At 71.9% G+C, this 47,271-nt stretch carries 35 protein-coding genes; 19 read left to right on the plus strand and 16 right to left on the minus strand.

Features of this window, described 5'->3' with window-relative positions:
• Window positions 1–85: 85 nt before the first annotated feature.
• Window positions 86–925: a polysaccharide deacetylase family protein gene (locus tag ACFVIU_RS28970; protein WP_385846088.1), complete on the minus strand. Its 840-nt coding sequence runs from the start codon at window positions 923–925 to the stop codon at window positions 86–88.
• Between the two features lie 189 nt (window positions 926–1,114).
• On the opposite strand from ACFVIU_RS28970, the gene ACFVIU_RS28975 reads away from it, so the two are divergent.
• Window positions 1,115–2,599: an MFS transporter gene (locus ACFVIU_RS28975; RefSeq protein ID WP_385846089.1), complete on the plus strand. Its 1,485-nt coding sequence runs from the start codon at window positions 1,115–1,117 to the stop codon at window positions 2,597–2,599.
• Here the strand turns inward: ACFVIU_RS28975 and lysX are convergent.
• The gene (lysX, locus tag ACFVIU_RS28980) at window positions 2,535–5,819 is read right to left on the minus strand and encodes a bifunctional lysylphosphatidylglycerol synthetase/lysine--tRNA ligase LysX (RefSeq protein WP_385846091.1); all 3,285 of its coding nucleotides are present in this window, start codon (window positions 5,817–5,819) and stop codon (window positions 2,535–2,537) included. The genes ACFVIU_RS28975 and lysX overlap by 65 nt on opposite strands.
• Before the next feature lie 89 nt (window positions 5,820–5,908).
• Between lysX and ACFVIU_RS28985 the strand changes: the two genes are divergently transcribed.
• Both ACFVIU_RS28985 and ACFVIU_RS28990 read left to right on the plus strand, forming a co-directional pair.
• On the plus strand, window positions 5,909–6,364 hold the full coding sequence (locus ACFVIU_RS28985; RefSeq protein WP_385846092.1) for a universal stress protein: 456 nt from the start codon (window positions 5,909–5,911) through the stop codon (window positions 6,362–6,364).
• Between the two features lie 687 nt (window positions 6,365–7,051).
• Window positions 7,052–8,476: an amino acid permease gene (locus ACFVIU_RS28990; RefSeq protein WP_385846094.1), complete on the plus strand. Its 1,425-nt coding sequence runs from the start codon at window positions 7,052–7,054 to the stop codon at window positions 8,474–8,476.
• A 28-nt stretch (window positions 8,477–8,504) separates the two neighbouring features.
• Here the strand turns inward: ACFVIU_RS28990 and ACFVIU_RS28995 are convergent, their stop codons facing one another.
• Window positions 8,505–9,656 carry a CapA family protein gene (locus tag ACFVIU_RS28995; protein ID WP_385846095.1) on the minus strand — a complete coding sequence of 384 codons (1,152 nt, stop codon included), beginning with the start codon at window positions 9,654–9,656 and terminating at the stop codon, window positions 8,505–8,507.
• Window positions 9,657–9,949: 293 nt separating this feature from the next.
• Between ACFVIU_RS28995 and ACFVIU_RS29000 the strand changes: the two genes are divergently transcribed.
• The 3 genes from ACFVIU_RS29000 (at window position 9,950) to ACFVIU_RS29010 (ending at window position 12,090) form a co-directional block, all read left to right on the plus strand.
• Window positions 9,950–10,498, plus strand: coding sequence for a sigma-70 family RNA polymerase sigma factor (locus ACFVIU_RS29000; protein ID WP_385846096.1), 549 nt, complete (start codon window positions 9,950–9,952; stop codon window positions 10,496–10,498).
• Window positions 10,499–10,642: 144 nt separating this feature from the next.
• Window positions 10,643–11,158 (plus strand): hypothetical protein, encoded by a 516-nt coding sequence (locus ACFVIU_RS29005; protein ID WP_385846097.1) that lies wholly within the window; start codon window positions 10,643–10,645, stop codon window positions 11,156–11,158.
• Between the two features lie 278 nt (window positions 11,159–11,436).
• Window positions 11,437–12,090, plus strand: coding sequence for a zf-HC2 domain-containing protein (locus ACFVIU_RS29010; protein WP_385846099.1), 654 nt, complete (start codon window positions 11,437–11,439; stop codon window positions 12,088–12,090).
• Window positions 12,091–12,111: 21 nt separating this feature from the next.
• On the opposite strand, the gene ACFVIU_RS29015 is transcribed toward ACFVIU_RS29010, so the two are convergent.
• Together ACFVIU_RS29015 and ACFVIU_RS29020 are read right to left on the minus strand one after the other, a co-directional pair.
• A complete protein-coding gene (locus ACFVIU_RS29015; protein WP_385846100.1) occupies window positions 12,112–12,975 on the minus strand; it encodes an Fpg/Nei family DNA glycosylase in 864 nt (287 codons plus the stop codon).
• A gap of 42 nt (window positions 12,976–13,017) precedes the next feature.
• Entirely contained in the window at window positions 13,018–15,102 is a 2,085-nt protein-coding gene (locus ACFVIU_RS29020) for a SpoIIE family protein phosphatase (protein ID WP_385846101.1), read from the minus strand.
• A gap of 187 nt (window positions 15,103–15,289) precedes the next feature.
• On the opposite strand from ACFVIU_RS29020, the gene ACFVIU_RS29025 reads away from it, so the two are divergent.
• Complete coding sequence (locus ACFVIU_RS29025; RefSeq protein WP_385846102.1) at window positions 15,290–16,711, plus strand: lipase maturation factor family protein; 1,422 nt, start codon at window positions 15,290–15,292, stop codon at window positions 16,709–16,711.
• Between the two features lie 29 nt (window positions 16,712–16,740).
• Here the strand turns inward: ACFVIU_RS29025 and ACFVIU_RS29030 are convergent, their stop codons facing one another.
• A complete protein-coding gene (locus ACFVIU_RS29030; RefSeq protein ID WP_385846104.1) occupies window positions 16,741–18,579 on the minus strand; it encodes a glycoside hydrolase family 15 protein in 1,839 nt (612 codons plus the stop codon).
• Window positions 18,580–19,110: 531 nt separating this feature from the next.
• Here ACFVIU_RS29030 and ACFVIU_RS29035 point away from each other — a divergent pair.
• The 9 genes from ACFVIU_RS29035 to ACFVIU_RS29075 all read left to right on the plus strand — a co-directional run bounded on the left by ACFVIU_RS29035 (window position 19,111) and on the right by ACFVIU_RS29075 (window position 30,046).
• Complete coding sequence (locus ACFVIU_RS29035) at window positions 19,111–21,012, plus strand: GMC family oxidoreductase (RefSeq protein WP_385846105.1); 1,902 nt, start codon at window positions 19,111–19,113, stop codon at window positions 21,010–21,012.
• Window positions 21,009–22,121 (plus strand): ferritin-like protein, encoded by a 1,113-nt coding sequence (locus ACFVIU_RS29040; protein WP_385846106.1) that lies wholly within the window; start codon window positions 21,009–21,011, stop codon window positions 22,119–22,121. Before ACFVIU_RS29035 ends, ACFVIU_RS29040 begins: the two co-directional genes overlap by 4 nt.
• A complete protein-coding gene (locus tag ACFVIU_RS29045; protein ID WP_385846107.1) occupies window positions 22,118–22,642 on the plus strand; it encodes a hypothetical protein in 525 nt (174 codons plus the stop codon). The genes ACFVIU_RS29040 and ACFVIU_RS29045 overlap by 4 nt, the downstream gene beginning before the upstream one ends.
• Window positions 22,639–23,553 carry a myo-inosose-2 dehydratase gene (gene iolE, locus ACFVIU_RS29050; protein WP_385846109.1) on the plus strand — a complete coding sequence of 305 codons (915 nt, stop codon included), beginning with the start codon at window positions 22,639–22,641 and terminating at the stop codon, window positions 23,551–23,553. The genes ACFVIU_RS29045 and iolE overlap by 4 nt, the downstream gene beginning before the upstream one ends.
• Before the next feature lie 2 nt (window positions 23,554–23,555).
• Window positions 23,556–24,548: a sugar phosphate isomerase/epimerase family protein gene (locus ACFVIU_RS29055; protein WP_385846110.1), complete on the plus strand. Its 993-nt coding sequence runs from the start codon at window positions 23,556–23,558 to the stop codon at window positions 24,546–24,548.
• Between the two features lie 53 nt (window positions 24,549–24,601).
• Window positions 24,602–25,393, plus strand: coding sequence for an MBL fold metallo-hydrolase (locus ACFVIU_RS29060; RefSeq protein ID WP_385846111.1), 792 nt, complete (start codon window positions 24,602–24,604; stop codon window positions 25,391–25,393).
• Window positions 25,394–25,411: 18 nt separating this feature from the next.
• A complete protein-coding gene (locus tag ACFVIU_RS29065; RefSeq protein ID WP_385846112.1) occupies window positions 25,412–27,067 on the plus strand; it encodes an alpha-keto acid decarboxylase family protein in 1,656 nt (551 codons plus the stop codon).
• Between the two features lie 35 nt (window positions 27,068–27,102).
• Window positions 27,103–28,539, plus strand: coding sequence for an SMI1/KNR4 family protein (locus ACFVIU_RS29070; RefSeq protein ID WP_385846113.1), 1,437 nt, complete (start codon window positions 27,103–27,105; stop codon window positions 28,537–28,539).
• A gap of 160 nt (window positions 28,540–28,699) precedes the next feature.
• Window positions 28,700–30,046 carry an amidase gene (locus tag ACFVIU_RS29075; RefSeq protein ID WP_385846115.1) on the plus strand — a complete coding sequence of 449 codons (1,347 nt, stop codon included), beginning with the start codon at window positions 28,700–28,702 and terminating at the stop codon, window positions 30,044–30,046.
• A gap of 24 nt (window positions 30,047–30,070) precedes the next feature.
• On the opposite strand, the gene ACFVIU_RS29080 is transcribed toward ACFVIU_RS29075, so the two are convergent.
• On the minus strand, window positions 30,071–31,165 hold the full coding sequence (locus tag ACFVIU_RS29080) for a serine hydrolase domain-containing protein (protein WP_385846117.1): 1,095 nt from the start codon (window positions 31,163–31,165) through the stop codon (window positions 30,071–30,073).
• 96 nt (window positions 31,166–31,261) lie between these two features.
• On the opposite strand from ACFVIU_RS29080, the gene ACFVIU_RS29085 reads away from it, so the two are divergent.
• The gene (locus ACFVIU_RS29085) at window positions 31,262–32,038 is read left to right on the plus strand and encodes a MerR family DNA-binding transcriptional regulator (protein ID WP_385846118.1); all 777 of its coding nucleotides are present in this window, start codon (window positions 31,262–31,264) and stop codon (window positions 32,036–32,038) included.
• Between the two features lie 51 nt (window positions 32,039–32,089).
• Here ACFVIU_RS29085 and ACFVIU_RS29090 read toward each other — a convergent pair whose 3' ends face one another.
• The 8 genes from ACFVIU_RS29090 to ACFVIU_RS29125 all read right to left on the minus strand — a co-directional run bounded on the left by ACFVIU_RS29090 (window position 32,090) and on the right by ACFVIU_RS29125 (window position 42,205).
• A complete protein-coding gene (locus ACFVIU_RS29090) occupies window positions 32,090–32,575 on the minus strand; it encodes a GNAT family N-acetyltransferase (RefSeq protein WP_385846119.1) in 486 nt (161 codons plus the stop codon).
• A 60-nt stretch (window positions 32,576–32,635) separates the two neighbouring features.
• Complete coding sequence (locus ACFVIU_RS29095) at window positions 32,636–32,809, minus strand: hypothetical protein (RefSeq protein ID WP_385846121.1); 174 nt, start codon at window positions 32,807–32,809, stop codon at window positions 32,636–32,638.
• Window positions 32,810–33,184: 375 nt separating this feature from the next.
• Complete coding sequence (locus ACFVIU_RS29100; RefSeq protein WP_385846122.1) at window positions 33,185–34,678, minus strand: SDR family NAD(P)-dependent oxidoreductase; 1,494 nt, start codon at window positions 34,676–34,678, stop codon at window positions 33,185–33,187.
• Window positions 34,679–34,873: 195 nt separating this feature from the next.
• A complete protein-coding gene (locus ACFVIU_RS29105; RefSeq protein WP_385846124.1) occupies window positions 34,874–36,205 on the minus strand; it encodes a wax ester/triacylglycerol synthase family O-acyltransferase in 1,332 nt (443 codons plus the stop codon).
• Between the two features lie 142 nt (window positions 36,206–36,347).
• Window positions 36,348–38,669 carry a GH92 family glycosyl hydrolase gene (locus tag ACFVIU_RS29110; protein WP_385846125.1) on the minus strand — a complete coding sequence of 774 codons (2,322 nt, stop codon included), beginning with the start codon at window positions 38,667–38,669 and terminating at the stop codon, window positions 36,348–36,350.
• Between the two features lie 320 nt (window positions 38,670–38,989).
• Entirely contained in the window at window positions 38,990–40,210 is a 1,221-nt protein-coding gene (gene glgC, locus ACFVIU_RS29115) for a glucose-1-phosphate adenylyltransferase (RefSeq protein WP_385846126.1), read from the minus strand.
• Between the two features lie 50 nt (window positions 40,211–40,260).
• On the minus strand, window positions 40,261–41,412 hold the full coding sequence (gene glgA / locus ACFVIU_RS29120) for a glycogen synthase (protein ID WP_385846127.1): 1,152 nt from the start codon (window positions 41,410–41,412) through the stop codon (window positions 40,261–40,263).
• 40 nt (window positions 41,413–41,452) lie between these two features.
• On the minus strand, window positions 41,453–42,205 hold the full coding sequence (locus ACFVIU_RS29125; RefSeq protein ID WP_385846128.1) for a (2Fe-2S)-binding protein: 753 nt from the start codon (window positions 42,203–42,205) through the stop codon (window positions 41,453–41,455).
• A 269-nt stretch (window positions 42,206–42,474) separates the two neighbouring features.
• Here ACFVIU_RS29125 and ACFVIU_RS29130 point away from each other — a divergent pair, with 269 nt between their 5' ends.
• The gene (locus ACFVIU_RS29130; RefSeq protein WP_385846130.1) at window positions 42,475–43,629 is read left to right on the plus strand and encodes a DMT family transporter; all 1,155 of its coding nucleotides are present in this window, start codon (window positions 42,475–42,477) and stop codon (window positions 43,627–43,629) included.
• Here the strand turns inward: ACFVIU_RS29130 and ACFVIU_RS29135 are convergent.
• Complete coding sequence (locus ACFVIU_RS29135) at window positions 43,619–44,746, minus strand: transglycosylase family protein (protein WP_385846131.1); 1,128 nt, start codon at window positions 44,744–44,746, stop codon at window positions 43,619–43,621. The genes ACFVIU_RS29130 and ACFVIU_RS29135 overlap by 11 nt on opposite strands.
• A 272-nt stretch (window positions 44,747–45,018) precedes the next feature.
• Between ACFVIU_RS29135 and gndA the strand changes: the two genes are divergently transcribed.
• Entirely contained in the window at window positions 45,019–46,458 is a 1,440-nt protein-coding gene (gene gndA / locus ACFVIU_RS29140; RefSeq protein ID WP_385846133.1) for an NADP-dependent phosphogluconate dehydrogenase, read from the plus strand.
• Window positions 46,459–47,271: the final 813 nt, after the last annotated feature.

Consider the following 47,271-nt stretch of genomic DNA (forward strand, 5'->3'; position numbering starts at 1 on the left):
CGCCGCGGGGTGTTGGGGGGGGGGGGCCCGGGGGGTGGGGGGGGGGGGGGGGGGGCCCCCCCCCCCCCCGGGGAGGGTCAGCAGGTCATACGCGTCTGCGCGGCACGGTGAGGTGATAGCCGTTGTCGAGCAGATAGGGCAGGTACTCGCGGATCGCGCGGACACTCTGCGAGCGGTCGCCCCCGGCGTCGTGGGAGAGCACCACGACACCGGGGGCGGCGCCGCTCTCCACCCGGTCGACGATCGTGCTCGTGCCCGGGGTCATCCAGTCCGTGGTGTCGACGGTCCAGGCCATCGGCTCCATGCCCATCTCGGCGCCCAGCTGGAAGGCGGCGCGGTTCCAGGCGCCGTAGGGGGCGCGGAACCACTGCGGGCGTTCGCCGTAGGCGTCCTCGATGATGTCGCTGGTGCTCTCCATCTCGGAGCGGATCTCGCGGCGGTTGAGGGTGGTCAGCAGCGGGTGGGTCCAGGTGTGGTTGCCCACGACATGGCCCTCGTCGGCCATCCGGGCCACCAGCTCCTTGTTGTCGACGACGCACTCGCCGCACAGGAAGAACATGGCGCGGACGTCGTACCGGGCGAGGGTGTCCAGGATGTGCGGGGTGTAGTCCGGGTGGGGACCGTCGTCGAAGGTCAGCATCATGTGCCGGCCGCGCCCGGAGATGCGCAGGATGGGCTCGTTGCGCACCTTGAGCCTGCGGGGTGCGGTGGGCGGCGGGCCGTAGCCGGTGAGCGGCTGGAGCCGGAAGGCGGAGGACTTGAGGGCCTGGCGGGCCTGTGGTCCGGCGACGGGGGCGGGAGCGGAGGCGGGGGCGGTCTCCTCGCCGCCGGCCGCGAGGACGGCTCCGGCGGTTCCCGCGGCTCCCAGGGCGGCCGCACCGGCGAGGAGCATCCGGCGTCGTGTGAACAACTGATCCTTCTGCATGACTCATCAGTCGCCCGGCGAACCTCCGGGCCACCACAACGGCACCGGTGCGGCGGGGGGAAAGCACCCGGTCGGAGCAGTCCCGCGGCGGTGTGGAACCCGGTGGGGGGTTCTGATAGTCATTCAGTCCGCGGAATTTCCGGAGACTGCCGGGACGGCCGGCAACGGGCAGGGGGGCGAGGGAAGTTGGTGCAGGGGGGAGCGGACGGGCCGCGGCGCAGCGGTCCGGCGGTGGTGCTGCTGGGCGCGGCCCAGGTGCTGGTCGTCTTCGACACCACGGTGTTCACGATGGGGCTGCCCCGGATCATGTACCGGTCGGGGCTGGACTTCACCGGACTGGTCTGGCTGCTGACCGTGTACAGCGTGTGCTTCGCCGCGCTGCCGGTGCTCGCGACGGCGCTCGGCCGGGCGTTCGGGCAGCGGCGGGTGCTGATGGCCGGGCTGGCGCTGTCCAGCGCGGCCGCGGTGGTGCCGGCGGTGACGGCGGACGCCACGCTGCTGCTGGCCTCGCGGGCGGTGCAGGGGATCGCGGCGGCGGTCATCACGGCCGGTGCGCTGGCCCTGATCGACGCCACGCATGCCGAGGGGCCGGGCCGGGACCGGGCGCTGAACGTGCACTTCGCGGTGGTCGCCGGTGCCGGGCCGGCCGTGCTGCTGCCGACGCTGATGCTGCTGGACCTCACCCGGCCCCCGGAGACGGTGTTCTGGGTGCAGGCCGCGGCCGGACTGCTGCTCCTGCTGCTGACCCCGTTCACGCTCGGCGAGTCCGAGCCCGTGCCGGATGCCGCCGGACGGGTGGGCCGGGCGGCGCTGGCCGTCGTACCGCTGGGTTTCCTGGCGTGGTTCACGGACTGGCTGGGGAACCACAGCACGTCCGCGACCACGGTCATCGCCGTCGCGGTGGCCGGTGCGCTGGTGCCGTCCGCGCTGGGCTGGTTCGGCCGGCGCGAGCAGATGCCCGAGCTGCTCGCCCGGCTGGGCCGGGAGCGGGCCGCGTTCGGCGCGTACACGGTGGTGGTGCTGCTGGCGTCCGGGCTGGCCGGTTTCATGTTCGCGCTCACGCTCGCCCTCCAGGAGATCGGCGGGCTGTCGCCGATGCAGGTCGGCTGGACGATGCTGTCGACCGTCGCCGGTCTGGTGCTGGGCTGTCTGGTGCTGCCCCGGCTGGCCGGGGCGGCCGGGATCGGGCCGACGGTGGCCGGGGCGTGCGGTGTGGCGGCCGCCGGGTTTCTGCTGCTGACGCTGGAGGACTCGTTCGGGGCCGGCGATGTGCTGCTGCCGCTGCTGCTGGTCGGCTTCGGCTGCGGGGTGCTGGCCCTGCCGGCGGCGTTCGCGCGGTCCGGCAGCGGTGCGCTGCCGCAGGGGCTCAACGCGTCCCGGCAGCTGGGCGCCGGTCTGGGCGTGTCGCTGTTCGACGGGATCTTCACCGCGGCGCAGCAGAAGATGCCCTCGGGCGGGACGGTCGCGTTCAAGGACTACAAGAGGTACTTCCTCGGCGCGGTCCGGGACGGCTTCGTCCTCGGGGTGGCCCTGGCGCTGACCGCCGCCGTGATCGCGCTGCTGACGCTGTCCCGGCGGTCCCTCCCGGAGCCCGCCGGGGACCCGGGGGTCAGCGGCGGCGCACCAACGGGAACGGCAGGGTCTCCCGGATCGTCAGCCCCGTCAGGAACATGACGAGCCGGTCGACGCCGATGCCGAGGCCGCCCGTCGGCGGCATCGCGTACTCCAGGGCCTGGAGGAAGTCCTCGTCCAGCTCCATCGCCTCGGGGTCGCCGCCCGCGGCCAGCAGGGACTGCTCGGTGAGACGGCGGCGCTGTTCGACGGGGTCGGTCAGCTCCGAGTAGGCGGTGCCGAGTTCGGTGCCGAAGGCGACCAGGTCCCAGCGTTCGGCGAGCCGCGGGTCGGTGCGGTGCTGCCGGGTGAGCGGGGAGACGTCGGTCGGGAAGTCCTTGTAGAAGGTGGGCAGCCGGGTGTGCTGTTCGATGAGCCGCTCGTACATCTCCAGCACGACGTCGCCGGGGGTGTCGTCCGCGGTGTACGGCACTCCGGTGCGGTCGCACAGTCGGTGCAGCCTCAGCAGTTCGGTGCCGGGGCCGATCTCCTCGCCCAGCGTCTCGGACAGGGCGCCGTACACGGTCTTGACCTGCCAGGCGCCGGAGATGTCGTACTCCTGGCCGTCCTTGTGGGCCACCGGGGAGCCGAAAGCGGCGGTGGCGGCGGCCTGGACCAGCTCCCGGGTGAGGTCGAGCATGACGTCGTAGTCGGCGTACGCCTGGTAGGCCTCGAGCATCGTGAACTCGGGGTTGTGCTTGTAGGAGACGCCCTCGTTGCGGAAGGTGCGGCCCAGTTCGAAGACCTTCTCCAGGCCGCCGACGCACAGCCGTTTCAGATACAGCTCGGGGGCGATGCGCAGATAGAGGCCGAGGTCGTAGGCGTTGCTGTGGGTGGTGAAGGGCCGGGCGTTGGCGCCGCCGTGCACCTGCTGGAGCATCGGTGTCTCGACCTCCAGGTAGCCGCGGTCGAGGAGGGTCTGACGCAGCGCCTGTACGGCGGCGGAACGGGCGCGGAGCACGGCGCGGGCGTCCGGGCTGGTGATCAGGTCGAGATGACGGCGGCGGACCTTGGTCTCGGGGTCGGTCAGGCCCCGGCGCTTGTCCGGCAGCGGGTGCAGGCACTTGCCGGTGAGCTGCCAGGAGGTGACGAAGAGGGTGGGTTCGCCCCGGTCGCTCGGGCGGGTGCGGCCGCTCGCGGTGATGTGGTCGCCGATGTCGGTGTCGGCGGTGAACCGGTCGAGGGCGGCGGCGCCGGTCGTGTCGCGGGTGAGGGCGATCTGGTGGTCGCCGGACCAGTCGCGCAGCACGGCGAAGACGATGCCGCCGAAGTCACGCACCAGCATGACGCGTCCGGCCACGGTGACGTCCGTGTCCGGGGGCAGGCCGGCCAGGGCGTGGGTGGGGGCGGGGACGCCGACGGGGTAGGGGTCGGTGCCGGTGGCGCGCAGCCGGTCCAGGGTGCGGTGCCGGACGCGGACCTGGTCGGGCAGGCCCGCGTCCGGGGCTGCGGGCCCGGCCTGGTCCCCTCCGTCGAGGCCGAGCGCCGTCAGGGACGGCAGCCCGTGGGTGGTGGCGGGCCGCTGTCCGGTCTTCTTCGGGTGCCCCTTTCCCCAGAGCTTGCGCAGGGACGGTACGGAGACGAAGCCCTCGGCGATCCCGGAGGCGAGGCCGATGCGGGCGAGGGCGCCGGTGTCGCCGTAGCAGAGGAACCGGGGGTACCACTCGGGGTGGTACTTGGCGTTGGAGCGGTACAGGGCCTCCAGTTGCCACCAGCGGGAGAAGAACAGCAGCAGGCGTCGCCAGAGCCTGAGGACCGGTCCGGCGCCGATGCGGGCGCCCTCCTCGAAGACGGACCGGAAGACGGCGAAGTTCAGCGAGATCCGGCGTACGCCCAGTTTGGGGGCGGCGGCGCACAGTTCGGCGACCATGAACTCCATCACCCCGTTGGGTGCGGACCGGTCACGGCGCATCAGGTCCAGGGAGATGCCGTCGCAGCCCCAGGGCACGAAGGAGAGCAGGGCGAGGAGCCGGCCGTCCTCGCCGAGGGCCTCGACGAGCAGGCAGTCGCCGTCGGCGGGGTCGCCGAGCCGGTCCAGGGCCATGGAGAAGCCGCGTTCGGTCTCGGTGTCGCGCCAGGCGTCCGCCTTGTCGACGATCTCCTCCATCTCGCGTTCGGTGAGGGTGGCGTGGCGGCGGATCCGGGTGGTGGCGCCGGTACGGCGGACCCGGTGCACGGCCTGCCGGGTGACCCGCATCTCGCGGCCGTCCAGGTCGAAGTCGGCGACGTGCACGATGGCCTCGTCGCCCAGTTGCAGGGCGCCGAGCCCGGCGCGGGCGTAGGCGCGGGCGCCGTCCTCGGAGGCGCCCATCACGGCGGGCGCCCAGGCGTAGCGGCGGGCCACGTCCAGCCAGGCGGCGATGGCGTGCGGCCAGGCCTCCGTGTCGCCGACGGGGTCGCCGCTGGCGAGGCAGACACCGGCCTCGACACGGTAGGTGACGGCGGCCTTGCCGCTGGGCGAGAAGACGACGGCCTTGTCCCGGCGGGTGGCGAAGTAGCCGAGGGAGTCGCGTGCGCCGTAGGCCCCGAGCAGGGCGCGGATGCGGGCCTCCTCGTCGTCGTGCAGGGCGGCTTCCAGGCGCTGGGAGCGGAACAGGGTGGCGGCGGCGTTGAGCAGGGCGAGCGCGCCGAGCAGGCCGAGGACGAAGGTGACCTGGCGCGGCGGCCGCCCGTCGAAGGAGCTTGCCGAGACGAGTCCGCCGCACACCCGGTCGGCCGCCCAGGCCAGGTGCTGGTCGGCCGGGAGCGTGCCGGGGAACAGCAGGACCAGGCCCCAGCCCAGCAGGATCGCCACGACGAGTCCGCCCAGCAGCACGGTGAGCGCCCGCCACACCGCGCCGCGGCGGGAGGCGGCGTAGAACTCACCGCGGGCCACCACCAGCAGGAGCAGCAGCAGGGCGCACAGCACGAGGGACGGCAGTGACTGCGCGTACAGCCCGAGGGCCATGCCCAGGGCATCGCTGAGGACGAGCAGGCCGAGGTAGACGACGACCAGCCACCAGGCGACCTTCTTGCGGGCCGCGGTGGCCGCGGCCAGCAGGAACAGGAAGACGGCGTAGGCGAGGTTCGCGCTGATCGGGACCAGCAGCAGGTCGAGGGCGTGGACGACGGGGCGGAGCAGCCGGCGCAGCGGCTCGACGATCGCGAGTACGGCGCACAGCAGGCCCAGCGCGGCGAAGAGGGTCCCGAAGGCCTCCGGCACCCAGCCGAGGCGGCCGCCGGCGGCCGGGCGTATCGGGGCCGCGCCGTCCCGCCGTGCGGGGTGCTCCGCGGTGGCAGTCATGGTTCCGACTGTAGGAAGGGGCCGGGCCGCTCGCCCGTCGAGCGGGCCCGGCGGGCGGGGGGAACAGGGGGTTCCGATAGCCTCGGGCCGTGACGGAACAGCATCGGTTCGAGCGGGGCACGGACGGTCCGAAGGTGATTCTGGTCGGGGTGGACGGCTCCGACTCCTCGATGCGGGCGGCCGCCTACGCGAGCGGGCTCGCCCGGCGCCAGCATGCGCTGCTGGCGGTGGTGTACGTGCAGCCGGTACTGGCCGCCGGGACGGCGCTCGGGGTGCCGGTGGTGGACCCGGCCGAGGAGATCGCCGAGGACCTGGTCGCCCAGATCCGGGCGGCGGCCGAGCGGGCCAAGGGGATGTTCGAGGTGCGCTGGGAGTTCCACACCTTCCGCGGCGACCCCTACACCGGCCTGGTGAAGGCGGCCGAGGACCTGAAGGCGGACGCGGTGGTGGTGGGCACCTCGGAACAGGCGGGACACCGGATCATCGGCTCGGTGGCGGTGCGGCTGGTCAAGGCCGGCCGCTGGCCGGTGACGGTGGTGCCGTAGGCACGGGCAGGGCGTCGCGCGGAGGCGGGGTGTGGGGGCGGTGAGCGGCGGGGTGCGGGGCCGGGGGCGGTGATGCCGATTCCGGTGAGCCGGTGGAACCGGTGCCAGGGCAGCGCTCGGGCGTGCCGAGTGCCCGTTGGGCCGTAGGGCCACGCGGCAGCGCGACCGCAGCAGCGGGCGCGGAGGCTGGGAGCCGGGGAGGCACTAAGCGGCGAGGCGCGGGGCCAGGGGGCGCTGAGGCCGATTCCGGTGAGCCGGTGGAACCGATGCCGGGGCAGCGCTCGGGCATGCCGAGTCCCCGTTGGGCCGTAGGGCCACGCGGCAGCGCGACCGCAGCAACGGGCGCGGAGGCTGGGAGCCGGGGGGGCGCTAAGCGGCGAGGCGCGGGGCCAGGGGGCGCTGAGGCCGATTCCGGCGAGCCGGTGGAACCGATGCCGGGGCAGCGCTCGGGCATGCCGAGTCCCCGTTGGGCCGTAGGGCCACGCGGCAGCGCGACCGCAGCAACGGGCACAGGCGCGGGGGCTGGGAGCGGGGGGCGGTGACGTGCGGGGCGGGCTTTCCCGGGCCGCCCGGCAATAGGGCCGGAGGTGGTCCGGGTGTGATGTGCGTGGCGTCTTCCGTAGGGGTGCCGGGTGGGCCATCATGATCCGCCGTCAGCCGTTTGCCGTCGGGGAAGAGGTGAGGCGCATGGACCGGCTCCGCGCGGGTGAGGGGATTCTCCGCCGCAAACCCATCGAGCACATCGAGGAGACCGAGGTCGCCGAGGGCCCCCGGCTGGAGCGGTCGCTCGGGCTGTTGCAGCTGACCGCGATCGGCGTCGGCGGCATCATCGGAGCGGGCATCTTCACGCTGGCCGGCACGGTCGCCAACGGCATCGCCGGGCCCGCGGTGGTGGTGTCCTTCCTCATCGCCGGCCTGGCGAGCGCCTGCGCCGCGCTGTCGTACGCCGAGTTCGCGGGGCTGATCCCGAAGGCGGGGTCGGCGTACACCTACGGCTACGCGGTGCTCGGCGAGTTCGCGGGCTGGTTCATCGGCTGGGACCTGCTGCTGGAGTACACCGCGATCGTGGCGGTGGTGGCGATCGGCATCTCCGGCTACTTCGGCTTCCTGGTCCAGGAGATGGGCGCGAACCTGCCGCAGTGGATGCTGGGCGCGCCGGGGACCGGGAGCGGGCACCGGGTCGATCTGTTCGCGGCCGCGCTGTGCCTGCTGATCGCCTGGCTGCTGAACCTGGGCATCCGCAGCGCGGCCCGCTTCGAGACGGTGGTGGTGGTGCTGAAGGTCCTGGTGGTGCTCCTGGTGATCGGGGTGGGCGTGTTCCACATCGACACCGCGAACTACCACCCGTTCTTCCCGTACGGCATCAGCGGTGCCTTCACCGGTGCGGCGACGGTGTTCTTCGCGGTGTTCGGCTACGACGCGATGTCGACGGCGGCCGAGGAGTCGAAGGACGCCCAGCGGCACATGCCCAAGGCGATCATCTACTCGCTGGCGATCTCGATGGTGCTGTACGTGGCGGCCTGCCTGGTGCTGACCGGCATGCAGAACTACAAGGACATCGACAAGAAGAGCGGCTTCTCCACGGCGTTCAAGTCGGTGGGGCTGGACCGGCTGGCGGACGTGATCGCGGTGGGCGCGATCATCGGCATCCTCACTGTCATGTTCACGTTCATGTTGGGGGTTACTCGTGTCTGGTTCTCCATGTCCCGGGACGGACTGCTCCCCCGCTGGTTCGCCAAGACGCACCCCACCCGGCATGTGCCGACCCGGGTGACCTGGATCGTCGGGGTGGCGTCGGCGGCCATCGCCGGGTTCGTCCCGATCGCCGAGGCGGCCGAACTGACCAACATCGGCATCCTGCTGGCGTTCGTCGTGGTGTGCGCGGCCGTGATCGTGCTGCGCTACCGGCAGCCGGAGCTGCCGCGCACCTTCCGCACGCCGTGGATGCCGGTCGTGCCGGCGCTGGGGGTCGTCTTCTCGATCTGGCTGATCACGTTCCTCCAGTGGCAGACGTGGGTGCGGTTCGCGGTGTGGTTCGTGATCGGGTGCGCGATCTACTTCACCTACTCGTACCGGCGGTCGGCACTGGCCACCCGGCCCCCGGCGGCCTGAGCAACACCGGCACCGGCACCGGCACCGCTCACTCCCCCATGACCAGGCCGTCCTTGGCGGCCCCCCGGCTGAGCACCACGTCCCGGATGCGGTCGCGCACCCCCTCCAGGTCGGCGCCGTCGGCGACGGCCCGGTTGAGGTTCACGACCCGGCCGGCGTCGAGGTCGTACAGCTGCGGCACGAACTCGGCCTTGGCGACCCGCCAGCGGCCGCCGGGGCGCGCGGGCGGGGCGAAGGTGAAGCGGGCGAGGGTGGACTCGTTGCCGCGCGGGTCCTGGACGCCCCGGTCGTTGTACATCTCGCCGGCGATCTGGTCGCCCATGCCGTAGACCACCCAGGTGCCGTTGACCTTCTCGTAGGCCTGCGGGATGTGGGCGTGGGTGCCGAGGATCAGGTCGATGTCCGGGCGGCCGCCGGTGGTGGCGGCGGTGAGCCGCCGGGCGAGGGCGAGCTGCTGACGGTCGGGGTCGTCCTGCCACTCGGTGCCCCAGTGCACGGAGAGGACGACCACGTCGGCGCCGGCCCGTCGGGCGGCACGGGCGTCGGCGATCATCCGCTCCGGGTCGATCAGCCGGACCGCCCAGGGCTCGCCGGGGGGCTGCGGGTTGCCGTTGGTGTCGAAGGTGTACGCCAGATGGGCGACCTTGGCCGGGCCCGCCCGGTAGACGGTGACCGAGCCGGCCTCGGTCTCGGTGCGGGCGGTGCCGGCGTGCTTCAGACCCGCCGCGTCCAGGGCGTCGAGGGTGCGCTCGATGCCGGGGGCGCCGTCGTCCAGGGAGTGGTTGGAGGCGGTGGAGCAGCCGTCGTAGCCGGTGGCGGCGAGGGCCTGGGCGATCTGCGGCGGGGACTTGAAGACCGGGTAGCCGGAGTAGTCGCCGTCGGCGCCGTAGACGGTCTCCATGTGGCACAGCGCCAGATCGGCGCGGGAGACGACGGGTTCGACACCGGAGAGCATGGGCCGGAAGTCGTAGCCGTCGCCTTCGGCGTCGTAGGCGGCACGGTCGATGACGGAGGTGTGCGGCAGCACGTCCCCGGAGGCGACCAGGGTGAAGCCGCGGTCCGCCGCGGGGGCCGGGCGGCCCTGCCCGGCGGACTCCTGGCGCTCCTGGTTCTGACAGGCGGCCGCGGCCGCGAGGACGGCGGTCAGGGCCAGGGCCACCTGCTTTCTGCGTCCGATCATCAGCTCACCCCGGGTCGTCGAACAGGCGTACACGCTGTACGACATAGGTATCGATGTCGCATTTATCGATGTCGTATTTACCGACAAAGGGAGGGCGGGACTGTCAGGGTGAAGCTGACGCACCGGACAAATGACCCGGACGCACTCATCCACCCCCGCCCAGGACCGCCCGGGGCGCCCTGGACCGCTCGTCCGACCGCTCGTCGGACCGTTCGCCGACCCGATCGACCGTCCGGCGCACGGCCGGGCCCGCTCCCTGTCCGTCGCCCGCGGGCCTGCGCTGCGATACGGCCATGACGGCCGGAACCTCACTCCACCCCGGGACGACGACCGCCGAGCACGAGCTGGCCGCGCTCCAGCGCGAGCACGGCGGCCCCCTGTTCGCCCTGCTCCACCGGCTCTGCGACGGCGACCGGCAGCGCGCCGAGGACCTCGTGCAGGAGACTCTGCTGCGGGCCTGGCAGCATCCCGAGGCACTGCACGCCGCGGACTTCGACTCGGTACGGCCCTGGCTGCTGACCGTCGCCCGGCGGCTCGCGATCGACGCCCGGCGGGCCCGGGAGGCGCGCCCCCGCGAGATCGGCGACGCGGTGCCCGAGGACGCGCGGGTCACCGCCGACCACGCCGAGCAGGCCACCGCGGCGCTCGATGTGCGCAGGGCTGTGAAAACGCTCACCCCGGAACACCGTGACGTGCTCGTACTCGTGTACTTCCGCGGGGCGAGTGTGGCGGAAGCGGCGGAAACCCTCGGCATTCCACCGGGTACCGTGAAGTCCCGCGCCTACTACGGGCTGCGCGCTCTGCGCCGGGTCCTGCCCGGTTATGCGACCGACCTGCGGTGAAACCGAAGGCAGCGCAAAGCCTTCGCAAAGCGCCTTGCTGAGGCCCCCGTCGGGGCAATGGGCTGTCCTCATCCACGTTCCGGGCGGGATGGCGGCCCAGGGGGTTCGGACGACGCGCACGCACCGGAGGAAGGGCAGGAAGGGATGCTGCACAGAGGTCACGAGAGCACGGACGGCACCGGTGGCGGGGAACTGGCCGTCCCGATGGCCTGGTTGTACGCCGAGTACATCGCCGACGAACTGCTGCGCACCGGGGATCTGATGCCGCCGGCGTCCTTCGAGTTCCGGGCCGGCCGGGACGCCCTGGCGCTGACCGTCTTCCTGTCCGACACCGACGGGGAGCTGTCCGGCATCCGGGTGATCTCCCAGCTGGAGAAGTGGCTGTCGCTGACCGCCTACGACCAGCCGTGGCAGGACTGGGTGCGCACCCGCATGGCCGAGCTGACCGAGCGGGCGGCCGCCGCCGGCACCGCCTCGCCCGACCTGGCGCTCGCCGACCAGGCCTGGCGCTGGCTGGAGCAGACCGAGCTGCTCGCGCCGGACCTGGACGCGGTGCCGGGCGGCGGGGCACTGACCGGCGAGGAGGAGGGCCCACAGGTATGGACCCCTGCCTGGCGGCTCGGCCTCCCCCTCGGCCACCTGGCGATCCACCTCTTCTGACCCCCTGCACCTTCCACCCCCCGGCTCCCCACCCACCGGTTCTTCAGCCTGCCTCTTACGGCCCGCGATCTTCCGGGCACGCCTCTGACTGCCCGCGCCCTTCCGGCCCGCGCCGACCTCCCTGAGACTTTTTCGGGAAAGCGACCAATCCGCCGGGCCGGCCGCTCCGAATCCTCTGAGCGTGATTCTCGGCCTGGCTTGAGTGATTCGGCTGTCGGCTGCGTACGAATGGGAGCAAGGAGTAACCCCACCCCCACTCACCGGCACGAGGATTCGGCATGAGGTCCCTGGAAAGGCATCGCGACGTCGGCGCATACGCGCTCGGCGTGCTGGACGAGGCGGAGGCCTTCCGCTTCGAGGACCACCTCATGGAGTGCCCCCGGTGCGCGGCGCAGGTGACCGAATTCCGCCCCACCGCACGCCAGTTGTCGCTCTACCGCCGGGCCACGCCGCGCTGGGTGCAGCCCCTGGCGCACCCCGGCCACCGGCTGCTGGAACGACTGCTCGCCGAGCTGACGCACCGGCGCCGGGCGGCGCGCCGCCGGCTGCTGTACGGCCTGGCCGCCTCGGTGGTGCTGGCCGCGGCCGGCTCGGGGATCACGGCCTTCGCCGGCCAGGGGGCGCCGGCCGCTCGGGTCAGCGCGGCGACCGATCCGCACACCGGGGTGTGGGCCGAGGTCACGGCCGCGGACGGGGACTCGGGCAGCCGGCTGCTGCTGCGGGTGAAGGACGGCACCGGACCGCACACCTGCCGACTGGTGGCCGTGGGCCGCGACGGCTCCGAACAGGTCGTCGGCACCTGGCAGGAGTCCGGCCACGGCACCGCCGTCTTCACCGGACTCGGCTCCACCGCCCTGCACCCGGACCAGATCGCCCACTTCGACGTGCGCACCGCCGACGGCCAGCCCCTGGTGACCGTCAAGGCGCCCTGAAGCCTCTGCCGCCCCGCCCGCTCACTTCAGCAGCCGGGACAGCCGCCGGTCCGCGAGCGGCTTGCCGCCCGTCTGGCAGGTGGGGCAGTACTGGAGCGAGGAGTCGCTGAAGGAGACCTCGCGGATGGTGTCGCCGCACACCGGGCAGGGCTCGCCGGTGCGGCCGTGGACACGCAGCCCGCTCTTCTTCTCCGCCTTCAGCCGCCCGGCGGCCGTGCCCCGCGAGCGCTCGACCGCCTCGGTGAGGGTGGTGCGCAGAGCCTCGTACAGCTGGTGGGTCTCCTCGGGGGTGAGGGAGGCGGCGAGCTTGAACGGGGACATCTTCGCCGCGTGCAGGATCTCGTCGCTGTAGGCGTTGCCGACGCCCGCGATCAGGGACTGGTCGCGCAGCGCGCCCTTCAGCTGCCGCCGCTCGTCCGTCAGCAGGGCGGCGAAGCGGGCCTCGTCGAAACCGGCGGCGAGCGGGTCCGGGCCCAGCCGGGCGATACCGGGCACCTCCTGCGGGTCGCGGACCACGTACACCGCGAGGCGCTTCTGGGTGCCGGCCTCGGTCAGGTCGAAGCCCTCGCCGCCGTCCAGCGCCACGCGCAGCGCGAGCGGGCCCTTGCCGGGGCGGGGCGGGGTGTCCGGCAGCCGGTCCTTCCACTGGAGCCAGCCCGCGCGGGCCAGGTGGGTCACCAGGTGCAGCCCGCTGTCCGCGGCGATGTCGAGGAACTTGCCGTACCGGCGTACGGCCGTCACGGTGCCGCCCTCGAGGGCGCCGACCGGTGGGTCGTACGTCTTCAGGACGCTGATCGCGACCGGCAGCACCCGCACCACCCGGCGGCCGGCCAGGTGGTCGGCGAGGAAGTCCGCCAGCGCTTCCACTTCGGGCAGTTCCGGCATACGTCCAGGGTGCCATCCGGTGCCGGCACCGCCAGCCGGGACTCAGCCGCCCGGGACGCGGAACTCGCACCACACCGCCTTGCCGCTGCCGCGCGCCTCCACCCCCCAGCCGTCGGCGAGCATCTCCACCAGGAACAGACCGCGGCCGGAGACGCCGTCCTCGCCCGCCTCGCGGCGGCGCGGCAGGGCGCTGGAGGAGTCCTCCACCTCGATCCGGAGCCTGCGGTCACTGCCGGCCAGCTCCCGCAGGGTGACGATCGCCGAGCCCTCGGTGTGCATCAGCGCATTGGTGACCAGCTCGTCGGCGACCAGCTCGATCTCGTCGGCCCGGTCACCCGCGCCCCACACCCCGACCGCGGCACGGATCATGTGCCGGGCCTGGGTGAGGGCGTCCGGGTCGCCGGGGGCCACATGCTGCTGGAGCCGTCCGCCCGGCCCGGCGGCCTCCGGCTCCTGGCGGTGCAGCAGGAGCAGGGCCACGTCGTCGTCGCCGCCGCGCTCCTCGGCCAGCTGGATCAGCCGGTCGGCCAGGGCGCGCACGTCCTCCGGGCCGGCGCAGATGTGCTCCACGAGACTGCGTACACCGTCGTCCAGGTCGGTGCCGGGCTGTTCGACCAGCCCGTCGGTGCACAGCAGCAGGGTCTGTCCGGGGTCGAGTTCCAGGGTGCCGACCGGGTACTCCAGGCGTCCGAACTCGGCGGACAGGCCGAGCGGCAGCCCGCCGTCGACCTGGATGCGCCGGCAGGTGCCGTCGGTGTCCCGGATGAACGGGTCGATGTGCCCGGCGCGCACCACCTGCACCACTCCGGTGGACAGGTCGGCCTCCGCGTACAGGCAGGTGGCGAAGCGGTCGGTGTCCAGTTCGTGCAGGAAGACGGAGGCGCGGGCCATCACGGTGGCCGGGGTGTGGCCCTCGGCGGCGTAGGCGCGCAGCACGATCCGCAGCTGCCCCATCACGGCGGCCGCGTGGGTGTCATGGCCCTGGACGTCGCCGATGACCGCGCCGACCCGGCCGCCGGGCAGCGGGATGAGGTCGTACCAGTCGCCGCCGATGTCCCGGCCGAGGGTGCCACCGGCGGTGGCGGCGCGGTAGCGGACGGCGATGTCGGCGCCGGGGACGCTGGGGATGGTGCGGGGCAGCATGGCCTGCTGGAGGCCCTGGGCGAGGTCTTTCTCCTGCTCGTAGAGCATGGCCCGCTGGAGGCTCTGCGCGATGCTGCTGCCGAGCGCGACCAGCACCGCGCGCTCTTCGGCGGAGAAGCCGCGCCGGTCGTTGTAGAGCAGCCCGATACCGCCGATCGGGCGAGCCTGGGCGATCAGCGGGAGGTAGGCGGCCGAGGTGATGTGCAGATCGGTGAGGTGCGGCCAGAGGATCGGGTAGTCCTCGGCGAACTCCTCCGGGGACTCGATGAACCGCGGTACGAGGGTGCGGACGACCTCGCTCATCGGATACGGCTCGTCGATCCGGGTGACCTCCGTGCCGGGCACCGAGGCGTAGGCGGGGCCCTCCGCGACGAGCCGGATCCGGCCCGCCTCGACCAGTCCCATCACCAGGCTGGCCGCGCCGACGTTGCGGATGCCGTGGGTGTCCTTGAGGACCTCGATGACGTCCTGGACGGTGCGGGCGTGGGCGAGGGCCGCGGAGATGGCCTGGACGACGTTGGTCTGCTGGCGGAACGCCTCGTCCTGGGCGGTGCGCACGGTGCGGGCCACGCTGTCGGTGAGTTCCTCGGTGGCGTCGCGGACCACGCCGACGACCCGGCGCGGGCGGCCGGTGCCGTCCCGGCGGATGTAGCCCTGGGTGTGGGTCCAGCGCGTGCTGCCGTCCTGGCGGCGGATGCGGAAGTAGGCGCCGTAGTTCTCGCTGCCGTCCTTGATGGCGCGGGCCACCACCGCGTCCAGCCGGGCCAGCTCGGGCTGGGGCACGCGGGCGGTCAGCGACTCGATGCGGCCGTCGAATTCGTCCGGCCGCATGTCGAACACCCGGTGCGCCTGGGCGTCCATGTGGTATTGGCCCGTGTCCAGGTCCCAGTCGAAGGTGCCCATGTGGTTGAGCTCCAGGATCGGGTCCGGATGGGCGGGCCAGTCCTCCGGGAGTGACAGGGCACTCGCTCCCCGATCAGCCATGCGCCCACCTTGCCAGGATTTGGCCGATTCTTCGACCCGGTCGACCGGTTGGGTGCGCGAGACGCCCCATCAGGCCATCTCCGCACCGTCCACTTATCATCACTCTGAGTGATTCCCCACCATGATGGGCATCACTCCCGTCCGGGCGGCAACTCGAAGCACAGGCCATGAGGGAGACGACCGAGGCGTGGACTGGTTCACCGCACCCGACTACTGGCTGACCCGGCTGGTCTTCCAGCGGGCCCTGGCCGGCGTGTACCTGTTCGCGTTCCTGACGGCCGCACGGCAGTTCCGCGCCCTGCTCGGCGAGCGCGGCATGCTGCCGGTCCCCCGGTTCGTGGCGCGGGTGCCCTTCAAGCGGGCTCCGAGCCTGTTCCAGCTGCACTACTCCGACCGGTTCTTCGCGGGGTGCGCCTGGGCCGGCTGCGCGGTCTCGGCGGCCCTGCTGGCCGGTGCGGACTCGCTGCTGCCGCTGTGGGCCGGGATCCTGCTGTGGCTGGTGCCGTGGGCGCTGTATCTGTCGATCGTCAACGTGGGACAGACCTGGTACGCGTTCGGCTGGGAGTCGCTGCTGCTGGAGACGGGCTTCCTCGCCGCGTTCCTCGGCAACGGCACGGTGGCTCCGCCGATCGTCGTGCTGTTCCTGCTGCGCTGGATCCTCTTCCGCGTCGAGTTCGGCGCGGGGCTGATCAAGCTGCGCGGCGACGCGTGCTGGCGCAAGCTGACCTGCCTGGACTACCACCACGAGACGCAGCCCATGCCGGGCCCGCTGAGCTGGTTCTTCCACCATCTGCCGAAGCCGCTGCACCGGGTGGAGGTGGCCGCCAACCACGTCACCCAGTTGGCCGTACCGGTGCTGCTGTTCACCCCGCAGCCGATCGCCTCGGGCGCCGCCGCGCTGATGATCGTCACCCAGCTGTGGCTGGTCCTCTCGGGCAACTTCTCCTGGCTGAACTGGATCACCATCGTGCTCGCGCTGTCCGCGCTGCGGCTCCCGGCGACCGCGCCGCAGGTCCCGGCGGCACCGCTGTGGTACGAGGTGCTGGTGCTCGCCGTCGCCGCGCTGCTGCTCTTCCTCAGCTACCGCCCGGTGGCGAACATGGTCTCCCGGCGCCAGGTGATGAACCGCTCCTTCGACCCGCTGCACCTGGTGAACACCTACGGCGCGTTCGGCAGCGTCAGCCGGGTCCGCTACGAGGTCGTGGTCGAGGGCACGCTGGACGAGGTGCCGCGGGAGGACTCGGACTGGCGGGAGTACGAGTTCCGGGGCAAGCCCGGCGATCCCCGGCGCTGGCCGCGCCAGTTCGCGCCGTACCATCTGCGCCTGGACTGGCTGATGTGGTTCGCGGCACTGTCCCCGGCCTACGCCGGCGACTGGTTCGGCCCCCTGGTGGAACGCCTGCTGGAGAACGACCGCGACACCCTGCGGCTGCTGCGCCGCTCCCCCTTCCCGCCGGACACCCCGCCCCGGCACATCCGCGCCCGCCTCTTCCGCTACCGCTACACCACCTGGCAGCAGCTGCGGCAGACGGGCGCCTGCTGGGAGCGGACGTATGTACGCGAGTACCTTCCGCCGACCCGCTTGGCGGGGGCCGTACGGCAGTCGTAGGCGGGGACAGGGGGGTGGGCGGGACCGGGCTACCGCCGGTCGAGCGCCCTGTCGAGGGTGAGGGCGGCGTCGATGAGGGCGAGATGGGTGAACGCCTGGGGGAAGTTGCCCAGTTGGCGGCCGGTCGGGTCGATCTCCTCCGAGTACAGGCCCAGATGGTTGGCGTACCCCATCATCTTCTCGAACACCAGCCGTGCCATGTCCGTCCGCCCCGCACGGACGAGAGCGTCCACGTACATGAACGTGCACAGCGAGAAGGTGCCCTCCGAGCCGCGCAGTCCGTCGGGCGACGCCTCCGGGTTGTAGCGGTAGACGAGGCTGTCACAGACCAGTTCCCGGTCGATGGCGTCCAGCGTCGAGGCCCACATCGAGTCCTCGGGGCTGACGAACCCGACCGTCGCCATGCGCAGCAGTGAGGAGTCCAGCACCTCACTGCCGTAGTGCTGGATGAAGGCCTGCCGTTCCTCGCTCCACCCCTTCGCCATGACCTGTTCGTAGACGGCGTCCCGCTCGGTCTGCCAGCGTCCGGCCGCCGACGGCCAGCCGTTCGCCTCGGTGAGCCGCAGCGCGCGGTCGAACGCCACCCACGACATGACCCGGCCGTAGGTGAAGTCCTGGCGACCGCCGCGGGTCTCCCAGATCCCCTCCTCCGCCTGGTCCCAGTGGTCGGCGAGCCAGTCCAGGTCCTCCCGGATCGACGTCCATCCCTTGTGCCCGACCTGGATTCCGCGCTGCTGCGCGAAGTAGATGCTGTCCAGGGCCTCGCCGTAGATGTCCAGCTGGAGCTGTGCCGCGGCGCCGTTGCCGATCCGTACCGGCGCGGAGCCCGCATAGCCCTCCCAGTGGTCGAGGATCTGCTCCTCCAGGTCGGACGAGCCGTCGACCTTGTACATGATGTTGAGCGGGCCCGTGGTCCCGCCGCTGCCGGCCCGCTCCTTGACCCGGTCGGCCAGCCAGCGGATGAACGCCCGGGCCTCCTCCGTGAAGCCCAGCCCGAGCAGCGCGTAGACGGAGAAGGAGGCGTCCCGGATCCAGGTGAAGCGGTAGTCCCAGTTGCGCTCGCCGCCCAGTTGCTCCGGGAGAGCCGTCGTCGGGGCGGCCACCACGGCGCCGCTCGGGGCGAACGTCATGAGTTTCAGTGTGATCGCGGAACGGTGCACCATCTCCCGCCAGCGTCCGGTGTAGCGCGACTGCGCCAGCCAGGAGCGCCAGAACGCCACGGTCTCGTCGAAGAGCCGTTGGTATGCGTCCAGGCGGACCTCGGCGGGTGGTCCCTCGGCGCCCGTCTCCAGCACCAGTCCGCGCTGCTGGCCGGCCTGCAACGCCAGCGACAGTTGCAGGTCGGCACCCTGGTCGGTGAGTACGTCGATCAGCCGCTCGTCCTCCGGTTCGCGGATGGGGTGCACGGTGAGCGCCGCGCCGTCCTCCGCGGCGAAGACCGCTCCGTGCTGGGTGATGTGCAGCTCGTGCTTGCTGCGGCCGTAGTCGAACCGCGGGGAGATCTCCACCTGGAAGGTCATGCTGCCGCGCACGCAACGGATCAGACGCACCAGCCGGTGGCGGGAGGTGGCCCGTGTACCGGTCACGGGCATGAAGTCGACCACCTCGCCCGCGCCCGCCTCGGTCATGAACCGGGTCACCAGCACCGCCGTGTCGGGCAGGTACAGCTGCTTGGTCGCATGCGTCCGGTGCACCGGCCGGACCGTGCAGTGCCCGCCGTTCTGCTTGTCCAGCAGCGCCCCGAAGACGCTCGGCGAGTCGAACCGCGGGGAGCAGAACCAGTCGACCGCTCCCTCGGTGGTCACGAGCGCGGCGGTTTGCAGATCGCCGATGAGACCGTGGTTCTCGATCAGCGGGTAACCGTCCATCGGGGCGCCCCCTTCGGTGCCGGCTTCACCTGGACGCACGGCACGGGAATGGACAGTGAGCACCTTCCTTTCCATCAAAGCACTCGGGGGATGACCCGCAACACGGCTGCCCGGCGGGCGCAGGGGCCGTACCCGGTGCATGCCCACGGCTCACGGCTCACGCGGCGATCGTGAGGGTTCCGGCGTATCGTTGGTGACGCGGCAGTGGTCTGCGCGCCAGGCTTTTGCCGGCAGCGACACCGACTCGCAGCTTGATCATCGAACCCCTCGAACCATCTACGGCCTCTACAACTGGGTGCGCGACGGGGCCCTGACGGCCATGGGGGTGGCGAAGGCCGGCATGCGGCGCTGCTTCGAGGAGATCCAGGCCTCGGCCGTCGACGGCATCGAGAAGCCGAACGAGCTCGTGCCCGCCCACTACAAGCTGGCCGCCGAGATCAAGTCGAGCGACAAGGTCCCCGTGGACGACCTGTCCGCCCTGCCGCCACGCCGGTCCCCGGTTGCGCCTGGCAGAGGAGGAGTGACTGCCTCATGTACGCGAAGTTCCCCCAGGGGGCGACGAAGCGCACCGACCCCGAGGCCGCGGCGAACGTCCTCTATGACGCCGTCATCGTCGGCGGCGGGATCTCCGGCTCCCTCATCGCCCTGCGGCTGAGCAACGCCGGCAAGCGGGTGCTGATGCTCGAAGCGGGTCCGGCGGAGGACCTCACCCTGAGGGGATACGAGCGCTATCTCGACCGGTTCTACTCGGCCATCAGCAAGGACAACCAGGCCCCCTACCCGGCCGTACCCAACGCCCCGATGCCCCGTGGCACCGACGCTCGGCCCATCACTCCGGGGGCGCCCGACGCCTCCTCCTACATCGTCCAGAGCGGGCCCTTCGCCACCGACACCACCTACACGCGGGTCCTCGGCGGCACCACCATGCACTGGGAGGGCAAGACGCTGCGCATGCTGCCCGAGGACTTCCGGATGCGCACGCTCTACGGCGAGGGGGCGGACTGGCCGCTCAGCTACGAGGACCTCGCCCCCTACTACAACGAGGCGGAACGCGAGATCGGGGTCTCCGCCGACGTGGCGGACCAGGCGTACCTCGGGATCGCCTTCGACGAGGGCTATGTGTACCCCATGAAGGGGCTGCCCCTGTCCTACCTGGACCGGATGGTCGCCAGGGACGTCGACGGGATGCCTGTCGAACTCGACGGGGAGCACCGGGAGTTGCGGGTCCGGCCGTTCCCGCAGGGCCGGAACGGGATACCGAACCCGGCCTACGACGGCGGGAAGGGCTACATGCCGCGGGGGGCGGTGAGCGCGTACCAGGTCGAGGTCGGCGGGCGGTGCCAGGGCAACAACAACTGCGTGCCCCTCTGCCCGGTGCAGGCCAAGTACAACGCCGGGAAGACGCTCGCACTGGCCCTCCAGAGCGGCCGGGTCGACCTGGTGGCGCAGGCGGTGGCCTACAAGGTGCACATCGACGAGCACACGCGCCGGGTGACCGAGATCGAGTACCGCCGCTATGCGCGGCCCGACAGCCCCGGCTTCACCCCGGCGAGGGCCCGCGGCCGGCTGTACGTCCTCGCCGCCAACGCGGTGGAGAACCCCCGGCTGATGCTGGCCTCGGGACTGCGCGGTTCGAGCGGCCTGATGGGGCGGAACTTCATGGACCACGCCTATCTGCTGGCGTGGGGCCTGCTGCCGAAGGTGGCCGGCACCTTCCGTGGCACGAACTGCACCGGCGGCATCACCGACCTGCGCGGGGGCCGCTTCCGCAGCCGCCAGGCGGCGTTCAGCATCGACATCCACAACGACGGCTGGGGCTGGGCCCGGGGCGCGCCGATGACCGATCTCATCGACCTGGTCGACTCCGCCGGCCGCTACGGCGAGTCCCTCCGCCAGGGCCTGGTGGACCGGGTGTCCCGCCAGCTTCAGCTGGCGTTCATGGTCGAGGTGCCCGCCGACCCGAGCAACCGGGTCACCGTGAGCCCCGACTTCACCGACCAGCTGGGGAACATGCGGCCCGTCCTCAGCTACGGGATCCCCGAGTACACGATGCGGGGGGTGGCGTACGCCCGGCAGCTGTCGAAACGGATCTTCGCCCGGCTCGGCGCCGAGGACCACACCGTGTACGACCCGAACTTCTGGGGCTACACCGTCCACGACGGAGTGGGGTACGAGATCCGCGGGGGCAACCATCTCGCCGGCACCCACCTGATGGGCGCCACCCCAAAGACCTCGGTGGTCGACGCGGACCAGCGGTGCTGGGACCACGAGAACCTGTACCTGGTGGGCGGGGGCAGCATGCCCACCGTGGGCACCTCGAACGTGACGCTCACCGTCGCCGCCCTGTGCCTGCGCAGCGCCCGGGCCATGCTGGCCCAGCTCGACTCCGAGACCGCACCGATCAACGCGACCTCAGGGGAGGTGGCCCGGTGACCGCGTCGACCATCGAGAACCGCGACGACCTGATCAGCTACCTGAACGCGGCGATGGCGCTGGAACACGCGACCATCCCCCCGTACCTGACCGCGTACTACTCCATCCGCTCGACCACCAACTCCGACGCCGCCCACATCATCCGGGTGGCCGCGGTGGAGGAGATGCTGCACCTGACCCTCGTCGCCAACGTGCTGAACGCCATCGGAGGGAGCCCCGACCTGACCCGTCCCGGCTTCGTACCGTCGTATCCGGCCTATCTGCCGGACGGCGAGGACGACTTCACCGTCGATCTGCGGCCGTTCTCCCGGGAGGCGGTGGAGACGTTCTGCAAGATCGAGCGACCGGGCAAGGCCCCCAGTGCCGACGCACGGCTGCTGAGGACACCGGCCGGCGCGACTCCGCTCCTCATCTCCAGTCCCACGGCCGAGGGGCTGCGCTTCTACAGCATCGGCGAGTTCTACGAGGAGATCATCGAGGGGATCGAAAGGGTGGCGGCCGACGACCCCAAGCTCTTCTGCGGGGACCCGGCCCTCCAGGTGGGGCCCGAGTACTTCTACTCGGGCGGCGGGGTGATGATCGTCGTCTCCGACCTCGACTCGGCCCAGCGGGCGCTGCGTTTCATCGCCGCCCAGGGCGAGGGCCTCGATGCGGGCATGTACGACGCGGACGGGGAGCTGGCCCACTACTACCGGTTCCGGCAGCTGCTCCTCGAGCGCTACTACCAGGTCGGCGACCACCCCGATGAACCGTCGGGGCCCGCGCTGAGCATCGACTGGGACGATGTGTACCGGGTGAAGGTGAGCACCCGGCTGACCGACTACCCGGCGGGATCGGAGCTGGCCCGTGTCGCCCGGGACTTCAACGCCGACTACGGGGCCTTCCTCGCCCTGCTGACCAAGGCGCTCAACGGGCAGCCGGACCTCCTGGAGGAGGCCGTCTGCGAGATGTTCCGTCTGCGGGACGGGTTCAACCGGCTGGTGCGCACTCCCCTGCCGGGCAGCGGCGGTCTGCACGCCGCTCCCACCTTCGAGATTCCGGCCCCGGCCGGGCCCGATCCGCAGGGCCCGGCGGGTGCCGGCGGGACCGTCGAGGGGGTGACGAGATGACCGCCCCGTCGTTCGAGGAGTTCCTCTGCCTGTCGGTCGACCTCACCGCCTTCGAGGAGACCGATCTGCTGGGCACCGGCATGGCCCACACCTATCTGGCGAAAGTGCGGGCCGCCTGCGGCGACGAGATCGTCACCGCCCTGCTGGAAGCGCACCGGGCGGCCCGGGCCGAGGCAGCGGGTGACGCCGGAGACCGTGCCCGGACCCCGCTCGACCGGGATGCGTTCGACGTGGCCCTGCGCCACCGCGTCTTCAGCGACGACCGGCTCGGCCCGGTGGCCCGCAATGTGATCAAGCTCTGGTACGCCGGGATGTGGTACGCGCTGCCGCCCGAGTGGGTCGACCGCCACGGGGCCCACACCGCGGCCCGCACCTCCACGGTCACCGCCGCCTCCTATCAGGAAGGGCTGCTGTGGCGGGCCATCGGGGCCAATCCCCCCGGTGCCAAGGCACCCGGATACGGCTCCTGGGCCCAGCCGCCCCGTATCCCGGAGCGCTACCTGAAAGGGGCGACAGGATGAGGGATCCGGCCGACCGCCTCAGCCCGGACACGGTGAAGCTCGGCGTCTGCTGCACCTTGTGGTGGAACGACGACTTCCCCGGCATCGACGCCGGTATCCCCTTCGGCCAGGCCGTGAGCGAGATGGCGCTCGCCGGCTTCGAGGGATGCAGTATCGGGCACAAGTACCCGACGGACGCCGCGGAGCTCAAGGCCGCTCTCGATCTGCGCGGCCTGCGGGTCTCCGAGCCCTGGACGAGCACGTACTTCACCATCAGCAGGATGCGGCGGAAGACGATCGCCGCCTTCGAGGAGACGCTGGCCCATATCAGGGCACTGGGGGGGACCGAGCTGGTCGTGGCCGAGTTCGGCGCCTCGTCGCATCTGCTTCCGGTGGACGTGTTCGCCAACCGCCCGGTCTTCACCGACGCCCAGTGGGACGACCTGACGTCGGGCCTGGACGAGCTGGGCAAGATCGCTAGCTCGGCCGGGATGAGGCTCAGCTATCACCACCACATGGGCACCGGCGTCATGACCCGGGCCGACATTGACCGGCTGATGGAATCGACCGACCCGCACCTGGTCCATCTGCTGCTCGACACCGGACACGCGGCCTTCGCCGGCGACGACCCGCTGCTGGTGGCCCGGGCCCACGCCGACCGCATCGGCCACGTCCACCTGAAGAGCATCCGGCCCGAGGTCGTGAAACGGGTGCGCGACGAGGGCCTTTCCTTCCAGGAGGCCATCGCGCTCGGCGTCTTCACCGTGCCCGGAGACGGCGCGATCGACTTCCGGCCCATCCTCGACGTGCTGGCCGCAGCGCACTACCAGGGGTGGCTGGTGGTGGAGGCGGAGCAGGATCCGAACAAGGCCGTTCCGCTCGAGTACGCCAAGAAGGCCCGCGCCTACCTCACCGACGTTCTGGGCTGGTGACGATGAACGCGAAACGACGAGACGTGTTCTTCAGCTTCTTCATGTTCACGGCCGACCTGCGGCCGCTGGACGCACGGTACACGCGCACCCTGGTCGATCACCTGGACGCCCTGACCGCCATGGGCTACGACGGCTTCGACGTGCATATCGCCGCACAGCCCCCGAACGTCGTGCACAAGCTCGAGGTCGACAGCTACATCCGCCTCAGGAAGGCCTTCGACCAGGCCGGGTTCGGCGGGGTCAGGTTCACCACCAATGTGGGGACCACGCGGACCTTCGACCCGACGTCGCCGTACGAGGAGCAGCGCAGGCAGGCTCTGTCCTACCTGAAGTCACGCGTCGACATCACGAGCGTCCTGGGCGGCGGCTCGATCATGTCCGGGCCGTTCCTCTACCCCTACGGGGTCTTTCCGGTCACCGACACCGATGAGCCGATCTGGAGCGACGCCCTGCAAGACTGGATGAAGCCGCGCTACGACGCGGCGCGTTCCGTCTTCGAAGAGCTGGTGGAATACGCCACCGCGCAACAGGTGAAGCTCGCCGTCGAACCCGTCAAGAGCTGGGAGACACCGCCACCCAACATGGTCTCGGAGGCACTGGACTTCCTCGAGGGCCTGGAGCACCCGCAGGGCGGCGTGACGTTCGACACCGCGCAGCTCGTGATGGAGAGCCGGGGTCCGTCGGTCTTCAAGGAGAACGTCAGGCGAGCCGTGGAACAGCAGCGGCTCTACTACGTCCATATCTCTGCCCCCGACCGGGGCGCGGTGAAGGACAGCTGGATCCCTTGGGACACCGTCCTGAACGAGATCGAGCCGGTGTATCAGGGGCCGTACCTGATCGAAGTGTTCAACGCGATCCCGCCGTTCGACCGCTCCATGCGCATGGCACGCCGGCGGTTCTGGCGACCGGGCGAGGACGACCCGGTGCCCGGCAGGGACAGCGCCTACGACGTCGCAGAGGCCGCGTTGGAGGAGCTGCGCTCGCGGATCCCATAGCCTCCGGGAGGTTTCGCATGCCGGGTCAGCTGTCAGATCCCATCGTCATGGTCGTGAAGCAGACGGGCGATGTCCGTATTCACACGTTCGTCGCGTCCTTCGCGTACAGCAATATCGCGAATGCCACGCACATCATAGAAACCAAGAACCAGCTGGTCCTCATCGACGGACAGTTCCTCGTCCCCTATGCGAGAGCGTTCCGGGACTACGCGGACAGCCTGGGAAAGCCGATCGAGCGGCTGTACCTCTCCCACCGGCACCCCGACCACTGGTTCGGTCTGGGGACCGCGTTCACCGACATCACGGTCTACGCGCTGTCCGAAACCATGGCCTTCATCCACGACCATGGGGAGGAGTCGAGAAGCGACCACTGGAAACTCGGTGACCTCGCCCCGGAGCGCATAGTCGTGCCGAAAGAAGTCGCCCGTCCCGGTGCGGAGACGATCGACGGGGTCAGGTATGTCCTCGACCGGGTGACGGATACCGAGATCGACTACCACCTCACCGTGGAACTCCCCGACCTGGGCGTGTTCTTCGCTCAGGACCTGGTCTACAGCGGCACCCATCTTTATCTGACGAAACACATGGACCACTGGATTCGGGTGCTGCAAGGAATCCTGGCGTCGGACTGCGAGTTGATCATGCCGGGCCACGGCCTGCCCGCCGACAAGAACGAGGTCGCCCGCAACATCGAGTACCTCGCTGCCGCACAACAGGCCATCGGCAACGGGCTGGGGGACGACGCCTTCAAGGAATTCCTGCTGCAACGGTATCCGGAGCGGAAGTGCCCGGGAATCTTCGACATCTACATGCCCCGGCTGTTCGGCGGCGCGAGCGACTACTGACCACGGAGGTGTTCCGCCATGAACGAGGGCTGCACTGTAGGACGATACCTGGTGGACCGCCTGCGCCAGCTCGGTCTGGAGCACCTGTTCGCCATCGCGGGCGACTACTCGATAGAGTGGCTGAACCGGTATGTCGCGCCCAACGGAATCGACATCGTCGAGGAAGTCAACGAGGTGAACGCCGGTTATGCGGCGGACGGCTATGCAAGGATGAAGGGAATCGGCGCCCTCTGCGTCACCTACTCCGCGGGGGCACTGTGTGCCGTGAACGCTGTCGCCGGCGCGTATGTCGAGAAGGTGCCGCTGGTGCTGATCAACGGCACACCGAGCGTCAAGAAGACCATCACCTTCGAGCAGACCGGCTTCAGTGCGCATCACTTCATCAGCGGACGCCAGACGGATCTTCAGTCGTTCGAGCACCTGACGGTCGCGGCCATACGGATCGACAATCCGGACCTCGCGCCGACGTTGATAGATTACGCGCTGACCCAGTGCATCAGCGAGCGGCGTCCGATCTATATCGAGCTGCTCCAGGACATGGTCGACCTGGAGTGCGAGCAGCCGAGAGGTGAGCTGAAGCCGGCCAGGATCCTGTCGGACGAGACCAGCCTGCAACAGTCGGTGGACAGGATCTGCGCACGGCTCGAAAGCGCCGAGAACCCGCTCATCTGGCTCGGTGTGGAGATCGACCGGTTCGGCCTCCAGGACAAGGCCCTGAGTCTGATCCACCAACTCAATATCCCGTTCGTCACGGAACTCCTGAGCAAGGCGGTCGTCTCCGAGGACGACGGGCTGTTCGTCGGCGTGCTCGACGGCCAGGCGTCCTCGACGGCCGTGACGACTCTGGCCGACCAGTCCGACTTCATTCTGGCCCTCGGCGTGTGGCTGACGGACATCAACTCGCTGGGCTGGGACCCGGACTATGACAAGACGGCGTTCGCGTCGTTCGACGCGGTCAAGTTCGGAACCTTTTTCGGTGGCCAGGTCGCGCTCGAGCACCTGGTCGACGACATCCTGGCGAGGCAGATCGAACGCAGAGAGCGGAAGCTCCCGGACAAGCCGGCGCACAGCGTGCCGACCGGGGGCGATACCGACGTCATCACGTACCAGGGGTTCTACACCTACATCCAGCAGTACGTCGACACGAACACCATCGTCAGCGCCGACGCGAGCATGAACTATTTCGGGAGCCTGCTGCTCGATGTGCCCAGGCCGAGAGGGTTCGTCGTACAGTCGTCGTACTCGTCGATCGGCTACAGCGGGCCGGCCGCGACGGGGATCTGCCTGGCGAAGGGCCCCGAACAGAGGGTCCTGGTCTTCTCGGGTGACGGCGGCTTCCAGATGACCGCCCAATGCCTCTCGACACAGACCCGGTTCGGGCTCGACCCGATCATCTTCGTCATCGACAACGGCGTCTACGCCGTGGAGCAGTGGCTCGCCGACGCAGGGGTGTTCCATTCCGACGAGCCGTTCTACAAGCCCTGCCTGCTGCACCGGTGGAGGTACAGCAAACTGGCAGAGGTCTTCGGCTGCCGGGGGTGGGAAGTGGGGACGTACGGCGAGTTGCGGGATGCCGTGACGGGCGCGCTGGAGAACACCGACGGCCCGTCCCTCATCCAGGTGCATGTGCCCGACAAGACGATCCCCGACAATGCGAACTGGAAGGCCCATTGACGGGTGCCAGGGCAGCCTCGTACTACGGTCGGAGCATGGTTGATCGGATCCCTCCCCCGCCTTCCCCGGCTTCCCCGGCGTCCTCCGCCTCGCTCCACGACTTCGCGACCTGGACGCCCGTGCTGCGGCTGCTGCGGGGCAGCGCTGCGGCCGGGCAGGACGCGGCCGGTCTCCGCGTCGCGGGGAACATAGGCCGGCACGGCTGGAGTCTGCCCGTGCGGCACCGGCGGCGGCCGGGCCGGGCCGCGCAGTACGAGGACATGCGCGAGGAGGTCGAGGCCGTGGAGCGGGTGCAGGGCGCGCTCGCGGAAGCCGGCATCGGTGACATCTCGTTCACGGCGCAGACGGCACCGGACGGCAGGACGGTACTGCGGCTGCTCGCCCCCAGTCCGGCCGTGGAGCCCGGCCTCGGCAGGCCGCATCCGGGGGCGCTCGTGCTGGTCGAGGGCGCCGTGCCCGAGCCGTGGCGCCGCGGACCCGAACCGGTGCCGGGGGCGGTGCCGGCCCCGTCCGCCGACGTACGGCTCCTGCACCGCACGCTCCGCGAGCGGCTGCCCGGCGCCGTCGGCGCGACGGAGGAGGAGATCGCGGCGGCCGAAGCGCGCCTTTGCATCGCCCTGCCCGAGGAGCTGAAGGCGCTCTACCGGGTGACCCGGGCCCGCTGGGAGGACTGGGGTGACGACGACGAGGCGGCGGAACGCGAGTGCAGAGCGGTCGGCTGCGAACTCTTCCCGCTCGACGACCTCTACGTCGCCGTCGCGTCGTCCCGGCGCTGCCCCTGGCGGTTCGCGGCCAAGGAAGCGGTCGTCACCCCGCCGGACGCCGCCGTGCAGGGCCTGGTCGGCTCCCCCGGCTGGATCGTGTTCGGGGACAACGGCGGCGGCGACCGGCTGGCCGTCGATCTGACGCCCGGCCCACGCGGCCACCTGGGGCAGATCATCATGATCGGCCATGAGGAGAACATCGGCGCCGCACTGATCGCCGACTCGCTGACCGATCTGGTGCTGGGCCGGCACGTCGAGCACGGCAGAGGCTCGCAAGGTACGGGCGGGCCGGAGGCGGTGGCGTACGTCAACAGCAGTGGCGTTGGCGTGCCCGGTGTCGAGGCCGCCGCGCACCCCGGCCTGGAGGTCCTGTCCATCGGGGTGTGGGACGCCGAACCGCTCAGCCTGGCCCCGGTCGTCGGGCTGCCCCGGCTGCGGACCCTCACCGCCTACCCCGGCACGCTGGCCGATCCGCTGGAGATCGCCGCTCTCACCGGGCTGGAGTTCCTGGAACTCGGTCCCGCGGACTGGCGCCGCCTCCTGGATGCCGAAGCCGTGCCGCGCACCCTGTCGGCCGCCGCCGTCTCGGTGTACGGCACCGAGGATCCGCTGCCGGTCGTGGCGCTCGCCAATGAACTGCTGGCCCTGTGGGACCGGCCCCCGATCATCCAGACCGCCCTCGAAGGAGACCTCGGGCCGCTGCCGTGATGGCGCGGGGCGCGCAGCAGCGAGACCCGGACCGTGGTGGTCGTACCCCGCCCACCGGGTCCGCGGACGGTACGCCCGCCCGCCTCTCGACGTGGCGGCGCGGAGGCGGCACAGTTCTCCCTGCACCGTGCTTGATACCAGCGAGTAGTCGAGGAGTGCCGTGGGGAACTGGGCCGGGCGGAGCGCCATCGAGATCGCCGACGCCGTGCGCGGGAAGCGGGTCACGCCCCGGGAGGTGGTGGCCGAGCACCTCGCGCGGATCGAGCGGCTCGACGGACGGATCGAGGCGTTCCGGAAGGTCCGCGGCGCGGCGGCGCTCGCCGAGGCGGACGAGGTGGCCGCCCGTTCCGACCTCGCCGAACTGCCGCTCGCCGGTGTGCCGGTGGCGGTGAAGGACAATCTGGCCGTGCGCGGTGAGGCGTGCCGGAACGGCTCGGCCGCCACCGCCGACACACCGGCCGCCGAGGACCATGTCACGGTGGCCCGGCTGCGGGCCGCCGGTGCGGTCGTGGTGGGTCTGACGAACGTGCCCGAGCTGTGTGTCTTCGGCACCACGGAGGGGGTGTACGGCACCACGCGCAATCCGTGGGATCCCTCCCGTACGGCGGGCGGTTCCTCCGGGGGCAGCGCGGCCGCGGTGGCCGCGGGGCTGGTGCCGCTGGCGCTCGGCAACGACGGCATGGGCTCGCTGCGCATCCCGGCCGCCAACTGCGGCCTGGTGACGCTGAAGCCGGGACACGGGGTGCTGCCGGCGGGGATCGGCAACGGCGACTGGTTCGGTATGTCGGAGAACGGTCCGCTGGCCACGACGGTGGCGGATCTGCGGCTGATGCTCGGTGTGCTGGGCGGCACGGACGTCCCGGCGGCGGACGAGCCGGCCCGTCTGACGATCGCCGTGGGGCTGCGCAGTCCGCTCGCCGGGGTGCGCGTGAGCCGCCCGTACACGACCGCGGTGCGGCAGGCGGCGGGGCTGCTGGCGCGGGCCGGGCACCGGGTGCGGCGGGCCGAGCCGCCGTACCCGCTGTCGTTGGGCGTGACCTCGCTCCAGCACTGGACGGCGGGTACGGCGGTGGACGCGGCGGCGCTGGATCCGGCGCGGCTGGCCCCGCGGACCCGGGTGCACGCGGCGGTGGGCCGGCGGTTCGTCCGCACGGTGCGCACCGGCGACGGCCGGGAGCGGCTGCGGAACCGGCTGCTGCCGTTCCTGACCGAGCACGACGTGCTGCTCACCCCGGCGCTGGCCCGGCGTTCCCCGCAGGCCGGGCCGTGGCACCAGCACGGCTGGCTGCGCAATGTGCTGGCCAACACGGCGTACTCGCCGTTCACCCCGCCGTGGAACCTGACGGGCTGGCCCGCGATGTCCGTCCCCTTCGGCACCCTGCCCTCGGGCGCACCGTGCGCCGTCCAGCTCGTCGGCCGCCCGGGCACGGAAGCCACCCTGCTGGCCGTGGCGGAGGAGCTGGAGCGGCTGCACCCCTGGCGGCGGACGGCGCCGGTGGCGGGCTAGCGGCGCCGTCCCGGGGACGCCCCCCTAGGCGAACACCGCCTTGACCAGGGTCTGCTTCACCTTCTCGAACGTCCCGGCCATGGTGGGCAGGTCCATTTCGGCGTCCCCGGAGGTCAGCGAGCCGGTCAGGGTCTTGGTGCCGTCGGGCGTGCTGTACATCAGCGCGCCCCAGCCCCAGAACCCTCCGTTGTGGTGGAGGACGGTGCCGCCGCCGTCCAGTTCCTCCACGAACACGCCCAGTCCGTAACCCATCGTGGGGTCCGGGACGCGCATTTCGGCCAGCAGCTCGGACGGGATGAGCGTGCCGCCGTTCAGTGCGGCGAAGAACGTGTGGAGGTCCCGGCTGGTCGAGATCATGTCGCCGGCGGCGGATATCCAGGAGGGGTTGAAGCGGGTGGTGTCGATCACCTTCCACCGGCCGGCGTCGTCGTAGCCGTAGTAGCCGTGGGCGTGCGGCTCGGGGATCTCCTCGCCGGTCTCCGGCAGCAGGGTGCCCGTCAGCCGAAGCGGGCCCAGGATCAGCCGGTGCGTCTCCTCCGGCAGCGAGCGGCCGGTGACCTGCTCGATCAGCAGCCTGGCCAGGACGTAGTTGGTGTTGGAGTAGCTCCAGGCCGTCCCCGGCTCGAACCGCGCCGGCTTCGCCAGCGCGCCCCGCACCAGCTCCTCCGGCCGGTAGGTCGCATGCTGGAGGCCCGCCCACTCCTTGCCCCATCCGGCGACCACACCGGCCTCGACCGACCCGTCCTGGGAGAACTCGCCGGTGAAGTTGAACAGCCCGCTGGTGTGCTGGAGGAGCATCCGTACCGTGATCCGCCGGTCGAGCCCGAACTCGGGCAGGTGGTCGGCCACCAGGTCCTCGAGGCCGAGCCGGCCCTCGGCCACCAGCTTCAGGACGACGGTCGCGACGAAGGTCTTGGTGGCGCTGCCGACCCTGAAGTGCCCGTCGGTCGGCGGCTTCGCGGTCCGGCCCAGCTCGCTCACCCCGGCGCTGCCGACCCACTCTCCGAGTTCGTCGTTCACGCGCAGCTGCACGCCGGCGAAACCGGCGTCGACGATCTCCTGCATGGCCTTCCGCAGCTCGGGGCGGTCCTGCGCGGCGGCGGTGTTCTGCTCGCTCATGGTGATTCCCTCATCTCGCGTCGGCGGGTATGAGAGGAGCCTGGACCCTGCCCCAAGGTCAAGGTCAAGGCGACAGATGAGGGCTAGGCTCGCCCCATGGCAGACGGGCTCACGATCGGTCAGGCGGCGGCTTTCGTCGGTATCACCGTCAAGACGGTGCGGCACTACCACCGGCTCGGCCTGGTCGCCGAGCCGGAACGGGACCATTCCGGCTACCGGCGCTACGGGTCAGCCGATCTGCTGCGCCTTGTCCAGGTCAGGGCCCTGGCGGGGGCGGGCGTGCCGCTGGCCGAGATCGGCGAGCTGCTCGACGCCGAGCCCGAGCGGTTCGCCACCGCCCTGGACGACGTCCGCCGCCGGCTCACCGCACAGATCGAGGAGCTGACCGCCCGCCGCGACACCCTGCACCGGCTCGCCCACGGCGATCGGGCCCTGCTGCCCGACCGGGCCTGCGCGGTCCTGGACCGACTCGCCGAGCTCGGCTTCAGCCCCGACCACGTCACCACCCAGCGGGAGGCCCTGGTGCTGTCGCGGGCGCTGGCTCCGGAGGTCTTCGACCTCTTCCTGGTCAACCTCGAACACCGGCTCGGCGACCCCGAGTTCGTCGAGCTGACCAAGCGCGGCTGGGAGGCGCGGTCCTGGGATCCCGACGACCCGCGGATCGAGGAGCTGGCCTCCGCGGTGGCCGCCAACCTGCTGGCCGACCGCGCGCTGCTGACGATGCCGACCGTACGACGGCACCGGCCCGACGCGGCCTCCCGGTACGGCGTGGTCAACCATCATCGGGAGGACGAGGCACCGTCCATCGCACGGCTGAACACGCTGATCGAAGGGCATCTGCGCGCGGCGGGCATCGAGGTTCCGCGTCAGTGACGGACCCCAGGGCCTGTCTTTCGGATCTTGCCGGCGTCCGAAAGACAGGCCCTAGTCCAGGGCGCGGTACATGATGTGCAGACCCACCGGTCCGTGCCGGGGGTGGTCGAACGCCGCCGGGACCGTGCCGAGGACGGTGAAGCCGAGGGAGGTCCACAGGCGGACGGCGGGGTTGGTTTCCACCACGGCGTTGAAGACCATCGCGCGGTAGCCGTGCGTGCGGGCCTCGGCCAGGACGTGCTCGGCGAGGGCGCGGCCGATGCCGCGGCCGGTGTGGTCCGGGTCGACCATGAAGCCGGCGTTGGCCACGCGGGCCGCGGGTCCGCCGTAGTTGGCGGTGAGATAGGCGGAGCCGACCACGGTGCCGTCGTGGTCCTCGGCGACGTAGACGCGCTTGGCCGGGGCCATCCACAGTGCGCGGGCCGCTTCCTGGGTGGTGTCGGGGTCCCAGGAGTAGGTCTCGGCGGCGGCGACGATGCGGTGCCAGAAAGGCCAGATCCGCTGCCAGTCCTCGGCCACGGCTTCTCTGATCTGCATGGGCGTGAGTCTGTCATGTCACGCCCATGCGTGCGCCATCGTGCGGAGGTGGCCCGGGGGTCAGTCCACGCTGGGCAGGATGTGGGGTTCGGCGAGGTCGTCCTCGTAGCCGGCGAGGCGGATCGGGGCCGACCGGGCCCAGACGTCGAGGCTGCCGATCTCTCCGGGCCGCCGGCCCGTGCGCTCCGTGCGTTCCTTGGGGCGCTGTTCGGGATTCGTCTTCTCCGGTGTCACCGCGCACTCCTTATGTGTCGGGTCACCCTTGGGGCATACCGGACAGCTTGCGTTCCGGCGGTCAACGCCCGCTCAGGTCTGGATACAGGGCCAGTTCGGACGCGGTGGCGCCGGTACCTCATGCGGAGCAGGCCGTTGTCGACCGGCTCGCCCCGGGACGGACGGTGGGTGTGGGTGGGCCCCCTGACTGCTGTCCGTCCACCTCAGGTTAACCAAATGAGCGCCCCTGCGCTCGATAGGGAGCGCAAACTTGGTGTAACTATCGCGCTAAGCCCAGCCCCTCAATACCCCTCAATATGCCGCTATTTGTAACCAAGCGCAGCACATGAGGGGTCGACTGAATCACCCGTCCGGCCTACGTGTGCGAACGTCCGGTCACCACTTGCCGGGCGCGTAGTCCTTCATGAAGACGCCGTAGAGGTCCTCGCCGGCCTCGCCGCGGACGATCGGGTCGTATACGCGAGCGGCGCCGTCGACCAGGTCGAGCGGGGCGTGGAAACCTTCCTCGGCCAGCCGCAGCTTGTCGAAGTGCGGGCGCTCGTCGGTGATCCAGCCGGTGTCGACGGAGGTCATGAGGATGCCGTCGGTCCGGAACATCTCGTCGGCGCTGGTCCGCGTGACCATGTTCATGGCCGCCTTGGCGGCGTTGGTGTTGGGGTGACCGGCGCCCTTGTAGCCGCGGTTGAAGACGCCCTCCATCGCCGAGACGTTGACGACGTACGAGCGCCCGCTGGACGCCTTCCGCGCGGCCTCGGCCATCGCCGGGCGCAGCGTGCTGATGAGGATGAACGGCGCGGTGTAGTTGCACAGCTGGGTCTCGAGCAGCTCGACCGGGGAGATCTGCTCGATGGTCTGCACCCAGGTGTTGCTCTCGACGACGTCGGGGAGGAGGCCGCCGGCGTCGATGGCGGTGCCGTCCAGGTGCCGGGCGACGCTGGCGTTGCCCGCGACCAGGGCGAGGTCGGCGACCTTCTGCGCCTCCAGGCCGCTGGTGCCGACGGGCAGCGCGGCGATGCCGTCGACGGCGCCGGAGTTGAAGGCGCCGATGACCTGGTGGGCGGGGAGTTCACCGGCGGGCAGCGGGGCGTTCTCGCCCTCGACCAGGGCCGCGTAGGCGGAGGGCAGCCGGCGCACGGTCTGGGTGGCGTTGTTGATCAGGATGTCGAGCGGGCCGGCCTCGGCGACCTGCTCGGACAGGGCCACGGCCTGCGCCGGGTCGCGCAGGTCGATGCCGACGACCTCCAGCCGGTGCAGCCAGTCCGCCGAGTCCTCCATCGCCTTGAACCGGCGGATGGCGTCCTTGGGGAAGCGCGTGGTGATGGTGGTGTGCGCGCCGTCCCGCAGCAGCCGCAGCGCGATGTACATGCCGATCTTGGCGCGGCCGCCGGTGAGCAGGGCGCGCTTGCCGGTGAGGTCGGCGCGGGCGTCCCGCTTGGTCCGGTTCAGCCGGGCGCACTCGGGACAGAGCTGGTGGTAGAAGTAGTCGACCTCGACATAGCGGGTCTTGCAGGTGTAGCAGGAGCGCGGGCGCTGGAGTATGCCCGCGATCCTTCCCTCCTCGACCTTGGAGGAGGGCAGGATGCCCTCGGTCTCGTCGTCGATGCGCTCGGCGGAGCCGGTGGCGGTGGCCTCGGTGACCGCCTTGTCGTGCGCGGTCTTGGCGGCCCGGCGCTCCTGGCGGCGGCGCTGCTTCACCGTGCGGTAGATGTGCGAGGTGGCCCGGCGCACCGTGATGGCGTCGGGGTGGTCCACGTCGAGCCGGTCCAGCTCCTCCAGCACGCTCAGGCAGACGGCGAGCCGCTCCGGGTCGATACCGGGGCCGTAGACGACCTCGTCCATGGCCGTGGGGCCGTCTTCTGTCACCGTCATCGCGCTGCCGCTTCCCTGATCACCCGCGCAGCGCTCCGACTCGCGCCCGCTTTCGAACGCTGAATTTTACGAAGCGGTGGGCCCGGCCACCAAACCCGTGATCAGAACCGGGTCTGCCGGGGCTTTTTTGGGGCTGGTGGGGCCTTTGGGGCTGGTGGGGCGGACCGGCTCCGCCCCACCTCCCGCCATCGTGGCTCAGGCCTGGCAGGCCACCAGCAGCGACCCGACCTCCTCCACCACCGCCCGCGCGAACACGTCCAGGTCCGGCACGGCCTGTGCGTCGGCGACCAGGCCGTAGTGGACCCGGCCGCGGTAGGTGGAGATCGCCACCGCCAGGGACTGCCCGGGCGCGAGCGGCGCCAGCGGATACACCTCGGCCAGTTCGTGGCCCCCGAGCCGGAGCCCGGTCCCCGGCAGCGGCACGCTGGTGACGAGGATGTCGAACCACAGCCGGGCGGCCTGGCCGACCAGCGGGCCGCCGAGCCGGTGGCCGAGCGCGGGGACATGGTCGGCGAGCAGGGCGACGGCACCCGCGCCCCGGTCGGGGCCCGCGTCCTTGTTCCGGACCATCGCGGCCCGCACGGCACCGAGGCGGTGGAGCGGGTCGGGTTCGTCCACCGGCAGCGGTATCAGGTAGCCGGAGAGCCGGTTGCCCTGCGGCTGCGCGGTGCGCGGGCGGCGCCGCGAGACGGGGATCAGGGCGCGGGGCGCCACCCCTTTGCTGCCGTCGCCGCGCTCGTCCAGCCAGCGGCGCAGCGCACCGGCGACGACGGCGATGAGGACGTCGTTCACGGTGCCGCCGACGGTCTTGCGCACCCGGTGCACATCGTCGATGTCGAGGACGACCCCGGCGGTGCGGCGGGTGCCGCTGGGTGGGGAGGTGAGCGCGGAGGTCGGGCGCATGCCGAGGGTCGAGCGGGCCAGCGAGGCGCCGATGTCCAGGGCCCGGCCGACGTCGGACAGGGCGCCCCTGACCAGCTCGGGGACGAGTCCGGGCAGCCGGCGCACGTCGGCCAGCAGGCCGCGTGGCGGTTCGATGGCCCGGGGTGGGCGCTCGGGCAGGTCGATGGGGTCCAGGACGCCGGCGGCGAGCTTGAGCGCGCGCAGCCCGTCGGCGAGCGCGTGGTGGAACTTGAACAGCACCGCGAAGGACACCCCGTCCTCGCCGGGCAGTACGTGCGCCTCCCACGGTGGCCGGCCGCGCTCCAGCGGGCGCTCCATCAGCCGGCCGGCGACCGCCTGGAAGTCGCCGGTGGGGGCGTGCAGCCGGACGTGGTGCAGCGGGTCGAAGTCCGGGTCGGGTTCCCGGGCGGCGGCGCCGAAGGCGAGCGGCTGCCAGACGTCCCGGATGCGCATGCGCAGCCCGGGGACGGCGGCGGCGCGGGCGGCGAGCAGGTCGGCGGCGTGCGCTCCCGCGGTCGGCGAGTGCGCGCCGAAGACACCGAGCGCACCGAGGTGCATCGGGTGCCGGTCGGACTCCATGTTCCAGAACGCCAGGTCGAGGGGAGCGAGCAGATCGGAAGTCAAGGGCTTGCCTCACACGTCGGCGACGGATGCACAGCAGTCAATCCCTGTCCGCCGATTACGGTCAAGTACGATCAAGTTACGCACCGTTAACGGCGGATTAAGTCCCGCCCCTGGAACGGGGCGGAACTCGGCAAACAGCTGGTCACCTCAGTACGGGCGGGGCCGCCTCGGGTGACGTACCCCACTCGGACGGGCGCGGGCCGACCGTGAACGCGAGGGAGCGCAGCGAGCGCAGCGCGCCCGTCGTCACATAGGTCCGTGCCTGCGGCCGTCCGTCGGCGCGCACGTCCTGGATGTAGCGGTCGGCGGCGGAGGTGCCGGGCGCCGTGACCGTCAGCCGGCCGCTCGGCCACCAGCGGCGGTCGAGGGCGAGGTCGACCCGGTCGAAGACCGGGGTGGACAGGCCCCAGGTGTCGTAGCCGGGCTGGATCGGGAACAGGCCGATGGACGACAACACGTTCCACGCGGACATCGTGCCGAGGTCGTCGTTGCCGGTCATGCCGGTGGGACCGTCGGTGAACAGGGTCAGGGCCGCGTGCACGACATCGGTGGTCTTCCAGGGCCGGCCGGTGGCCAGGTAGGTGTACGGCGCGATGAGGTCGGGCTCGTTCATCGGGTTGTACACGGCCGCGTTGTAGTAGGCGTACGGGTCTCCGTGCACCCACACCTCGCGGGCGGTGCGCGCCGGGTCGGCGAGCAGCCGGTCGTAGGCGAAGAAGCGGTCGAGGCGCTGGTTCGCGGCGCTCCTGCCGCCGATCAGGTCGATCATGCCGGGCAGGTCCTGCGGGACGAGCCACTGGTACTGCCAGGGCGTGCCCTCGTGGAAGCCGGTCCCGCGGGCCGGGTCGGCCGGGCCGGTGAAGGCGCCGGAGGCGTCGCGCGCCCGGAAGAAGCCGGTGGCCGGGTCGAAGACGTTCCGGTAGTTGCGCGACCGGGCCGCGTACCGCGCGGCGTCCCCCTCGTGGCCGAGACCGCGGGCCATCTGGGCGAGCATCGCGTCGGCGAGGGCGTACTCCAGGGTGACCGAGCCGCCGTGGTGGTAGTCGGAGTCGCCCATCTTGGCGTACGGGCGGTCCTTGATGTACGGCGCGAACCCGTGCTCGATGTACTCGGCGTTGGCCTCGCGGCCGATGCCCGGGTAGTCGGCGGGCGGCACCCCGTCGGCGTTCTTCCGGAGCACGCGGTAGGCCCGCTCCTCGAACCCCTTGAGCAGGCCCGTCTGGTAGGCGGTGGTCAGGAAGGGGGTGACCGGGTCCCCGCTCATCACGTTCGTCTCGACCGGCCCGTACCCCCACTTGGGCAGCCAGCCGCCGTCCTCGTCGACCGCGAGCAGCGACCGGGCCATGTCCCGGGTCTCGCGCGGCGCGAGCAGCGCGAGCAGCTGGACCTGGGTGCGGTAGGTGTCCCACAGCGACCAGTTCTGGTAGTACGTGTAGCCGTCCGCGTGATGGGTGCGGCGGTCCCAGCCGGTGTAGCGGCCGTCGGCGTCGCTGCCGACGTTCGGCGCCAGGAACGACCGGTACAGCGAGGAGTAGAAGGTACGGCGCAGGGTGCCCGTGCCGCCCTGGACCCGCACGGCGGAGAGCCGCCGCTCCCACTGCCCGCGCGCCCGTTCGCGCACGGCGTCGAAGGAACGCCCGCCCTCGGCGCGCAGATTGGTGGCGGCGCCGCGCGCGTCGACGTACGACAGCGCGGTGGTCGCCTCGACGGTGCGGTCCCGGGTGGTGTCGAAGCGGACGTAGGCGCCGCCCGTCCCGCTGCGCGCGCCCGGGGTGACGGCCGGGCCGTCCCAGGTGCCGTACGCCGTGAAGGGCCGGTTGAAGCGGGTGATGGTGTACACGGTGTACGGGCCGGTGTCCCGGCAGAAGCCGTGGCCGGTGATCTCCGTGCGCACGGTGCGGTCGTCGAGGATCTCGACCCTGCTGCCGCCCGGCTTGTGCAGTGCCTGGGCCGCGTTCAGCAGGACGTTGGCCTTGTCGGTGGCGGGGAAGGTGTAGCGCTGCACGCCGGTGCGCGCGGTCGCGGTCAGTTCGGCGCGGATGCCGGAGGCGAGGCCGACGCGGTAGTAGCCGGGGCTCGCCTCCTCGTCCCGGTGCGAGAAGGCGGCCGCGTACCGGGCGGCGTCCGTCTGGGTGACCTCGCCGGTGGTGGGCAGGACGGGCAGGTCGCCGCCGATCCGGCAGCCGACGCCGGAGAGGTGGACGAGGGAGAAGCCGCGGATGCGGTCCTGGGTGTAGTCGTAGCCGGTGCTGTGCCCGGTGTCCGGGGAGAGTTGGACCATGCCGAAGGGCACGGCCGCGCCCGGGAAGGTGTTGCCCTCGTTCTGGCTCCCGATGAAGGGGTTCACCAGGTCGGCGAGGTGGCCGTCGGTCCGCTCGGCGGCCCGTGCGGCGGGGGTGGCGATCAGCGCGGACGCTGCCATCACCCCGGCCAGGCACAGCCGTGTGCGCCGGGTCCCTCTCATGTCGGATGACCTCCGGAGGTTCGACATCGTTGCCTGCATCCTGAGGGCCGGGCGGCGCAAACCCGGGCAACCGACAGGAATCACACGGAACGCGTCGCCCGCACCGGGCGCGCCCATGGCGAGACAACCTCCGTACGCACGGGACCTGAGCCCCGCGAGGAACCACCCGAACATGCCGCAGCCGCCGCCCAGTTGGGCCCGGGAGGACCGTGCGGAACTCCCCGGTCCGGACGCGGCACACGGGCGCGACGGCCCCACGACCGTGCTCGCCTGCCTGGCCGAACCTGCGGACCGCGGGGTGGACGGCGGCCGGCCGGGGCTCAGGGGACCCGCTGGCCCTTCCCCAGGGCGATCACCCCGCCCTTGGAGACCGTGTACAGCTCGGCGTCCCGCTCCGGGTTGACGCCGATCGTCGCGCCCGGCGGAACCTCCACGTTCTTGTCCAGGACGGCGCCCCGGACCACGGCGCCGCGGCCGATGTGCACGTTGTCGTGGAGCACCGAGCCCTGGACGACCGCGCCGGGGTCGACGCGCACCCCGGGCGAGAGCACCGAACGGGTGACCTGGCCGCGGATCAGGCAGCCCGCGCTGATGATGGACTCGCCGGCGATGCCGCCCGCGTTGAAGCGGGCCGGGGACAGCTGGCCCGAGTGGGTGTAGATGGGCCACTGGCGGTTGTAGAGGTTGAACGCGGGCCGCTCGGCGATGAGGTCCATGTGCGCCTCGTAGTAGGCGTCCAGCGTGCCCACGTCCCGCCAGTAGCCCTGGTCGCGGGTGGTCTCGCCGGGCACGTGGTTGTCCTCGAAGTCGTACAGCCCGGCCTCGCCGCGGGCGGTCAGCCGGGGCAGGATCGAGCCGCCCATGTCGTGCACGGAGCTCTCGTCCTCGGCATCCCTGTGTAGCGCATCGATCAGCGCCTTGGTGGTGAAGACGTAGTTGCCCATCGAGGCGAACACGGTTTCGGGGTCGTCGGGCAGCCCGGGCGGATCGGCGGGCTTCTCCAGGAAGCGCTCCACGGTACGGCCGTCCGAGCCCGGTGTGATCACCCCGAACGCGGAGGACTCCGCGCGCGGCACCCGGATGCCGGCGACGGTCACCCCCGCGCCGCTCTCGGCGTGCTGGGCGATCATCTGCCGCGGGTCCATGCGGTAGACGTGGTCGGCGCCGAACACGGCCACGAACTCGGGCTGTTCGTCGTGGACGAGGTTGAGGGACTGAAGGATCGCGTCGGCGCTGCCCAGGTACCAGCGCGGGCCGAGCCGCTGCTGGGCCGGGACGGGGGTGACGTAGTTGCCGAGCAGGCTGGACATCCGCCAGGTGGTGGTGATGTGCCGGTCCAGCGAGTGCGACTTGTACTGGGTCAGCACACAGATGCGCAGGATGTCGGCGTTGACGAGGTTGGACAGCACGAAGTCGACGAGCCGGTAGGTGCCGCCGAAGGTGACCGCGGGTTTGGCACGGTCGGCGGTCAACGGCATCAGGCGCTTGCCCTCCCCGCCCGCCAGCACGATCCCGAGCACCGAAGGCTTTCCACGACGCATGGCCGCTCCCCTCACCCTGCTTGAACCATGGCTGCCCCGCGCAGACGGCGCTACGCCTGCTTGAGGACGTCCTCGTAGAGCGCCGCGGTACGGCGGGCCACCGCGTCCCAGCCGAACTCCCCGGCCGCGCGCTCCCGTCCGGCCTCGCCCATCCGCCGGGCCGCGGCCGGATCGCCGAGCACGGCGTCGAGCGCCCCGGCGAGACGCGCGGGGAAGGCGTCGTCCATGTCGACCAGCACGCCCGTACGGCCGTCGTCCACCACCTCGGGTATCCCGCCGACCCGGGAGGCGACGACCGGGGTGCCACAGGCCATCGCCTCAAGGTTGACGATGCCGAGCGGCTCGTACACCGAGGGACAGACGAACACGGCGGCGTGCGTGAGGAGTTGGACCACCTCGGTGCGCGGCAGCATCTGCGGGATCCAGAACACCCCCGCGCGCACCCGGCCCAGTTCGGCGAACAGCTCCCGGAACTCCCGGTCCAGCTCCGGTGTGTCGGGCGCGCCAGCGCACAGCACTACCTGGACTCCCGGGTCGATGTCCCGTACCGCGCGCAGCAGGTGGGGAACGCCCTTCTGCCGGGTGATCCGGCCGACGAACAGGACGTACGGGCGGGTGGGGTCGATGCCGTGCCGGAGCAGGGCGTCGGTGCCGGGATGGGGCCGGTAGAGGCGGGTGTCGATGCCGTTGTGGACGACGTGGACGCGGGCCGGGTCCAGGGCGGGGTAGCACTCCAGGATGTCCGCGCGCATGGCGCCGGAGACCGCGATGACCGCGTCGGCCGCCTCCAGCGCGGTCCGCTCGGCCCAGCCGGACAGCGCGTAGCCGCCGCCGAGCTGCTCGGTCTTCCAGGGGCGCAGCGGCTCCAGCGAGTGGGCGGTCGCCACGTGCGGGACGCCGTACAGCAGCTTGGCGACATGGCCGGCGAGGTTGGCGTACCAGGTGTGGGAGTGGACGAGTTCGCGGCCCTCCAGCGCGGCGGCCATGGCGAGGTCGACCGAGAAGGTGCGCAGTGCGTCGTTCGAGCCGTCGAGGGCGGCCCAGGGGCGATGGCGTACGACGCCCACGCCGCGGCCCTCGCCCCAGCAGTGCACCTCCAGGTCGACCAGGGCGGCCAGTTCCCGGGCGAGGAACTCCACATGGACCCCGGCGCCGCCGTACACGTCCGGGGGGTACTCCCGGGTCAGCAGTCCCACTCGCACCCGACAACCCCCTGGTCTCGGCGGCAGGTTCCTCTCATGGTCACCCAGATGCGGCGCCCGGGGAAGAGCGCGGGGGCCGGGTGAAGCAGCAGTCGCCGCAGACCCCGCCGCCGGGCACCCGGTAGTACAGGCAGCAGCTGCGGCGGCGGAACGCCGTCCCGGTGCGGGTGCCGGTGGCGCGCAGCAGCGGATGGGCGAAGAGTTCCGCGGTGAGGCCCTGGGTCCTGGCGGCGAGGTCGGTACGGCCGTGGGCGCGGGCCCAGCGGTCCAGTTCCCGGGCGGTCGCGGCGAGCGCGGAGCCCGCGTTGCCCCACAGCAGGCCCGCCGCGACACCGTGACGGCCGGTCAGGGCCTGGGCCAACGGCTCCAGATGGCCGTGCAGCACGGCGTCGGCGAGGCCGGCCGCGTCCCCGGGGAGCGGGCGCACCTCGGTGAGCCACAGGTCGTCGGGGGCGGAGGCGAGCGGGTCCCAGCGCAGCAGCCGCGGGTCGAGGTCGGGCAGCCGGCCGTACCGGACGGCGCAGCCGAGGGCCGCCGACCACAGCCGGGCGGCCAGCCCCTGCTGCCCGATGGACGCGGCGACCCGCGGCTCGGTGGTGCGCAGCCGGCCGGCGACGGTGGTGACGCGCAGCGTCAGCGGGTCGCCGTACCCCGGCACCGGCACGCCCGCGTAGGCCTCGGCGAGGGTCGGCAGCGCACCGGGGTGCTCCCCCGCGGGGGCGGTGGTGCGCAGCACGAAGAAGCCGCCCAGCGGGCGGAGTGCGGCGAGTTCGGGATCGAGGTCGAGGTCCACGACAGGTACAGGTACCAGGCCGGGCGGTGGCCGCGGGCGCCGGGTCCGCGCTCACCCTTGCGGCCGCCGCATCGGTGCGGGCGGGTGAGCGGCGCGGATCCGCACCCAAAGGATGATCACCGGGCCGGTGTACTCCATCGGCAGTAGGAGGCATTGTGTGCTCAGGTACGACGACGGGAGGGGGCGCGGGCGGGCAGAGTGTGCGCCATGGAAGCCGACCGTACGCCGTGCCGGGCTCTGGGCCCACGCCCCCCGCAGGGGAGACGCCGATGAGCGCCCTCGCGTTGTCCGTGCTGCTGTCGTTCGTGTCCGCGCTCGCCTACGCGGGCGGCGCGATCGTGCAGGAGCGGGTCGCGGTGTCCTCCCCCGGCGGTGCCTGTCTGCCGCTGCGCCGGCCGGGCTGGTGGGGGGCGCTGGCGCTCAACGGCGCCGGTGGCGTGCTGCATGTCGTCGCGCTGGCCTACGGCCCGCTGAGCATCGTGCAGCCGCTCGGCGCGCTGACCATCGTGCTGGCGCTGCCGCTGGCGGCGGTGTGCGTCGGGCGCCGGGCCGGGGCGACGGCCTGGCGGGGCGCGGTCATGGCCACGGTCGGCCTCGCCGGACTGCTGTCCCTGGTCGGTTCCTCCGGCGAGCACTCCCTCGGCGCGCCGCAGCGGTTGGCCGTCGCGCTGCTCACCGGCGGGGCGGTGGCGGCGCTGCTGTGCGCGGGGCTGGCCGCGCACCGGCATCCGGCGGTCCGCAGCGTGCTGCTGGCGACCGCCGCCGGTACGGCGTTCGGCAGCTCGTCGGTGTTCACCAAGACCGCCGCCGTCGACTGGGCGAGCGGGTTAGGCGGCCGCGAGCTGTTCTGCTGCGCGGTCATCGCCCTGTTCGCCATCGCCGGTGTGCTGCTGTCGCAGGCGTCGTACCGGGGTGGTGGGCTGGCCGCCCCGCTGGCCACGCTGACCGTGGCCAACCCGGTGCTGGCCGCCGCGGTGGGCATTCTGATGTTCGGCGAGTCGTTCCGGTACGGCGCCACCGGCACCCTGCTGGCACTGGGCTGCGGGGTGCTGGCGGCGGGGGGTCTGATCATGCTGACGACGGAGCGGATCGAGGCCACCGCCGAGCCCCCGGCGGCCGTGGAGGTGCCGGTGTCCGTGGAGGTGCCGGGGCAGCGGACGGCGCCGGGGACGACAGGGGCGTCGGCCGGGCGCGGCAGGGCGGCGGACGAGCCGCACGGGCCCGCCGTACGGGAGGAGTTGCGCGTCCCGCCCCCGGGCGAGAACGGAGACTGGGACGCGAACGGGAACGGGGACGGAGGCGAGGACGGGTACGGGTACGGAGTGGACGCGGCCGACGGCGAGAAGCCGGCCGGCCGCGTATCGGGCGTGCCGTACGTCCCCGAGCCGACGCCGCCCCGACACCGGGCGCGGGTCAGATCCTGACGCCGTGGGCCCGGAGGTAGGCGAGCGGGTCGATGTCCGAGCCGAACGCGGGTCCGGTGCGCACCTCGAAGTGCAGGTGCGGGCCCGTGACATTGCCGGTGGAGCCGGAGCGGCCGATGCGCTGGCCGCCGGTGACCCGCTGGCCGACCCGCACGGAGATGGCCGACAGATGGGCGTACTGGGTGTAGCGGCCGTCGGCGTGCCGGATCTCCACCTGGTAGCCGTAGGAGCCGCCCCAGCCCGCCGCCACCACCTGCCCGGCCTCCGCCGCCCGCACCGTGGTGCCGGTCGGCACGAGGAAGTCGATGCCGGTGTGGTACCCCTTCGACCAGTGCGAGCCGGCCACCCGGTAGCCGGTGCCGATGGGCGCGTCGACCGGGGCGACGACGGTGTGGCCGGGGGTCCGGGGCCGGTGCGGGGTGGTCCTGTGCCCCGCGTGCTCCTTCTTCCCGGGTGACGTGGGGCCGGCCGTCGGGGTGCCGCGCAGGCTGAGCCGCTGCCCCGGCAGGATCAGGTCGGGATCGGCGCCGATGGTCGCGCGGTTGCCCGCGTAGAGGCCGCGCCAGCCGCCCCGGACGTGGTGGCCGTCGGCGATCCCGGAGAGGGTGTCGCCGGGCACGACCGTGTACATCTCGGCCCGTCCCGCGCGCGACTGGGGGGTGGTGTGCGGCTGTACGTCCTTCACTGAGCTGCTGCCGGCCGGGTGGGCCGCGACGGTCTCGGTGTGCGCGCCGCCGCCGTCCCTGGTCAGTCCCGCGCGCACCGAGCACACCGGCCAGGCGCCGGGTCCCTGTCCGTCGAGGACCTTCTCGGCGACGGCGATCTGCTCGCCCCGGCCGGCGAGGTCGGCGCGCGGCGCGTACCGGGTGCCGCCGTACGCCTCCCAGGTGGACTGGGTGAACTGAAGGCCCCCGTAATAGCCGTTGCCCGTGTTGATGCCCCAGTCGCCGCTGGACTCGCACGCGGCGACCTTGTTCCAGGTGGCCGCGTCGGCGGCGTCGGCGCTGCCCGCGGCGACCAGCGGGAGGGCGAGGCCGGCGCCGCCCGCGGTGACGGTCAGTGAGGCGCGGTTGATCCTGTTCGGCTGGAACCGGCGATGCCGGCCGCGTACGGCCATGTCCGATTATCCCCTCGGCATGCGTCAGGAGGGGCCACAGCCAACCACCGCGAACAGGCCATGACAAGAGAACAATCCGGCCTCGTGCGCGGTCCAAGTGGCCGGGAACGCATCCTCTTTGACCGGCTGCCCCGAAGACTGAGGCCAGAAGCGGTGCTTCCCGTATGTGTGTGGGGCGGGTCGGATGTGCGCTCGCCGGGACGGCACGCCAGGATGGGCGAGGGCCCGTACTGACGGAGCCGTAGTCACCAAGCAGCCAGGGAGCAGGCGGTATGAGCACTTCAGCGCAGATCGGCGTCACCGGCCTCGCGGTCATGGGCCGGAATCTGGCCCGGAACTTCGCGCGCAACGGCTACACGGTCGCCGTGCACAACCGTACGGCGGCGCGGACGCGGGCGCTGGTGGAGGAGTTCGGGCACGAGGGCGAGTTCGTCGCCGCCGAGACCGCCAAGGAGTTCGTGGCGGCGCTGGAGCGGCCCCGGCGTCTGGTGATCATGGTCAAGGCGGGTGAGCCGACGGACGCGGTGATCCAGGAGTTCGCGCCGCTGCTGGAGCCCGGCGACATGATCATCGACGGGGGCAACGCGCACTTCGCGGACACCCGGCGCCGGGAGCGGGAGCTGCGCGAGCACGGCATCCACTTCGTGGGCACCGGCATCTCCGGCGGCGAGGAGGGTGCGCTGCACGGGCCGAGCATCATGCCGGGCGGTTCGAAGGAGTCGTACGACTCGCTGGGCCCGATGCTGGAGAAGATCTCCGCGAAGGCCGCGGACGGCGCGCCGTGCGTGACGCACGTCGGTCCGGACGGCGCCGGGCACTTCGTGAAGATGGTCCACAACGGCATCGAGTACGCCGACATGCAGCTGATCGGCGAGGCGTACCAGCTGCTGCGGGACGTCGCCGGCTACACCCCGGCGCAGATCGCGGACATCTTCCGCACCTGGAACACCGGCCGGCTGGACTCCTACCTGATCGAGATCACCGCCGAGGTGCTGTCCCATGTGGACGCGGCGAGCGGCAAGCCGTTCGTGGACGTGGTGGTGGACCAGGCGGAGCAGAAGGGCACCGGCCGCTGGACGGTGCAGATCGCGCTCGACCTCGGGGTGCCGGTCTCCGGTATCGCGGAGGCGGTCTTCGCCCGCTCCCTGTCCGGCCACGCGGACCTGCGGGCGGCCTCGCGCGGTCTCGCCGGCCCGAAGGCGAGCGCGCTGAGCGAGGCGGAGGCGGCGGCCTTCGCGGACCGGGTGGAGCAGGCGCTGTACGCGTCCAAGATCGTGTCGTACACGCAGGGCTTCCACGAGATCGCGGCGGGCAGCGCGGAGTACGGCTGGGACATCGACCTCGGTGCGGTGTCCTCGATCTGGCGCGGCGGCTGCATCATCCGGGCGGCCTTCCTGGACCGCATCCGCGCCGCGTACGACGCCCGTGCCGACCTGCCGAGCCTGCTGTCGGACGAGACGTTCGCCCGCGAGATCGCCGAGGCGCAGGACGACTGGCGCGAGGTGCTGATCGCGGCGGTCCGCCAGGGCGTCCCCACGCCCGGCTTCGCCGCGGCCCTCGCCTACTACGACGCGCTGCGGGCCGAGCGGCTGCCTGCGGCGCTGACGCAGGGCCAGCGGGACTTCTTCGGCGCGCACACCTACCGGCGGGTGGACCGCGAGGGCGCGTTCCACACGCTGTGGGGCGACGACCGGTCCGAGGTGTCGGCGTAGGGCCCCTCGTCCGTCGGCGAAGGTCTCAGCCGAGGGGCGGTCCGGGCTCGGGGTTCGGTACGGGCTCGGGCCCCGGCGGAATGGGGGACGGCGAGGGTCCCGGGGGCGCCGGAGGCGGAGTCGGCACCGGACCCGGTTCGGGGGGCGTCGGACCGGGACCCGGTGCGGGGGGCGTGGGTTCCGGGCCGGGTCCCGGTGCAGGAGGTGTGGGTTCCGGGCCGGGGCCCGGCGGGGTGGGCTGCGGGCCCGGCTCCGGCGGCGGGACCGGGGTGGGGTACGGGTCCGGCGGGGTCGGATCCGGTCCCGGGGCGGGTCCCGGTGTGGCGGGGTCGGGGTACGGCGTGGTCATCGGGTCCTCCGGGCAATCGCTGGACATCGCCTCTGGACTACTCCCCCGCCTACCCGAGCCCCGCTCCCCCACTCACCCCGAGGCAGCATCGAAGGGGGCCGGGTGGGTGGGGGCGGTGGCCGGGGCATGGGGCCGGTGGCCGGGGAAACACGGGGCCGGAGACAGGGCCGGGACCAGCGACCGGTGATCCAGGGCGGTGGCGAACACATGGCCGGCGGCCCGGTCGGAGATCAGGGGCGGGGGCCCCGGTCGGAGATCAGGGGCCGGGGCCGAGCCGTGGACCACAGGCAGGCCGAGGCCAAGGGCCGCGAGCACAGGCCGAGAGGCCAAGGACCACGGGCGGGAACACCGGGCAGAGGCCAGGAGCCGGGGGCCGAGCCGTGGACCACAGGCAGGCCGAGGCCAAGGGCCGCGAGCACAGGCCGAGAGGCCAAGGACCACGGGCGGGAACACCGGGCAGAGGC

Origin of the sequence: Streptomyces sp. NPDC127190, assembly GCF_042672505.1 — a bacterium.
Taxonomy (GTDB): Bacteria; Actinomycetota; Actinomycetes; order Streptomycetales; family Streptomycetaceae; genus Streptomyces.

Bases quoted from the DNA above. Each gene is read 5' to 3' on its own strand.
- ACFVIU_RS28970 (WP_385846088.1), bottom strand. From the start codon at position 925: ATGCAGAAGGATCAGTTGTTCACACGACGCCGGATGCTCCTCGCCGGT.
- lysX (WP_385846091.1), bottom strand. From the start codon at position 5,819: ATGACTGCCACCGCGGAGCACCCCGCACGGCGGGACGGCGCGGCCCCG.
- ACFVIU_RS28990 (WP_385846094.1), top strand. From the start codon at position 7,052: ATGGACCGGCTCCGCGCGGGTGAGGGGATTCTCCGCCGCAAACCCATC.
- ACFVIU_RS28995 (WP_385846095.1), bottom strand. From the start codon at position 9,656: ATGATCGGACGCAGAAAGCAGGTGGCCCTGGCCCTGACCGCCGTCCTC.
- ACFVIU_RS29000 (WP_385846096.1), top strand. From the start codon at position 9,950: ATGACGGCCGGAACCTCACTCCACCCCGGGACGACGACCGCCGAGCAC.
- ACFVIU_RS29005 (WP_385846097.1), top strand. From the start codon at position 10,643: ATGCTGCACAGAGGTCACGAGAGCACGGACGGCACCGGTGGCGGGGAA.
- ACFVIU_RS29010 (WP_385846099.1), top strand. From the start codon at position 11,437: ATGAGGTCCCTGGAAAGGCATCGCGACGTCGGCGCATACGCGCTCGGC.
- ACFVIU_RS29015 (WP_385846100.1), bottom strand. From the start codon at position 12,975: ATGCCGGAACTGCCCGAAGTGGAAGCGCTGGCGGACTTCCTCGCCGAC.
- ACFVIU_RS29020 (WP_385846101.1), bottom strand. From the start codon at position 15,102: ATGGCTGATCGGGGAGCGAGTGCCCTGTCACTCCCGGAGGACTGGCCC.
- ACFVIU_RS29030 (WP_385846104.1), bottom strand. From the start codon at position 18,579: ATGGACGGTTACCCGCTGATCGAGAACCACGGTCTCATCGGCGATCTG.
- ACFVIU_RS29035 (WP_385846105.1), top strand. From the start codon at position 19,111: ATGTACGCGAAGTTCCCCCAGGGGGCGACGAAGCGCACCGACCCCGAG.
- ACFVIU_RS29045 (WP_385846107.1), top strand. From the start codon at position 22,118: ATGACCGCCCCGTCGTTCGAGGAGTTCCTCTGCCTGTCGGTCGACCTC.
- iolE (WP_385846109.1), top strand. From the start codon at position 22,639: ATGAGGGATCCGGCCGACCGCCTCAGCCCGGACACGGTGAAGCTCGGC.
- ACFVIU_RS29055 (WP_385846110.1), top strand. From the start codon at position 23,556: ATGAACGCGAAACGACGAGACGTGTTCTTCAGCTTCTTCATGTTCACG.
- ACFVIU_RS29065 (WP_385846112.1), top strand. From the start codon at position 25,412: ATGAACGAGGGCTGCACTGTAGGACGATACCTGGTGGACCGCCTGCGC.
- ACFVIU_RS29070 (WP_385846113.1), top strand. From the start codon at position 27,103: ATGGTTGATCGGATCCCTCCCCCGCCTTCCCCGGCTTCCCCGGCGTCC.
- ACFVIU_RS29080 (WP_385846117.1), bottom strand. From the start codon at position 31,165: ATGAGCGAGCAGAACACCGCCGCCGCGCAGGACCGCCCCGAGCTGCGG.
- ACFVIU_RS29085 (WP_385846118.1), top strand. From the start codon at position 31,262: ATGGCAGACGGGCTCACGATCGGTCAGGCGGCGGCTTTCGTCGGTATC.
- ACFVIU_RS29090 (WP_385846119.1), bottom strand. From the start codon at position 32,575: ATGCAGATCAGAGAAGCCGTGGCCGAGGACTGGCAGCGGATCTGGCCT.
- ACFVIU_RS29100 (WP_385846122.1), bottom strand. From the start codon at position 34,678: ATGACGGTGACAGAAGACGGCCCCACGGCCATGGACGAGGTCGTCTAC.
- ACFVIU_RS29110 (WP_385846125.1), bottom strand. From the start codon at position 38,669: ATGAGAGGGACCCGGCGCACACGGCTGTGCCTGGCCGGGGTGATGGCA.
- glgC (WP_385846126.1), bottom strand. From the start codon at position 40,210: ATGCGTCGTGGAAAGCCTTCGGTGCTCGGGATCGTGCTGGCGGGCGGG.
- ACFVIU_RS29130 (WP_385846130.1), top strand. From the start codon at position 42,475: ATGAGCGCCCTCGCGTTGTCCGTGCTGCTGTCGTTCGTGTCCGCGCTC.
- ACFVIU_RS29135 (WP_385846131.1), bottom strand. From the start codon at position 44,746: ATGGCCGTACGCGGCCGGCATCGCCGGTTCCAGCCGAACAGGATCAAC.
- gndA (WP_385846133.1), top strand. From the start codon at position 45,019: ATGAGCACTTCAGCGCAGATCGGCGTCACCGGCCTCGCGGTCATGGGC.